Source organism: Candidatus Pelagibacter sp. HIMB1746 (genome assembly GCF_052047555.1).
GTDB lineage: Bacteria > Pseudomonadota > Alphaproteobacteria > Pelagibacterales > Pelagibacteraceae > Pelagibacter.
Genome location: NZ_JBNAJZ010000004.1, coordinates 173,015 through 217,590 on the forward strand (window position 1 = coordinate 173,015; position 44,576 = coordinate 217,590).

At 28.5% G+C, this 44,576-nt stretch carries 39 protein-coding genes, 2 tRNA genes, 2 rRNA genes and 1 riboswitch (1 of these 44 cut by a window edge); of the genes, 27 read left to right on the plus strand and 16 right to left on the minus strand.

The genetic code is table 11. The annotated features are described in order from the left end of the window. The 3 genes in view from ACTTBM_RS06465 to ACTTBM_RS06475 are tightly spaced (each overlapping or abutting the next) and all read right to left on the minus strand, a layout consistent with a single transcriptional unit that may run on beyond the window. Positions 1-265, minus strand: the start of a protein-coding gene (locus tag ACTTBM_RS06465; RefSeq protein ID WP_440635206.1) for an LPS export ABC transporter periplasmic protein LptC. The gene continues 308 nt to the left of window position 1, outside the view; 265 of the gene's 573 nt are visible here — the first part of the coding sequence; it begins with the start codon at positions 263-265; its stop codon lies beyond the left edge, outside the window. Then, entirely contained in the window at positions 266-1,234 is a 969-nt protein-coding gene (locus tag ACTTBM_RS06470; protein ID WP_440635207.1) for a KpsF/GutQ family sugar-phosphate isomerase, read from the minus strand. Then, positions 1,234-1,845, minus strand: a complete 612-nt coding sequence (locus tag ACTTBM_RS06475; RefSeq protein ID WP_440635208.1) for a ribonuclease D — start codon at positions 1,843-1,845, stop codon at positions 1,234-1,236. Before ACTTBM_RS06475 ends, ACTTBM_RS06470 begins: the two co-directional genes overlap by 1 nt. 16 nt (positions 1,846-1,861) lie before the next feature. On the opposite strand from ACTTBM_RS06475, the gene ACTTBM_RS06480 reads away from it, so the two are divergent. After that, positions 1,862-2,845 (plus strand): complex I NDUFA9 subunit family protein, encoded by a 984-nt coding sequence (locus tag ACTTBM_RS06480; RefSeq protein ID WP_440635209.1) that lies wholly within the window; start codon positions 1,862-1,864, stop codon positions 2,843-2,845. Between the two features lie 4 nt (positions 2,846-2,849). Here ACTTBM_RS06480 and ACTTBM_RS06485 read toward each other — a convergent pair whose 3' ends face one another. Continuing rightward, positions 2,850-3,344 carry a GcrA family cell cycle regulator gene (locus ACTTBM_RS06485; RefSeq protein WP_440635210.1) on the minus strand — a complete coding sequence of 165 codons (495 nt, stop codon included), beginning with the start codon at positions 3,342-3,344 and terminating at the stop codon, positions 2,850-2,852. Positions 3,345-3,513: 169 nt separating this feature from the next. Between ACTTBM_RS06485 and ACTTBM_RS06490 the strand changes: the two genes are divergently transcribed. Together ACTTBM_RS06490 and argF are read left to right on the plus strand one after the other, a co-directional pair. Beyond that, the gene (locus ACTTBM_RS06490; RefSeq protein ID WP_440635211.1) at positions 3,514-4,680 is read left to right on the plus strand and encodes an aspartate aminotransferase family protein; all 1,167 of its coding nucleotides are present in this window, start codon (positions 3,514-3,516) and stop codon (positions 4,678-4,680) included. A gap of 2 nt (positions 4,681-4,682) precedes the next feature. Continuing rightward, positions 4,683-5,612 carry an ornithine carbamoyltransferase gene (gene argF / locus ACTTBM_RS06495; protein ID WP_440635212.1) on the plus strand — a complete coding sequence of 310 codons (930 nt, stop codon included), beginning with the start codon at positions 4,683-4,685 and terminating at the stop codon, positions 5,610-5,612. Here argF and ACTTBM_RS06500 read toward each other — a convergent pair. Then, positions 5,604-6,143, minus strand: coding sequence for a c-type cytochrome (locus tag ACTTBM_RS06500; protein WP_075505981.1), 540 nt, complete (start codon positions 6,141-6,143; stop codon positions 5,604-5,606). The two genes, argF and ACTTBM_RS06500, sit on opposite strands and share 9 nt — an antisense overlap. A gap of 93 nt (positions 6,144-6,236) precedes the next feature. Between ACTTBM_RS06500 and kdsB the strand changes: the two genes are divergently transcribed. The 5 genes from kdsB (at position 6,237) to recR (ending at position 10,516) form a co-directional block, all read left to right on the plus strand. Beyond that, positions 6,237-6,968 carry a 3-deoxy-manno-octulosonate cytidylyltransferase gene (gene kdsB, locus ACTTBM_RS06505; protein WP_440635213.1) on the plus strand — a complete coding sequence of 244 codons (732 nt, stop codon included), beginning with the start codon at positions 6,237-6,239 and terminating at the stop codon, positions 6,966-6,968. Next, positions 6,968-7,804 (plus strand): prephenate dehydratase domain-containing protein, encoded by an 837-nt coding sequence (locus tag ACTTBM_RS06510; protein ID WP_440635214.1) that lies wholly within the window; start codon positions 6,968-6,970, stop codon positions 7,802-7,804. Before kdsB ends, ACTTBM_RS06510 begins: the two co-directional genes overlap by 1 nt. Positions 7,805-7,941: 137 nt before the next feature. Beyond that, positions 7,942-9,591, plus strand: coding sequence for a DNA polymerase III subunit gamma/tau (gene dnaX / locus ACTTBM_RS06515; protein WP_440635216.1), 1,650 nt, complete (start codon positions 7,942-7,944; stop codon positions 9,589-9,591). Continuing rightward, positions 9,584-9,901 carry a YbaB/EbfC family nucleoid-associated protein gene (locus ACTTBM_RS06520; RefSeq protein WP_262590178.1) on the plus strand — a complete coding sequence of 106 codons (318 nt, stop codon included), beginning with the start codon at positions 9,584-9,586 and terminating at the stop codon, positions 9,899-9,901. The genes dnaX and ACTTBM_RS06520 overlap by 8 nt, the downstream gene beginning before the upstream one ends. Before the next feature lie 3 nt (positions 9,902-9,904). After that, entirely contained in the window at positions 9,905-10,516 is a 612-nt protein-coding gene (recR, locus tag ACTTBM_RS06525) for a recombination mediator RecR (protein ID WP_440635217.1), read from the plus strand. Here recR and ACTTBM_RS06530 read toward each other — a convergent pair. Then, positions 10,503-12,665 (minus strand): malate synthase G, encoded by a 2,163-nt coding sequence (locus ACTTBM_RS06530; protein WP_440635218.1) that lies wholly within the window; start codon positions 12,663-12,665, stop codon positions 10,503-10,505. The genes recR and ACTTBM_RS06530 overlap by 14 nt on opposite strands. A gap of 79 nt (positions 12,666-12,744) precedes the next feature. Continuing rightward, a riboswitch (glycine riboswitch) is annotated at positions 12,745-12,832 on the minus strand. A gap of 104 nt (positions 12,833-12,936) precedes the next feature. Between ACTTBM_RS06530 and ACTTBM_RS06535 the strand changes: the two genes are divergently transcribed. Further along, entirely contained in the window at positions 12,937-14,031 is a 1,095-nt protein-coding gene (locus ACTTBM_RS06535; RefSeq protein WP_440635219.1) for an acetyl-CoA carboxylase carboxyltransferase subunit alpha, read from the plus strand. Positions 14,032-14,034: 3 nt separating this feature from the next. Here the strand turns inward: ACTTBM_RS06535 and secA are convergent, their stop codons facing one another. Then, the gene (secA, locus tag ACTTBM_RS06540) at positions 14,035-16,569 is read right to left on the minus strand and encodes a preprotein translocase subunit SecA (RefSeq protein WP_440635220.1); all 2,535 of its coding nucleotides are present in this window, start codon (positions 16,567-16,569) and stop codon (positions 14,035-14,037) included. A gap of 65 nt (positions 16,570-16,634) precedes the next feature. Here secA and argJ point away from each other — a divergent pair, with 65 nt between their 5' ends. Beyond that, positions 16,635-17,936, plus strand: coding sequence for a bifunctional glutamate N-acetyltransferase/amino-acid acetyltransferase ArgJ (gene argJ, locus ACTTBM_RS06545; protein ID WP_440635222.1), 1,302 nt, complete (start codon positions 16,635-16,637; stop codon positions 17,934-17,936). A gap of 39 nt (positions 17,937-17,975) precedes the next feature. Beyond that, positions 17,976-18,404, plus strand: a complete 429-nt coding sequence (locus tag ACTTBM_RS06550) for a DUF1178 family protein (RefSeq protein WP_440635223.1) — start codon at positions 17,976-17,978, stop codon at positions 18,402-18,404. On the opposite strand, the gene ubiG is transcribed toward ACTTBM_RS06550, so the two are convergent. Continuing rightward, complete coding sequence (ubiG, locus tag ACTTBM_RS06555; RefSeq protein WP_440613455.1) at positions 18,401-19,123, minus strand: bifunctional 2-polyprenyl-6-hydroxyphenol methylase/3-demethylubiquinol 3-O-methyltransferase UbiG; 723 nt, start codon at positions 19,121-19,123, stop codon at positions 18,401-18,403. The two genes, ACTTBM_RS06550 and ubiG, sit on opposite strands and share 4 nt — an antisense overlap. Before the next feature lie 76 nt (positions 19,124-19,199). Here ubiG and ACTTBM_RS06560 point away from each other — a divergent pair, with 76 nt between their 5' ends. From ACTTBM_RS06560 to ACTTBM_RS06580, 5 genes are read left to right on the plus strand one after another with little or no spacing between them, the layout of a single operon-like run. Continuing rightward, positions 19,200-20,411: an aspartate kinase gene (locus ACTTBM_RS06560; protein ID WP_075505992.1), complete on the plus strand. Its 1,212-nt coding sequence runs from the start codon at positions 19,200-19,202 to the stop codon at positions 20,409-20,411. Positions 20,412-20,415: 4 nt separating this feature from the next. Continuing rightward, positions 20,416-21,516 carry a flavodoxin-dependent (E)-4-hydroxy-3-methylbut-2-enyl-diphosphate synthase gene (gene ispG / locus ACTTBM_RS06565; protein WP_440635225.1) on the plus strand — a complete coding sequence of 367 codons (1,101 nt, stop codon included), beginning with the start codon at positions 20,416-20,418 and terminating at the stop codon, positions 21,514-21,516. Further along, a complete protein-coding gene (gene prfA, locus ACTTBM_RS06570; protein ID WP_440635226.1) occupies positions 21,513-22,586 on the plus strand; it encodes a peptide chain release factor 1 in 1,074 nt (357 codons plus the stop codon). The genes ispG and prfA overlap by 4 nt, the downstream gene beginning before the upstream one ends. Continuing rightward, positions 22,587-23,429, plus strand: a complete 843-nt coding sequence (gene prmC, locus ACTTBM_RS06575) for a peptide chain release factor N(5)-glutamine methyltransferase (RefSeq protein ID WP_440635227.1) — start codon at positions 22,587-22,589, stop codon at positions 23,427-23,429. An 11-nt stretch (positions 23,430-23,440) separates the two neighbouring features. After that, positions 23,441-23,881, plus strand: coding sequence for a DUF4167 domain-containing protein (locus ACTTBM_RS06580; RefSeq protein WP_440635228.1), 441 nt, complete (start codon positions 23,441-23,443; stop codon positions 23,879-23,881). On the opposite strand, the gene ACTTBM_RS06585 is transcribed toward ACTTBM_RS06580, so the two are convergent. Continuing rightward, positions 23,878-25,170, minus strand: a complete 1,293-nt coding sequence (locus ACTTBM_RS06585; protein ID WP_440635229.1) for a peptidoglycan DD-metalloendopeptidase family protein — start codon at positions 25,168-25,170, stop codon at positions 23,878-23,880. The two genes, ACTTBM_RS06580 and ACTTBM_RS06585, sit on opposite strands and share 4 nt — an antisense overlap. A gap of 337 nt (positions 25,171-25,507) precedes the next feature. On the opposite strand from ACTTBM_RS06585, the gene ACTTBM_RS06590 reads away from it, so the two are divergent. The 4 genes from ACTTBM_RS06590 (at position 25,508) to ACTTBM_RS06605 (ending at position 30,129) form a co-directional block, all read left to right on the plus strand. After that, positions 25,508-26,982, plus strand: a 16S ribosomal RNA gene (locus ACTTBM_RS06590). A gap of 98 nt (positions 26,983-27,080) precedes the next feature. Then, positions 27,081-27,157 (plus strand) — tRNA-Ile (locus ACTTBM_RS06595). Positions 27,158-27,169: 12 nt separating this feature from the next. After that, positions 27,170-27,245 (plus strand) — tRNA-Ala (locus ACTTBM_RS06600). Positions 27,246-27,376: 131 nt separating this feature from the next. Continuing rightward, positions 27,377-30,129 (plus strand): 23S ribosomal RNA (locus tag ACTTBM_RS06605). Together the 16S and 23S rRNA genes with 2 tRNA genes alongside form the textbook arrangement of a ribosomal RNA operon. 33 nt (positions 30,130-30,162) lie before the next feature. Here ACTTBM_RS06605 and ACTTBM_RS06610 read toward each other — a convergent pair. The 4 genes from ACTTBM_RS06610 to ACTTBM_RS06625 all read right to left on the minus strand — a co-directional run bounded on the left by ACTTBM_RS06610 (position 30,163) and on the right by ACTTBM_RS06625 (position 33,853). Further along, positions 30,163-30,873 carry a hypothetical protein gene (locus ACTTBM_RS06610; RefSeq protein WP_440635230.1) on the minus strand — a complete coding sequence of 237 codons (711 nt, stop codon included), beginning with the start codon at positions 30,871-30,873 and terminating at the stop codon, positions 30,163-30,165. 87 nt (positions 30,874-30,960) lie between these two features. After that, positions 30,961-31,971, minus strand: a complete 1,011-nt coding sequence (locus ACTTBM_RS06615; protein WP_440635231.1) for a sulfotransferase — start codon at positions 31,969-31,971, stop codon at positions 30,961-30,963. Between the two features lie 46 nt (positions 31,972-32,017). After that, positions 32,018-32,950 carry a GDP-L-fucose synthase family protein gene (locus ACTTBM_RS06620; RefSeq protein WP_440635233.1) on the minus strand — a complete coding sequence of 311 codons (933 nt, stop codon included), beginning with the start codon at positions 32,948-32,950 and terminating at the stop codon, positions 32,018-32,020. An 18-nt stretch (positions 32,951-32,968) separates the two neighbouring features. Further along, entirely contained in the window at positions 32,969-33,853 is an 885-nt protein-coding gene (locus ACTTBM_RS06625; protein ID WP_440635234.1) for an SDR family oxidoreductase, read from the minus strand. Between the two features lie 30 nt (positions 33,854-33,883). Here ACTTBM_RS06625 and ACTTBM_RS06630 point away from each other — a divergent pair, with 30 nt between their 5' ends. The 7 genes from ACTTBM_RS06630 to ACTTBM_RS06660 are packed head-to-tail and all read left to right on the plus strand — an operon-like array spanning position 33,884 to position 41,008. Continuing rightward, a complete protein-coding gene (locus tag ACTTBM_RS06630) occupies positions 33,884-34,777 on the plus strand; it encodes a hypothetical protein (protein WP_440635235.1) in 894 nt (297 codons plus the stop codon). A 10-nt stretch (positions 34,778-34,787) separates the two neighbouring features. Further along, positions 34,788-36,500, plus strand: coding sequence for an ATP-binding cassette domain-containing protein (locus ACTTBM_RS06635; RefSeq protein ID WP_440635236.1), 1,713 nt, complete (start codon positions 34,788-34,790; stop codon positions 36,498-36,500). After that, positions 36,497-37,249 carry a cytidylyltransferase domain-containing protein gene (locus ACTTBM_RS06640; RefSeq protein ID WP_440635237.1) on the plus strand — a complete coding sequence of 251 codons (753 nt, stop codon included), beginning with the start codon at positions 36,497-36,499 and terminating at the stop codon, positions 37,247-37,249. The genes ACTTBM_RS06635 and ACTTBM_RS06640 overlap by 4 nt, the downstream gene beginning before the upstream one ends. Continuing rightward, positions 37,203-38,495 (plus strand): aminotransferase class III-fold pyridoxal phosphate-dependent enzyme, encoded by a 1,293-nt coding sequence (locus ACTTBM_RS06645; protein WP_440635238.1) that lies wholly within the window; start codon positions 37,203-37,205, stop codon positions 38,493-38,495. Before ACTTBM_RS06640 ends, ACTTBM_RS06645 begins: the two co-directional genes overlap by 47 nt. Next, positions 38,495-39,316, plus strand: a complete 822-nt coding sequence (locus ACTTBM_RS06650) for a sugar nucleotide-binding protein (protein WP_440635239.1) — start codon at positions 38,495-38,497, stop codon at positions 39,314-39,316. The genes ACTTBM_RS06645 and ACTTBM_RS06650 overlap by 1 nt, the downstream gene beginning before the upstream one ends. Continuing rightward, complete coding sequence (locus ACTTBM_RS06655; protein ID WP_440635240.1) at positions 39,294-40,355, plus strand: N-acetylneuraminate synthase family protein; 1,062 nt, start codon at positions 39,294-39,296, stop codon at positions 40,353-40,355. Before ACTTBM_RS06650 ends, ACTTBM_RS06655 begins: the two co-directional genes overlap by 23 nt. Further along, positions 40,334-41,008: a glycosyltransferase gene (locus ACTTBM_RS06660; RefSeq protein ID WP_440635241.1), complete on the plus strand. Its 675-nt coding sequence runs from the start codon at positions 40,334-40,336 to the stop codon at positions 41,006-41,008. Before ACTTBM_RS06655 ends, ACTTBM_RS06660 begins: the two co-directional genes overlap by 22 nt. On the opposite strand, the gene ACTTBM_RS06665 is transcribed toward ACTTBM_RS06660, so the two are convergent. From ACTTBM_RS06665 to ACTTBM_RS06675, 3 genes are read right to left on the minus strand one after another with little or no spacing between them, the layout of a single operon-like run. Further along, a complete protein-coding gene (locus ACTTBM_RS06665; protein WP_440635242.1) occupies positions 40,985-41,848 on the minus strand; it encodes an aldo/keto reductase in 864 nt (287 codons plus the stop codon). The two genes, ACTTBM_RS06660 and ACTTBM_RS06665, sit on opposite strands and share 24 nt — an antisense overlap. Continuing rightward, positions 41,845-42,840 (minus strand): polysaccharide biosynthesis protein, encoded by a 996-nt coding sequence (locus tag ACTTBM_RS06670; RefSeq protein ID WP_440635243.1) that lies wholly within the window; start codon positions 42,838-42,840, stop codon positions 41,845-41,847. Before ACTTBM_RS06670 ends, ACTTBM_RS06665 begins: the two co-directional genes overlap by 4 nt. A gap of 2 nt (positions 42,841-42,842) precedes the next feature. Then, entirely contained in the window at positions 42,843-44,492 is a 1,650-nt protein-coding gene (locus ACTTBM_RS06675) for a hypothetical protein (protein WP_440635244.1), read from the minus strand. Positions 44,493-44,576 lie beyond the last annotated feature (84 nt).

Consider the following 44,576-nt stretch of genomic DNA (forward strand, 5'->3'; position numbering starts at 1 on the left):
CGTAAACTTTTTTTAGAAAAATAATATTTGGATTAGAAAAATCTATTTCTCCTTCGTCGGCTCTAATAAAGTACTCATTGTTATTCTTATCCTTAGTTGAATACTCAACATCTTTGATTAAGTTAGAGTTATAAACTTCTTCTTTATTCTCAATATGAACTATTTTGGATTTATTGTTACCAAAGAATTTAAAATAAGAAAATAATATTACTATTATTAAAGATAAAAAAATAAAAAAAATTCCTAAAAATTTTTTTCTATACATTTAAGAAATATTAGATTGTAAAATTGTATGAATATGAATAACTCCAATTGTTTTTTGAGTTTGGCCTTCTTTATTTACAATAAGTGATGTAATTTTTTTATTATTCATCATTGAAAGTGCTTTTGCAGCCAATTCGTCTTTTCCAATAAAAATTGGTTTTTTTGTCATTATTTTCTTAACTGGCAATAAACGAAAATCAAATTTTTTTTCAGTAAACCTTCTTACTTGCCCATCAGTTACTATTCCAACTGTTTTATTTTTATTGTTTAAAACTATCAAAATTCCCAACTTTTTCTCTGTTAAAATTTTCAAAGCTTTATTCATTTTTATATTTTCATTTACAAAAGGTATTTTGTCTCCTGTAATCATTATATCTTCTACAGTTTTTAGTTGAGCACCTAAACTTCCGGCAGGGTGAAGTTTTTTAAAGTCCATTTTGCCAAATTTTTTGTATTTCATAGAAGCTATTGCAAGAGAGTCCCCTAGGGCTAGTTGTGCAGTTGTACTTGCGGTTGGGACTATACCTTCAGCTTCTTTAGCTTTTGGTATAAATAGTTTTATGTCAGAAGATTTATAAAGAACAGACTCTTTTTTTGAAACAATACCTATTAATAAAATTTTATTTCTCTTTGCAAATTGAATTATATTTTTAAGTTCAGTTGTTTCACCTGAGTTACTAATTAATATTAAAATATCTTTTTTTGAAATCATACCAAGATCACCATGTGAAGCTTCACTCGCTAAAAGACTAAACGAAGGAGTTCCAACTGAAGCTAACGTTGCAGCAATTTTAGATGCAATTAATCCACTTTTGCCAACCCCACATAAAACTACTTTTGATTGACAATTTGCAATTTGAAAAACAGCTTCATTAAACGATTTATTTATATTTTTTTTTAAAATTTTTAGAGCTTGTATCTCTAGATTAATTACATTTTTTGCAATTTTTGAAAAATTTTTTTTTTTCATTAATGGGACCAAATATCATCTTTAAATAAAGCTAGATCAAGTTCAACTCTAGTATTTAAAAATTTTAGACAATCTTCATAAAGTTTAATTCTATTTTCTCTTTTTAATATTTTTTTTAATTCATCATGAATTTGATGCAAATATATTACATCGTTAGCACAGTATTTAAGTTGTGCAGGGGTTAATTCACCACCAAAATCTGAACTTTGAAATTGTTTACTAATGTCTATATTTATAAATTCTTTAATTAATGTTTTTAAAGAATGATTATCAGAATAAGATCTTGCAAGTTTAGAAGCAATTTTTGTATCTAAAATATTGTTTGTCTCTGTTTTTAAATAATATTTAATATGTGCTATATCTGCACGACCATAATGAAATATTTTGGTTATATTTTCATCATTCAAAAGCTTTACCAGATTAGGTGCTTGATAATTATCTCTATTGAATTGAACTATATGTGCATCCAAGTTACCCGAAGATAATTGAATTAAACATAATGGGTCACGTCTGACATTTAGACCCATAAACTCACCATCTACGGCAATTATATTGCCTAAATTTAAATCATCTGGTAGATCATTTTTATGAAGTTGAATATTATTATTCATTTTTAAACATATATATATGAAAGCAAAAAATTGTCTAATTTTTGGTGGAAGTGGTCAAATCGGTCGAAATTTAATTAGGAAGCTCACAAAAAATAATTATCAGGTAACTGTTGTAACAAGAAATATTCATCAAAAAAGCTACATCATTAAAACCCAAGCAAATGCAGGCTATATAGATATTGTAGAATCAAATATTTTTGAAGAACAAAAACTTAGAAAGCTTTTTGAAAAAGCGGACATATGTATAAATTTAATTGGTATCTTATTCGAGTCAAAAAAAGGAAATACATTTAAAAATATTCACAGTGTTTTTCCCTCTTTGTTATCTAAACTTTCAAAAGAATATAAACTTAAACATTTAATTCATCTATCAGCTCTTGGAATAAACAAGGCAACAGATTCTGATTATGCTAAAAGTAAATTAGAAGGGGAGGAAAAAATTTTAAAAAATTTTCCTCTAGCTACAATTATAAGACCATCTATCGTTTATTCAGTAGATGATAATTTTACAACAAATTTTATGACACTTTTAAATAGATTACCAATATTTCCACTTTACTATGAAGGTAAAACCAAGTTTGCACCAATTCATTGCTCTGATTTAACAGATGTTATTTTTAATGTAATTTCCAATAATGTTAATTCCAAAATAATTGAATGCGTCGGTCCAGAAACAATTTCATTTAAAGAAATATTAGAAAAATTATTAAATTTAATGGGAAAGAAAAGATTATTGATACCAATGCCTTTACCATTAGCACAAATGTCAGCGAGATTTTTCGAAATAATGCCAAAACCACTTTTGACCAGAGATCAATTGAAACTTCTAAAATATGATAATGTTCTATCTGGAAAATATAAATCAAATTCAGAAATTGGTGTGCCAAGTTTGAGATACTTTGATAAAGAAGTTAAAAAATATTGTTATATGTGGAGAGAAGGTGGACAATTTTCCACAGAAAAATACAATTCAGATAATATAGATATTAAAACTACTTAAAATTTTAAGCGGATTGAATTTTTTTTTCAATAAATTCTGGAACTTCCTCTTTTTCTGTAACTTCTTCCTTTTTACCTTTTGGTTGATAAGCATAAAGTAAATGAAGTTTACAATAAGAGAAATCTTTTAAAGAGGATCTGCCACAAAAATAAAATTCTTTTTCATCTGGATGACCTATTGGCCACTTGCATAAATTCTCATCCAGTTCTTCTAATTGTTTAGGATTTTCTGGTTCAAAATCTTTTTCAATAATTAATGATTTAAATTTACTTTTACGGCCTCTTTTTGATTGAACGTTATTTTGCTCAATTGAATTTTCAAAATTTTTATTAGAAGTAGCAGTTCTAGTTTTGATTTTTGCTGAAAGATTTAATCTATGAGCTTTACCAATTACAGCGTTACGACTTATGCCGCCTATAATTTCAGCTATTTGGCTAGCTGTATTACCTTTGCCCCACAATTCCTTTAATTTTGAAACTTTTTCTTCAGTCCAGCTCATATCTATATGTTGTGCTACTTATTTATAAAACGACAATATACTGTTATTGATTTAATTTAAACAATCAAAAAATTAGAGTTATCAACAATAAAAGCCTAGCTCAAATAAAATTAGTTTTTCAATCATAACTTGTATCTATGAAATAAAATTTATAAAACAAATTTAATTTATGAGCAATTTAGCAAAAAATTATAATAGAAAAAAAATTTCATTTAAGTATGGAAAGGGAAGCTATCTTTACTCTACTGATGGAAAAAAATATCTTGATTTTGTGATGGGTATTGCAGTTAATTCTTTAGGTCATGCTCATCCAAGTTTAATCAAAACTATAAACAACCAATCAAAAAAGCTTTGGCATGTATCAAATGCTTTTCAAATTCCTGAAGGAGAAAATCTAGCAAAAAAACTATGTAAAAAAACATTCGCTGATTATGTGATGTTTCAAAATAGTGGCGCAGAAGCTACTGAAGCAGCTATTAAAGTTGCTAGAAGATATTTTTTTTCAATAGGTAAACCAAATAAAAATAGAATTCTTTGCATTAAAAATTCATTTCATGGAAGAACATTAGCTGCAATTTATGCGAGCGGATCCAAGAAAATGACAGAAGGATTTGGTCCTAAAGTAAAAGGATTTGATCACTTTACTTTTGGAGACCATAAATCATTAGAAAAAAAAATTACAAAAGATACTGCAGGTATAATGGTTGAAACAATAATGGGGGAGGGAGGGATAAAAGTTATTCCAGACTTCTGTTTAAGAGAGCTCAGAAAATTATGTGATAAGAAAAAAATTCTTTTAATTCTAGATGAAGTTCAATGTGGAATAGGCAGATCAGGAGATTTTTTTGCATTTGAAAAATCTAAAGTGAAACCAGACATAGTCCCAATAGCCAAAGGAATCGGAGGTGGATTTCCAATAGGAGCTGTTCTTATGAATAAAAAAGTTTCTGTCGGAATGGTTCCAGGAACCCATGGCTCAACATTTGGTGGAAATCCGCTCGCCATGTCAGTTGGAAATAAAGTAATGGATATAGTTTCAAATAAAAAGTTTTTAAATAATGTAAAAAAATTGTCTAAATATTTCATAACAAACTTAAATAAAATTAAGGAAAAATATCCTAGTATTATTAAACAAATAAGAGGAAGAGGTTTTTTAATTGGAATACAGCTGCATCAAGATCAGACAAATTTTATTAAAAAATTAATGGAAAATAAATTATTAACTATTCGTGCTGCAGAAAATGTAGTCAGAGTTTTACCACCTCTTAATGTCAAAAAAAGTGAGCTTGATGAAGCTTTAAAAATTATAAATAAAGTTTGTAGTGAATTTAAATAGTTATGAAACATTTTGTAAATTTGAAAGATATTCCTAGTAAAGATTTAAGAAAAATAATTACTGATGCAAAAAAAAGAAAAAGTTCTAGAAAAAAACTCAATACTCTAGAGATAGATAGAGGAGCTCCATTAAAAGGTAAAATTTTGATCCAAATGTTTGAAAAACCAAGCCTGAGAACAAGAATGAGCTTTTATTTAGCAATAAAACAGCTTGGAGGAGGCACTGTAACACTTAGATCCAATGAACTTCATTTAGGGCAAGGTGGCGAAAGTATATCAGATACAGCGAAGGTTCTATCAACTTATGGTGATGGATTTATGTTGAGAACAGATAGTGATAAAAAAATTGAGGATTTTAAAAAATATTTATCTATTCCGGTCATTAATGGTTTGAGCCCGTCCTCTCATCCAACTCAAGTTCTTTCAGATGTTTTTACAGTTGAAGAGATTACAAAAAAACCTATTTCTAAATTAAATATTTGCTGGATTGGAGACTCAAATAACGTTTTGGATAGTTTAATAGCTGCTTCAGTTAAATTTTCTTTCAAATTAAGCATTGGTTGTCCTAAAAATTTTGAACCAGGAAAAGAAGTGAGAAATTGGGTTAAAAAAAATAAGAGAAAAATTTATATTTATAATGATCCAAAAAAAGCTGCCAGTGGAGCTGATGTAATTTTTTCTGATAAAGTTATTTCTTTAAATGATAAAGTTAATAAGAAGAAAAAAATTCAAGCATTTAAAAAATTTAAAATTGATAAAAAATTAATGAGTTTTGCAAATAAGAAATGTATTTTTTTACATTGTCTGCCTAGAGGGAATGAAGTTTCTGAGGATATTTTCTTAGGAAATAAATCTCATGTATGGGTACAAGCTCTTAATAGAGTTCACGTTCAAAAAAGTATATTGTTGTATTGTTTTGGAAAATTAAGGTAGTGGAACTGGGCTATCTGAATTTTCATTTAGATACTTAATTACAGACGCTCTATCTGCTTCTTTTCTTAAACCTGCATAAGCCATTTTTGTACCTTTAATATATTTAGCAGGTTTTTTTAGAAATCCATTTAGCTCTTCAAATGTCCATTCTTTTTCATATGCAGCTAATGCTTTTGAATATTTATAATCTTCAACTGCTCCAACTTTTCTTCCAACGACATTATATAAAGCTGGACCTATAGCATTTTTTCCACCTTTAATTATTGAGTGACAGGCTGCACACTTTTTGAATATTTTTTCTCCACTTGCTATATCTCCCATAGCCATTAATGCAGCAATGTCGACTTTTTCTTCTGCAGTAGTTGTTGTAGAAGATGATGCAGTAGACACTTGTTCAACTTCCACCGTGTAACCTGGAGTTTCTGGTTTTTCTACATGAAAAATTACATCAGATAATTTTCCTATACCAATAACAAGAAGTGCTACCATTAGAACTGCAGCTACAATTTTGTTAATTTCAAAAGAATCCATTTTTATAAATTTAATTTTGAACGTATAACATGATAAATTAAAATTTGACTAAAATTTAATGTACAAATTTGCCTCTATTTTAATTAGTGACTGATGAAAACTCTTATAATTATACCCTCTAGATTATCCGCAACTAGGCTTCCAGGAAAACCATTATTAAAAATCAATGATATTTCAATTATTTCACATGTATTTAATAAGGCAAAAGAAGCAAATATTGGGGAGGTAATTGTTGCAGCAGAGGATCAAGAGATTGTCAATGATGTTAAAAATAATGGAGGAAATGCTATTTTAACAAGCAATAAACATAAAACTGGTACAGACCGAATATATGAAGCTTATGAAAAACTCAACTTAGATAATATTGATTTTATAATGAACCTACAGGGTGACGAGCCAGCAATAAATATTCAGGATATTGTAAATTTGAACCAGATGATGATAGCTCACAAAGCAAAAATAGGAACCCTTGCTGCTAAAATTGAGAATAAATCAGATTTAGCAAATGAGAATATAGTTAAAGTTATTACTGAAAATAATTTAGAAGATGACCCATTTTCTAAAGCAAAAACATTCTTAAGGAAATCTCAAGATGCTTTAAATATTTATCACCATATTGGGATATACTGTTATTCATCACAAATTCTTAAAAACTTTGTTGAATTAGAACAATCTAAAAATGAAATTGAAAATAAATTAGAACAACTTCGAGCTCTAGACAATAATATCAAAATAAATGTTGCTCTAGCAAGCAAAGCCCCTATAGGAGTTGATACACAGGAAGATTATCTGGCCTTAAAAAAAATAATGGAATATAAGTCCTGATGGGTAAAATATATTTTCAAGGAACATTTGGAGCTTATTCTCATTTAGCAGCATTATCAATCGACCCTGATGCTGAAATTTTACCTTGTAAAACTTTTGATGACTGTTTTAATAAAGCTTCAGAAGAACCTGATTGCAGAATAATAATTCCAGAGTCTAATAGAATTACAGGAAATATAGGAATTGAATATTTAATATTTAAGCATAGGTTGAATATTTACAGAGAGCACTTTCAAAAAATCGAACATAATTTATTAGGTCAACAGGGAGCTAAACTGTCTGATATAAAAGAAGTTTATTCTCATGCACAGGGTTTGTCGCAATGTTCAAATTTCATAAAAGAAAATAATATTGCTGAACATATAAGAGCAGATACAGCTGGATCAGCCGAAATGATTTCTAAAACAAAAGACAAAAAACAGGCAGCAATAGCATCATCTCTAAGTGCTGAAATTTATAATCTTGATGTCATTAAAAAAAATATAGAAAACGAGAGTGGAAATTTAACACGATTTCTTGTTATGGGAAAAAATATATCTCAACCTGAGTTTGGAAATAAAAAATATATAACTTCATTTTTATTTAAACTTAAAAGTAAACCTGCAGCTCTTTATCAATCGCTTGGAGGATTTGCTATCAATGGAGTAAATCTTACTAAGCTTCAAAGTTACCCTGAAAAAAATTCTTTCGACTCTTATTTTTTCTTATGTGATTTAGATGGACATATTGAAGATCCAAAAGTTCAAAAATCTCTTGAAGAGCTAGGTTTACATTGTGAGGATTTTCACGTCCTAGGTGTTTTTGAAGCCGATAGTTTGAGACAAAAAAAACAATAATCTTTTCTTGTAGAATAGAAATTTTAACTGCTATAATAGATTTGGAGGCTAGAGGTGGATGCTGCTTGAACCCGACCAGATCTTAACGGAAGCAGTCGTAGAGACAGTTATTCAGGTTCTAGTCTCCTTAAAAAATTATGAATAACAATTCTAAAGTTCTAGCTCTTAAATATAGACCTCAAATATTTGATGATCTTATTGGTCAAGAAGTTGTTGCTGAAACAATTATAAATTCAATAAAAGCTGACAAAGTACCTAATGCATATTTGTTTACTGGAATTAGAGGGATTGGAAAAACTACAACCGCAAGAATTGTAGCAAAAGCCTTGAATTGCTCAAATGGTATTGAAAAAATGTGCATTGATAATTTGTGTGAAAATTGTCAGTCGATTGCAAACTCAAGTCACATTGATGTACTTGAAATGGATGCGGCCAGCAAGACAGGAGTTGATGATGTTAGAGATCTAATTGAGTTTTCTAGATACGGACCTACTTCAGCAAAGTACAAAATTTTTATAATCGATGAAGTTCATATGTTAAGTAAACAAGCTTTTAATGCTTTACTAAAAACATTGGAAGAACCACCTTCATATTTAAAATTTATATTTGCCACAACAGAAATAAAAAAGATACCTATAACAGTCGTTTCAAGGTGTCAGCGTTTTGATCTTTCAAGGATTAAATCTTCTGAACTGTTAGATTTTATAAAAAAAATTAAAGATAAAGAAAACGGAAAAGTTACGGATGACGCTCTAAAATTAATTGTAAAGATATCTGAAGGCTCAGTAAGAGATGCACTTTCTCTATTAGATAGAGCGTTATTAAGTTTAGATAATGATAAAGAACTAGATTTAAATTCTGCTCAAAAAATTTTTGGTTATTTTGATAAATCACAATTAATTGATTTATTTGAATTGATATTAAGAGGAGAAGAAGAAAAGGTAATAAAAATTTATAGAAAAATATATGATCAAGGAGTTGAACCAAAAATATTTTTAAATGATTTTTTAGAGCTATTATATTACTTTAAAAATATTAATTCTCTTACTTTAGAAAGCACAAATTTTTCTCTTAATGATGAAGAATTTAACAAAATAAAAAATATTTCTAATCAGATTCAACCAGATGTATTAATTTTATTTTGGCAATTTTCTATCAAGTCATTAGAAGAATTAGACATTGTGTCAAATCAACATTTATCAATTGAGATGTTTTTAATTAGATTAATGCACTTAAGTTCTGTAAAACAAGTTAAACAAATAGATACAAAACCTAAAGAAGAAAATTCAACTATTAAAGTTGAAACAAAAACTGAGACTAAAATTATTGATCAAATAAAAAATATTTCTCAAGAAGAAAAAAAGAAACCTGAAATACAAACTGAAGTTAAAGCAGAAGTCCAAACTCAAATTAATTCTTTTGATGAATTAATTGCTATTTGCACAAGTAAAAGAGAATTAAAACTTAAATTTGAATTAGAGAAAAATGTCAATTTGGTTAAATTTGAAAAAAATAGAATTGAGATTTCATTTAATGACAGCCTTGATAAAGATTTTGTAAAAGATCTTTCCTTAAAGCTCTTTGAATGGACAAAAGAAAGATGGATTATCACACTTAGTAAGTCAAAAGGAGATCTCTCAATTAGAGAAAAGAAGCAAAATGAAAAAAAAATATTAATTGAAAAAGCTAAACAAACTGAACTTTATAAAAACTTTATGGAAAATTTTCCCGATGCCGAACTGGTAGATGTTAAATCGATAACTAATGAGGATAAAGATAATGACTGATTTTAATAAAATATTAGACAAAGCAAAAGAACTTGAAGCAAAAATGAAAGAGAGTCAGCAAAAAATTAAGGAAATTAGAGTAGAAGGTGTTTCTGGCTCAAATTCAGCAAAAATAGTCTTGGATGGAGAAGGTGAAATGCAATCAATTAAACTATCAGATGAAATAATGAAAGAAGACAAATCAATAATAGAAGATTTAATTGTAGCTGCGCATAATAACGCCAAATCACAATTAAAGTCGAAAACATCAGAAGAGATATCAAAAGCTACAGGCGGATTTGGAATACCTGGTTTTAAGTGGCCACTATAGTAGATGCAAAATATTAACGAGATTGAGGAATTAATAAAATTAATTTCAAAGCTTCCAGGTTTGGGGCCAAAATCTGCCAAAAGGATTGTTTTAAAACTTATTAATAACCGTGATGAATTAGTAAAACCAATGGCAAATACATTGGCTCAACTTTATAAAAATGTAACTAGATGTAATTCTTGTGGTTCACTTAAGTCAATTTCAACTGGATGTATAAATTGTGAAAATACAAAAAATAAATATTCAAAGATTTGTGTTGTAGAAGACATTGCTGATCAATGGTCGATTGAAAATTCAAATATCTATCAGGGATATTTTCATATTCTGGGAGGTACCATTTCATCAGTAGGTCAAAGAAAAGAAGATTTACTTGTAAATTCACTGGTTGAGAGAGTTAATCGAGATAAAATTGAAGAAGTAATATTAGCCACAAGTGCAACTGTGGAAGGTCAAACTACTGCTTACTACATTCAAGATAGCTTAAAAAATTCTAATGTAAAAATTACAAAACTTGCACAGGGGTTACCTGTGGGTGGTGAAATTGAAACTTTAGACGACGGGACTTTATTTTCTGCTTTTAAAAATCGGTCTAACTTAGTTTCTAATTCAGATTAGACTTTTTACTAAGTCTATTTAAATGCAGTAAAGGTTCAGTATAACCAGATGGTTGTTCTTTTCCTTTAAATACCAAATCACAAGCAGTTTGAAATGCTATTGAATTTTCAAAGTTATCACTCATTCTTACGTAATTAGAGTCGTTTTTATTTTGATCATCTACAATTTTAGCCATGTCTTTAAGAATTTCTACAACTTGAATTTTTGTTGTAATTCCATGATGTATCCAATTTGCAATATGTTGAGATGAAATTCTAAGTGTGGCTCTATCTTCCATCAAACCTACGTTATTTATATCCGGTACTTTGGAGCACCCAACTCCTTGATCGATCCATCTGACCACATAACCTAATAAAGTTTGAGCTGAGTTAGAAATTTCTTTATTAATTTCATCTACAGACCAATTTGGTCTATCAGCTGTAGGTATTGTTAAAAGATCATCAAGTTTTGCTTGTTCTCTATTTTTAATTTTTTGTTGTTCATCAAAAATATTTATTTCATGATAATGTAGCGAATGTAAAGCTGCAGCAGTTGGAGATGGAACCCATGCACAGTTTGCACCTGCTTTTAAATGTCCAGTTTTTTGCTCCATCATATCTTTCATTTTATCAGGCATTGCCCACATTCCTTTTCCAATTTGAGCTTTTCCAGAAAATCCACATTTTAAACCAATATCAACATTATTGTTTTCATATGCTGTAATCCATTTTGAAGTTTTCATGTCACCTTTTTTAATCATTGGACCAGCTTCCATAGAGGTGTGCATTTCATCACCAGTTCTGTCTAGAAATCCTGTATTTATAAAAAAAACTCTATTTTTTAACGATCTAATGCACTCTTTTAAATTAGCTGAGGTTCTTCTTTCTTCATCCATTATTCCAATCTTGCAGGTATATTTTGGCAAACCTAAAACTTCTTCAACTTTTGAGAAAAGCAAATCAGTAAATGCAGTTTCATCTGGTCCATGCATTTTTGGTTTCACGATATAAATAGAACCGGTTCTTGAATTGGTTTTTTTCTTAATATCATGAAGAGCTGCGGCTGTAGTAATGAACGCATCCATTATTCCTTCTGGGACTTCACTACCATCTTTTAAAATTATTGATGGATTAGTCATTAAGTGACCAACATTTCTAACTAGCAGCAAACTTCTTCCATGAAGCTTTAAACCTTTTCCATCTTTTGAAATATAGCTTCTGTTAGGGTTAAGTTTTCTTTCAAATAATTTTCCTTCTTTTTCAAATTTTGATTTTAGATCACCCTTCATCAGACCTAGCCAATTTCTATAACAAACAATTTTATCTTCTGCATCTACAGCGGCTACACTATCTTCGTTATCGCATATTGTTGATACCGCAGATTCTAAAATTATGTCACTAATTCCAGCATGATCTTGTTGAGCCGCAAAAGCTCTTGAGTCTTTTAAAATTTCTATATGTAAATTGTTATTTTTTAAAATTATAGCAGACGGGTTGTCGGCTTCACCCCTATGACCAATAAACTTATTCTCATCTACTAAATCATAAATATCAGCACCTTTTAAAGCTTTAAATTTTCCATACTTAACCGCAAAACTTGTAATTTTTTGCCAACTCAATCCTGCTAATGGAAAATATTTATCTAAAAAATCTCTTCCATATTTTATTACCATCTCACCTCTTAACGGATCGTATCTTTCAGATACGCTATCTTCTGATTGTTCAATTACATCTGTTCCATACAGACTATCGTATAAGCTCATCCATCTAGCATTAGCTGCATTTAATGCGTATCTCGCATTCATGACTGGTACAACAAGTTGAGGCCCAGCAATACTTGTTATTTCCTCATCAACATTTTGAGTTGATATTTCAAAATCATCACCTTCTTCTCTCAAATAACCAATTTCTGTTAAAAATTTTTTATATTCTGAAAAATTAAATTCATTTCCCTTATTTTTTATGTGCCAATTGTCTATCTGTTTCTGTAAGTCTTCCCTAACTTTAATTAATTCTTTATTTTTAGGTGCTAATTCATTGACTGTTTTCTCGAACCCTGACCAAAAATTATCAACAGATAGATCTGTTTCTTTTAATAGCTCGTCACTAATAAATTGAGAAAGTTTTTCAGATACTTTTAAAGTTTTAATATTTATATATTTTTCTTGCATATCACCTAAATTACCCCATCTGTATTTTTGCCTGAGAGTTTTGCTCCTTCGGCGGAATTAATTCTCTTTCCAGAGCGTTATGCAACTATCGGTCCTTTTTACCTGAGAGTTTCCGGGGTGGTTGCTCCTTCGGTGCTAAATTTAATAGTCTCTCCCGACAATAAAATATGTATCCTCTTCTAAAAAAGAGTCAATTAATAACAATTACACTTTAAATTAAATATCATTTTATTGCCTTTTTTATGAATTAACCATCCGCTATAACCTTATTATGAAAAATTATCTTAATTTTGAAACTGAGATTAAAGATTTAGAGACAGAATTGGAAAAATTAAAAGATCCCTACAATCAAGAGGGATTATCAGAAGTGGATACCCAAAAAATTTCAAAAACACAAGTTGAGTTAGATCAAAAATTAAATGATATATATTCAAACCTAGATCCATGGCAAACCACCATGGTTGCAAGACATGAAGACAGACCAAAGTCTAAATTTTTCATAGATAATTTATTCGAAGATTTTATTTCTCTATCTGGAGATCGTTATTATGGTGAAGATAAATCTGTACTTACTGGTTTTGCAAAATTTAATGGTCAGTCAGTTTTAGTTATCGGTCAAGAAAAGGGTGAAGATTTAGATAGCAGAATTCAAAGAAATTTTGGGATGATGCGACCTGAGGGTTATAGAAAAACTATTCGTTTAATGAATTTAGCAAATAAATTTAAAATTCCAATTATCTCTTTTATAGACACGCCAGGCGCTTATCCTGGTGTTGGTGCAGAGGAAAGAGGTCAAGCTGAGGCAATAGCAAAATCAATTGAATGCTGTATGGAACTTAAGGTTCCAACTATTGCAATAATTATAGGTGAAGGTGGATCAGGTGGTGCGATTGCATTAGCATCGTCTAACAAAGTTATTATGCTAGAAAATGCTATTTATTCAGTTATATCTCCTGAAGGCTGTGCAACTATATTATGGAGAGATCCAAAAAAAATGCTTGATGCGGCAAAAGCAATGAAGCTTTCCGCAAAAGATTTATTAAAATTAAAAGTTATTGATGAAATAATCCCAGAACCTTTAGGTGGTGCTCACAGGGATAGAGACCTGATGCTTGATAACGTTAGAAAATCTATTTCTACAAATTTAGATCAATACAACGAAATGACGTCAGAAGATATAATGAATGAAAGAAAAAATAAATTTTTAAAAATTGGAAGAAATGATGGTTTTATGAGCAATGTAGAAGATTTAAGTAATTTGACCATTAAGAAAAATAATTTTGATAACATTTTCAAATCAAAAAAATTATTATATGGTATTGGTGTAGGTTTATTATTTTTAGCTTCTTTATTTTTTCTTTTTTAAGAATTACAAAGCTCCATGGCAATGTTTAAACTTCTTGCCCGATCCACAGAAGCAAGGTTCATTTCTTCCCATTTTTTTGGCTTGTGGTTTTGGATTTACTCTTTCCTCATTGGAAGATCTTTCTTCTGTTATAACTTTTAAATTCATTAAAATTGTAACGTAGTCTAATTTTAGTTTTTCTAATAAATTTGAAAATAAATCAAAAGCTTCTTTTTTATATTCAACTAAAGGATCTCTTTGACCGTAAGATCTTAATCCAATCACTTGTCTAAGTTGTTCTAAATATTGTATATGTGATTTCCAATTCAAATCTATTGTTTGCAAAAATATTCTTTTTTCAATTTCTTTTGCATGCTGCTCGTTTAGAACTTTAATTCTTTCATTACGTGTCTCGTTAAATTTTGAGGATATTTGCTCTTTCAGTTCATTATCTTTTGCAGAAATCAAACTTTCAAGTTCGGCATCATTAAAACTTTTCCCAACAATTTGCCTAACTTTATTGTTAAATTCATTACTTTTTGGATTAGATAGGTTTTGAATTTTTAATTTTATCAAGTCTTCTGATATTTCTTTTAAAAATTCATCGGAATAATCAAAAATATTTTCACTATTCATTGCATTTTTTCTTTGAGAAAACACAACATGTCTTTGGTCATTTAAAACATTGTCAAATTTGATAAGTGTTTTTCTGATATCAAAATTTCTGGCTTCAACTTTCTGCTGAGCTCTTTCTAATGCTTTGTTGATCCAAGGGTGATCAATACTTTCGCCATCTTTTAAACCAAGTTTTTCAAGCATATTATTCATAGATTCTGAGCCAAAAATTCTCATCAAATCATCTTCTAAACTTACATAAAAGACAGAACTACCCTCATCTCCTTGTCGTCCAGCTCTTCCTCTTGCTTGATTGTCCACTCTTCTAGACTCCATTCTTTCTGTACCAATTACAAATAAACCACCTAGAGATTTAATTTTTTCTTTATCTATTTTTAACTGATCATCAGGAATTGATCCTTTTTTTCCACCAAGCTGGATGTCAACACCTCTACCAGAAATACTGGTTGTAATTATCAAAGATTTTTCTTTTCCTGCATTTGCAATAATTTCAGCTTCATTTTCATGGTTCTTTGCATTTAAAACTACGTGTTTAATATTTTTTTCATTTAATAATTTAGAATAAACTTCAGATTTGTTGATACTAGATGTGAAAACCAAAATTGGTTGACCAATTTCATGTTTTTCAATGATCTTATTAATTATTGCATCATTTTTTTCTTTTTCAGTTCTAAAGATCAAATCATTATAGTCCTTTCGGATCATTTCTTTATTTGTTGGGATTACAACCACTGAAAGATTATATATTTCAAAAAATTCTTCAGATTCTGTGACTGCAGTACCGGTACAACCTGATATTTTTTTATATAGTTTAAAATAATTTTGATAGGTAATTGATGCTAAAGTTTGATTTTCATTTTGTATCTGAATTTTTTCTTTAGCTTCAAGAGCCTGATGAAGTCCATCTCCAAATCTTCTTCCTTCTAGAATTCTACCAGTTAATTCATCTATAATTTTAAGAACTCCGTCTTTAACTATGTAATCCTTTCCTTTTTCAAATAAGTGATTTGCACGGAGTGCTTGATTTACATGGTGAACTAAATGAAGATTTTCTGGATCATAAAAATTATCATTTTTTAATATACCAGCATTAGAAAAAAGTTTTTCAACATTATTAATACCCTCGTTTGTTAAAAGTATACTTTTTTCTTTCTCATCTATTTCAAAATCTTTATTATTTAAAATTTTAACAAGTTTATCTATTGCTAAGTATTGAGCAGTTTTATCTTCTGCAGCTCCAGAAATTACAAGTGGAGTTCTTGCTTCATCAATTAAACATGAATCTATTTCATCTACAATTGAAAATACATGAGATCTTTGAACCATCTCTTTTTGAGAAAACTTCATGTTATCTCTTAGATAATCAAATCCTAATTCACTGTTAGTTGCATAAGTAATGTCACAATTGTAGTTTTTCTTTCTTTCTAGATCATCTTGGTCATTATTTATAAATCCAGAAGTAAGACCTAGAAAATTATATATGAGACCCATTTCCATTGAATCTCTTTTTGCTAAGTAATCATTCACTGTTACTATATGAACTCCATCTTCAGAAAGTGCATTTAAATATGCCGCTAAAGCAATAGTGAGTGTTTTTCCTTCACCTGTTCTCATTTCAGCAATTTTACCTTCGTGAAGAACTACTCCCCCAATAAGTTGAACATCAAAGTGTCTTTCTTTTCTTGTTCTTTTTGCAGCTTCCCTTACTAGTGCAAATGCTTCAGGTAGAATTTCGTCTAAATTTTTTCCATTTTTTAATTGATTTTTAAATTCAACTGTTTTTTTTGGAAAGTCTGTATCACTTAATTTTATGAATTGTTCCTCGTATGAATTTATTTTTTCTACAATTTTTCCAATTCTATCTAGTTCTTTTTGATTACTAGATTTGATAAATTTTGTAATTAGGTTAAGTGGGTTAAACATGACTATTTGATTTATTCTTTAAATATATTGTTTAATATATGTATTAAACAATTATTTTAAATATCATGGGTATTAATTTAACAAATTTTTTAACCTCAAAATCAAAAAATACCAGAATGATGGATTTCCAGGACCTTGATCATATAGATGGCTTATCTATTTCAGCTCTAAGTGCAGATTTATATAAAACTAAAAGAGATGATTTAGTAATGTTTTACTTTAGAGATGGTGCAAATCATGCTTCTGTCTATACACAATCAAAAATTATTTCAGAAAATATTAAATGGAATATAAATCAAAAATCAAAAAAAATTTATTCTCTTATTGTAAATACTAGAAATGCAAATGCTTTCACAGGTAAACAAGGTTACGAAAGTTTAGCAAAGATTGCTGATTTAACTTCTGAGCAATTATCAAAAAAACAAGTTGAAGATGAAGATTATCCAAAAAAAATTACTTCAAAAGAAATTATTTTTGGATGCACAGGTACAATAGGTGAAACCTTTCCATGTGAAAAGATTATAGATCAAATTCCAAACTTGATTAAAAAAATTAACTATACACAAAATAAATTTCTTTGGATGAAAGCAGCCTTAGGAATAATGACCACTGATACAAAACCAAAACTTGCGATGGAACAATGTAAAATTGGAGATAAAGAGGTAAAAATTTATGGTGTAGCCAAAGGTTCGGGTATGATATTTCCAAACATGGGAACCACCTTGGCATACATATTTACAGATGCCAACTTATCGAATGATATTTTAAGTAAGTTATTAAAAAAAAATATTACAAATACATTTAATGCTATCTCATGTGATGGGGACACTAGCACAAATGACATGGTTAGTATTTTTGCAACAAATAAAGCAAACAATTTAAATATTAAAAGTATTAATGATATAAAACTAAAAAAATTCGACAAAGCATTAAACAATGTTTTGTTAAATTTAGCTAAGAGAGTAGTTTCTGATGGAGAAGGAGCATCAAAATTTGTCACTATAAATATTAATAAAAGCAAAAGTGAACAAGATGCAAAAACAATTGCTTTCTCAATAGCAAATTCAGCTTTGGTAAAAACAGCTATTGCGGGAGAAGATCCAAACTGGGGACGAATAGTGATGGCAATAGGAAAAGCAGGACCAAAAATAAATTTAAATAAATTAGGTTTGAAGTTTGGAAATTACCAAATAATTCAGGATGGAAAATTATACAAGAACTACGATGAAAAATTAGTAGCGGAATATATGAAAGGTGAAAATATAGACATCAATGTAGATTTGTTTACTGGTCCTAAAAGCTTTACTGCTTTTACTATGGATTTTACAAAAAATTATATTGAGATTAATGCTGATTATAGAAGTTGAACATATTGAAATATAAATTTTGATAATTAATTCCATGATATGATAAAATACAAACTTTTGTGTAAAGACTGTGAATTAAAGTTTGATAGTTGGTTCTCTTCTTCATCAGAATATGAAAAATTAAAAAAGAAAAAACTTTTAATCTGTCATAACTGTAATTCTGAAAAAGTTGAAAAAACATTAATGGCTCCCCAGCTAATAAGTAGAAAAGCTAAAAATGAAGAAAAATTTGATACTCAGAAGTATAAAAAAATTAAAAAAACAATTAAAAATTATCAAAAGTTTATAAAAGATAATTTTAAGTATGTAGGAGATAATTTTGCATATGAAGCTAGATCTATTCATTACAATAGTAAAAAACCTACAAAAGGGATATATGGTAAAGCCTCTCAGAAAGACGTTAAAGAGCTCAAAGAAGAGGGCATAGATACACAATTAATTCCTTGGGTTGATGAAAAAGAAAATTAGTTTTTCTTAAATTCAGCAATATAATTTACTGATAAATCTTTTGAAACATTCCATTCATCCTTTAGAATGTTAAAATTCATTCCATCAATTTTTTTGAGATTTAGATTGTTCTTGATTAGAATATTTTTTAATTCCTCAGGCTTAACAAACTTTTCCCATTCATGGGTGCCAATAGGAAGCCATCTCAAAACATATTCTGCACCAACAATTGCAAATATATAAGATTTTAAGGTTTTATTTATAGTTGCAACAAACATTAATCCATTTTTTTTTAAAAGGTTAGCACATGATTTTAAAAAAAAATCAACATCCTCAACATGTTCAACAATCTCCATGTTCAAAATTACATCAAATTTTTTTGTAGTTTTTAGTTTTTCAGGCGATGAACATATATAGTTTATTTTAAGATTGTTTTTTTTTGCATGTAGGTTTGCTATAGCAATATTTTTATTTGAAGCATCGATTGCTGTAACATTAGCTCCTAATCTACACATGGGCTCAGATAACAATCCACCTCCACATCCAATATCAAGGACATTTATTCCAGAAAGAGGATATTTTTTATTTTTAAGTTGAAATTCCTTAACTATATTTTCTTTAATATATTTTATTCTTATAGGATTAAATTTATGAAGAGGTTTAAATTTTCCTTCTGGATCCCACCATTCGGCCGCCATATTTGAAAATTTTTCTATTTCTTTTTTATTAATACTGTTCATAATATATAATTAGTTGACATAACAATTAAGATGTACTTTATCAATTTATAATTAAATTATATTAATTCAACTGATCATGAAAACTGTTGTACTAAAATTTGGTGGAACTTCTGTTGGTAGTATCGATAGGATAAAAAAAGTATGCAAAATTATAGCTGCTTATAAAAAGAAAAAAAATAGAGTTTTGGTGATTTCATCTGCAATGAGTGGAGTAACCAATGAGCTCGTAAAAAAATCGAAGCAAATTAGTAATAATTTTAGCAGATCTGAATATGATGCACTTGTATCCACTGGAGAACAAGTTTCATGTGCTTTAATTGCTGGAAGACTTACTCATGATGGTTTTAAATCTAGGTCATGGGTTTCTTGGCAATTACCAATAATTACTGATGGACCTTATTCTGGAGCAAGAATAAATAAGATAATTACAAAAGAATTAAATAATTATGTGAAACAAGGTGGGATCCCAATTGTTACTGGCTTTCAAGGAATTAATAATGAAAATAGAATTACCACAATAGGAAGAAGCGGTTCTGATGCAACTGCAATAATGTTAGCAAAATTTATTAAAGCTGATGAATGTATTATTTATACAGATGTCGATGGTGTTTATACAACTGATCCAAGACAACATAAAAAAGCAAAGAAAATTAAAAAAATATTTTATGACGAAATGTTGGAAATGGCATCATTAGGATCAAAAGTGATGCAACCAACATCGGTTCAAGATGCAAAGCTAAATAATATTGATATTAAAGTTAAGTCTTCATTTGTAAGTAAACCAGGTACATTAATAACAGGCTCTAAAAAAGCGTTTAGCGATCAAATAATTACTGGGATATCTTCAACTAAAAATGATGCTAAGATCACAATTGTAGGAGTTAAAGATAGACCTGGTGTTGCTGCTTCAGTTTTTAGACCACTATCAAGAAATTTAATTAACGTTGATATGGTTGTACAAAATATTTCTCAAAATGGAAAAGATACTGACTTAACTTTTACAATTAAATCTGATGATCTGAAAAAAACTGAGAAATTAATTAAGCAAAATAAATCTATATCTTATAAAAAACTTTCTTTTGATAAAAATCTTTCCAAAGTTTCTATAATTGGAGTTGGGATGATTACTACACCTGGAATTACTTACAGGATGTTTCAAGCTTTAGCTTCAAAACAAATAAATATTTTAGTTATATCAACATCTGAAATTAAAATTTCAGTATTAGTTTCATCAAAAAATGTAAAAAAAGCAATAGCTGCTCTTCATAAAGAATTTAAACTAGATTAAACTTATGAATGTAAGACCATTTAGAAATATAAATCGAAAAAAAACTAAAGTAATTAACGTTGGTAATGTTAAAGTTGGTGGTGACAGTCCAATATCAGTTCAATCAATGACAAATACTTTGACTACAGATATTTCAGCTACTATAGAACAAATAAATAAAATTCATGAAGAGGGTGCTGACCTTGTAAGAGTTTCCTGTCCAGATGAGGACTCTGCAAAAGCCTTAAAAGAAATTACAAAAAATGTTCAAATACCTGTAATTGCAGACATTCATTTTCATTATAAAAGAGCTATAGAAGCTGCAGAAAATGGAGCAAAGTGTTTAAGAATAAATCCTGGAAATATTGGTGATAAAAATAAAATCTATGAAGTTTTAAGTGCAGCAAAAAATAATGATTGTTCAATTCGAATAGGAGTTAATGCAGGTTCTCTAGAAAAAGATATTCTAGAAAAGTATAAAGAGCCATGCCCTGAGGCATTAGTGGAGAGTGCAAAAAGAAATATTAAAATATTAGAGGATCAAGATTTTTTTAATTTCAAGATAAGCGTCAAGTCCTCTGATGTATTTTTGTCGATTGCAGCTTACAGGCATCTTTCAGATGTTACTGATTATCCTCTTCATCTTGGAATAACTGAGGCTGGGAGTTTTGTATCAGGAAGTGTTAAGTCTTCAATAGGACTAGGTTCATTGCTATTAGACGGAATAGGTGACACTATAAGAGTTTCTTTGTCAGATGATCCTGTAAAAGAGGTTAAGATTGGAAATGAAATCCTTAAATCTTTAGGATTACGAAATAGAGGAGTTAAAATAATTTCCTGCCCATCTTGTGCAAGGCAAGCGTTTCAAGTAATTGATACAGTTAAAATTTTAGAGGAAAAATTAACTCATATAAAAACTCCAATTACCCTATCTATAATTGGCTGTGTTGTGAACGGACCTGGTGAGGCTGCTTTAACTGATATTGGAATAACTGGAGGTGGAAAAGGTAACAACATGCTTTATTTATCTGGGGTACAAAGTGAAAAAGTATTAACTAATGATATAGTTAATAAAGTCGTAGCAGAGGTTGAAAAAAAGGCCTCTGAATTAGAAAATTTACAATGATACCAACAAAGACTATTGAAGAATTAATTATAAAACATTCTACACTAGAAAAAGATCTATCATCAGGAAGTTTAGATAATAAAATATTTGCTGAAAAATCAAAAGAATATTCAGATGTTAATGAAATAATTTTAAATGCTAAAAAATATTTATCTTTCGAAAATGAAAAACAAGAATTAGAGAAAATATTAGAGGACAACTCATCAGATAAAGAATTAAAAAATATGGCTGAGTTAGAACTTGTTGATTTGAAATCTCAACATGAGATCAATGAAAAAAAATTAAAATTATTTTTACTGCCAAAAGATGAAGCAGATAAAAAAAATGCAATAATAGAAATAAGGGCTGGAACTGGTGGACTAGAAGCAAGTTTATTTGCTTCAGACCTTTTCAAAATGTATGAAAAAGTAAGTCATAAAAAAAAATGGTCATTAGAACTTATTTCTATTTCAAGAAGTGATGCTGGAGGTTTAAAAGAGGTAATTGCATCTATTAAAGGTACAAATATATATTCAACATTAAAATATGAGAGTGGTGTGCATAGAGTTCAAAGAGTTCCAGATACCGAAACACAAGGTAGAGTGCATACATCCGCAGCCACAGTTGCTGTTTTACCTGAAGCTGAAGAAGTAGATTTAAAAATAAACGACTCTGACTTAAGAATTGACGTTTTTCGAGCAGGTGGTCCAGGTGGACAATCAGTTAACACAACAGATAGCGCTGTTAGAATAACTCATATACCCACTGGTTTATCAGTTTCTCAACAAGATGAAAAATCACAGCACAAAAATAAAGCAAAAGGAATGAAAATCTTAAGAGCAAGATTATATGAACTTGAAAGATCAAGAATTGATCAAGAAAGATCACAAGATAGAAAAACTAAAATTGGTACTGGAGATAGATCAGAAAGAATTAGAACTTATAATTTTCCACAAGGTAGAGTTACTGATCACAGAATAAATTTAACTTTGCACAAATTAGAAGAATTTCTTGAAGGTGAAGCTTTTGATGAAATGATCGAGTCACTTACACTGCAAGCACAAGAAGAAAGTTTAAGTAATTTAAAATAAATGAATATTCAATCAGCAATAGCTCAAGGTGCTCAAATTTTAAAAGATAAATTTTTTTTAAATCCTTATTTGGACTCAGAAATTTTAATGTCAAAAGCAATTAATAAGGATAAAAAATACTTAATACTTAATTCTCAAGAAAAAATAGAAGAAATAAATTTAAATTTGTTTCAAAAACTAATTAATGAAAGGTCCAAAGGTAAGCCGGTATCGCATTTGACAAATAAAAAGTTATTTTGGAATTCAGAATTTTTTGTAACAGAAGATACTCTAATACCTCGTCCTGATACTGAGCTAATTGTAGAAAATATTTTAAATTTAACAAAAAATAAAAGTAAACTTAATATTTTAGATATTGGAATAGGATCTGGATGTATACTTTTGTCTATATTAAAAGAGAGAAAAAATTTTTATGGAACGGGAATAGATATAAGCAAAAATTGTTTAAAAATAGCTTATATGAATGCAATTACTCTAAAAGTACATAATAGACTTAAATTATATAAATCTAATGTTGACAAATTTAGTTTGGGCAAATATGATTTGATTGTTTCTAATCCTCCTTATATTAAAAAACATATTATAAAATATTTGGATAAAGGAGTTGCTAAGTTTGAACCAAAAATAGCACTAGATGGTGGATTAGATGGTTTATCAGAAATCAGAAAAGTTATTAAAAAATCATCTGAACTGATTAAAAAAAATGGTAAATTTATTTTAGAGATTGGTTTTGATCAAAAAAATAAAGTAATTAAATTATTAAATAAAGAGGGTTTTTATATAAATAGTGCTCTAAAAGATCTTGCTTATAATGATCGATGCATAATTTGCACAAAAATATAATTATTTAAATCATGGTAACATTTAGGAATAACAGTAATAACAACAATAGAAGAAATAATTTTAGAAGAAACGATAGAAATTTTAAATCTAATGGTGACAGGCAGAAATTTAGTTCAAATTTTTCTAATGGTGATAATTTCAAAAGAAAGTCTCCAGGTAGAAACAATCACAATGCACCAAAATTAATCGAAAAGTACAATGATTTAGCTAGAGAGGCTTTGTCAAATGGTGATAAAATTCTTTCTGAAAATTACCTTCAGCATGCTGATCATTTTACAAGAATACTAAATGAAAGAGAAAGCTTCAAAAAAGAGAGAAATTTAGAAGTGAAATCTGATGAAAATGAAAAAGAAACAAATAAGCCATCAGAAAATATTGATGTTTCCGAAAAAAATTTAAAAGACAATTCTAACTTAGATATTCAAACTGAAACACCAGCAGAGGCTAATTAATTCAAACCTATAATTTTTTCTGATTTAAGAACATCCAGTTTAATTTTATTAGTTTCAAATAATTTTCTTTCCTTACCCTTCAAAATTTTACCAGAAGGAAGTTTTAGCTTTTGAGAATTAACTTTTTTCCCATTAACAATCACTTCGTAATGTAAATGAGGTCCAGTAGACTTACCGGTAGAACCAACGTAACCTATTGTTTGACCCTGTTTTACTCTTACTCCTGCTTTAATACCACGAGCAAACTTTGACATATGAGCATACACTGTTTGATAAGTTGAGTTATGTCTTATTTTTACACAGTTACCACCTCCACCACACCATCCAGCTTTTTTTACAACACCGTCACCAGATGCCATTATAGGTGTTCCTGTTGGTGCAGCAAAATCGGTACCTCTATGCATTTTATTGTATCCATCTATAGGATGTTTTCTCATACCAAAAGGAGATGAAAGTCTTGCTCCATTAATTGGAGTTTTCATTAAAGCTTTTTTAACACTCTTACCATTTTTATCATAATGCCCTTGACTTCCTTCTTTATCAAAATAATAAAGCCCATTATCTTGACCACTTAATTTTAAATTAGCGAAAAGTATTTCTCCTGTTTCAATGATTTTATTTTTATCATTTAGGAAAACTTCATACATTATTTGAAACTTATCTTGTTTTCTTATATCTCTTTGGAAGTCGACTTGAAAACCATATATCCTAGCAAATTCAATTATTATATTTGCTGGTATTTTTTCATCTGTTGCAGCTTTATATAGACTTTGTAAAATTAAGTTTTCTTTGTAAACTATTTTCTTTTCCAATTTAATTGATATAATTTCATCATTAAAAGTATTTTTAGAATTATCTCTTATTAAAAATATTTTTTTTTTATTTGATATTTGAAAAGTAAATTCATTAATTTGATTATTGGTTTTATCTAAGCTGAACTCAATAATTTGTTTAGTATTCAATTTATTAAGATTAACTTTTTTTTTTAAAGCATTTTTTATTTCTGATATTTCTTTTTTTTGTATTTGATAATTCTCTAAAATTTTATCAAATGTTTCGCCAGATTTTATTTTATGTTTTATTTTTTTGTATTTTGGTTCAAGATTTTCAACTATGTGCGTAAGCGTTTTTTTAAAATAAATGTTATCAATAAAACTATTATAAATTTTTAAATCCTCTTTTTTTGTTGAATTAAAATAACTTGTGAAGATTGCAGTAAGAAGAATTAAACAAACTAAGCCAAAAATCTCAAAGTTTTTTTTAATCTTACTCAATAGAATTTTAAACATTTTATATTTAAGTGAACACAATTATTAGTTTAGAGAGTGGTAAAAATCAAAAAAAAGCCCTTAAAATGCGGTGTTTTTATTTAAAAATTTATTCTTAAATGCTTGATTTCCATTATTTTTAGCCTATAAGCACTGAACTTTCTCAGTAAAATTATTGTTAATACAATAAATTAGTGAGGATTATTGAGCCTTTTTTGCTCAATTAGTTATTTTAAAAGTTAAAATTTAAGAAGAGAAGTGTGGACGGTTAAGGTTACCAAAAATTTGTCGTACACACTTCAATCACATATAAGTTTTATTCTTAGAATTTATATGGAAGCTAGTGTGCGCCGTTTTTAAACTTGAGAGTTTGATCATGGCTCAGAACGTACGCTGGCGGCACGCCTAACACATGCAAGTCGAACGAAGTAGCAATACTTAGTGGCAGACGGGTGAGTAACATGTAGGTATCTACCCTTTGGCCTGGAATAACACGAGGAAACTTGTGCTAATACCGGATAAGTCTTTACGGAGAAAGCTTTATGCACCATTGGATGAGCCTGCACTTGATTAGTTTGTTGGTGGGGTAATGGCCTACCAAGACTGTGATCAATAGCTGATTTGAGAGGATGATCAGCCACATTGGGACTGAGACACGGCCCAAACTCCTACGGGAGGCAGCAGTGGGGAATCTTGCACAATGGAGGAAACTCTGATGCAGCGATGCCGCGTGAGTGAAGAAGGCCTTTGGGTTGTAAAGCTCTTTCGTCGGGGAAGAAAATGACTGTACCCGAATAAGAAGGTCCGGCTAACTTCGTGCCAGCAGCCGCGGTAATACGAAGGGACCTAGCGTAGTTCGGAATTACTGGGCTTAAAGAGTTCGTAGGTGGTTGAAAAAGTTAGTGGTGAAATCCCAGAGCTTAACTCTGGAACTGCCATTAAAACTTTTCAGCTAGAGTATGATAGAGGAAAGCAGAATTTCTAGTGTAGAGGTGAAATTCGTAGATATTAGAAAGAATACCAATTGCGAAGGCAGCTTTCTGGATCATTACTGACACTGAGGAACGAAAGCATGGGTAGCGAAGAGGATTAGATACCCTCGTAGTCCATGCCGTAAACGATGTGTGTTAGACGTTGGAAATATATTTTCAGTGTCGCAGCGAAAGCGATAAACACACCGCCTGGGGAGTACGACCGCAAGGTTAAAACTCAAATGAATTGACGGGGACCCGCACAAGTAGTGGAGCATGTGGTTTAATTCGAAGATACGCGCAGAACCTTACCAACACTTGACATGTTCGTCGCGACTCTAAGAGATTAGAGTTTTCGGTTCGGCCGGACGAAACACAGGTGCTGCATGGCTGTCGTCAGCTCGTGTCGTGAGATGTTGGGTTAAGTCCCGCAACGAGCGCAACCCTCACTTTTAGTTGCCATCATTAAGTTGGGCACTCTGAAAGAACTGCCAGTGATAAGCTGGAGGAAGGTGGGGATGACGTCAAGTCCTCATGGCCCTTACGTGTTGGGCTACACACGTGCTACAATGGTATCTACAACAGGAAGCAAGACTGCGAGGTCAAGCAAATCCTTAAAAGATACCTCAGTTCGGATTGCACTCTGCAACTCGAGTGCATGAAGCTGGAATTACTAGTAATCGTGGATCAGCGTGCCACGGTGAATGCGTTCCCGGGTCTTGTACACACCGCCCGTCACACCATGGGAGTTGGTTCTACCTTAAGGCAAGGTTTAAAACCCTTGACCACGGTATAGTCAGCGACTGGGGTGAAGTCGTAACAAGGTAGCCGTAGGGGAACCTGCGGCTGGATTACCTCCTTTCTAAGGATGAATGAAAGTAAAATTTCATTCTAAATAATATACAGGTAATGTTGACCGTCCTCATTTCTCTTCTTAAAGTAGTGTTTCTCTTTGCATAGGGGCCGGTAGCTCAGTTGGTTAGAGCACACCCTTGATAAGGGTGGGGTCGAAAGTTCGAGTCTTTCTCGGCCCACCAATTTAAGATCATGGGGGATTAGCTCAGCTGGGAGAGCGCCTGATTTGCATTCAGGAGGTCAGCGGTTCGATCCCGCTATCCTCCACCAAAACACTTAGTTATAAAAAATCGTAAAAAATTATTAATTAATATCAATATCTATATCCGAACATTAGTAATGTTATTAGCTAATGTTCAAAATAAAAATTTGATTCAACACAGAATTTTTTTCTGTGCATAAATCAAGCGTTTAAGGGCGTGTAGTGGATGCCTTGGCACTGAAAGCCGATGAAGGACGTGATATACTGCGATAAGTTTCGGGGAGCTGTATGTAAGTTTTGATCCGAAAATTTCCGAATGGGGAAACCCACCACTTTATGTGGTACTTTAAACTGAATACATAGGTTTAAAGAGACAACCTGGAGAACTGAAACATCTAAGTAACCAGAGGAAAAGAAATCAATTGAGATTCCGTTAGTAGTGGCGAGCGAACGCGGACTAGGCCAGTAGTTTTGTTAAAAAAATTTGAATAGTTTGGAAATGCTAACCATAGAGGGTGATAGTCCCGTATGAGTAATGTTTAACAAAATTCTTGAGTAAAGCGGGACACGTGAAATCCTGCTCGAATATAGGGGGACCACCCTCTAAGCCTAAATACTCTTCAGTGACCGATAGTGAACTAGTACCGTGAGGGAAAGGTGAAAAGAACCCCTATTAGGGGAGTGAAATAGAACCTGAAACCGCATGCCTACAATCAGTCGAAGCTCTTTTTAGAGTGACGGCGTACCTTTTGTATAATGGGTCAGTGACTTAATTTATAAAGCAAGCTTAAGCCATCTAGGTGTAGGCGCAGCGAAAGCAAGTCTTAATAGGGCGATTAGTTTTATGAATTAGACCCGAAAACGAATGAGCTTACCATGAGCAGGTTGAAAGTTGGGTAACACCAACCGGAGGACCGAACCAGTTGACGTTGAAAAGTCTTTGGATGACTTGTGGTAAGGGGTGAAAGGCCAACCAAATTCGTAGATAGCTGGTTTTCCGCGAAAACTATTTAGGTAGTGCGTTGAGTAAATAAATGTTTAGAGGTAGAGCACTAAATGGGCTAGGGGGAAGAGATTCTTACCAAACCTAATAAAACTCCGAATGCTAAACATTGTTCCTCAGCAGACAGACTGTGGGTGCTAAGGTCCATGGTCGAGAGGGAAAGAGCCCAGACCACCAGATAAGGTCCCCAAATTATGATTAAGTGTGAAAGGATGTGGAAATTCCTTAACAGCCGGGAGGTTGGCTTAGAAGCAGCCATCCTTTAAAGATAGCGTAACAGCTCACCGGTCTAATAGAGTTTCTGCGCCGAAGATGTAACGGGGCTAAAATCATATACCGAATCTGTGGATTTGTAATTTCTTTGGAAATTATAACTGGTAGCGGAACGTTCTGTAAGCCTGTGAAGGGGTACCCGTGAGGGATCCTGGAGGTATCAGAAGTGCGAATGCTGACATAAGTAACGATAAAAGAAGTGAAAAACTTCTTCGCCGAAAATCCAAGGGTTTCTGCGCAAGGTTAATCCGCGCAGAGTTAGTCGGCACCTAAGGCGAGGGCGAAAGCCGTAGTCGATGGAAATAAGGTTAATATTCCTTAACCAGATGGTAGTGACGAATCTTGTAAGTTGTGAGTTCTTAATGGATTGAGCTTGCCGCGAAAAGGTTCCAAGAAATAGCTCCATCATTAGACCGTACCCTAAACCGACACAGGTGGATTAATAGAGTATATTTAGGCGCTTGAGAGAATGATGTTGAAGGAACTCGGCAAAATGCTTCCGTAACTTCGGGATAAGGAAGACCTGTTTTTAGGCAACTAGAGATGGGTGGCACAAGCCAGGGAGAAGCGACTGTTTATCAAAAACACAGGGCTCTGCTAACACGTAAGTGGATGTATAGGGTCTGACGCCTGCCCGGTGCTGGAAGGTTAATGCGGTTGGTGCAAGCTAACTTCTGAAGCCCCAGTAAACGGCGGCCGTAACTATAACGGTCCTAAGGTAGCGAAATTCCTTGTCGGGTAAGTTCCGACCTGCATGAATGGCGTAACGATTTCTCCGCTGTCTCCAACATCAACTCAGTGAAATTGAATTCTCCGTGAAGATGCGGAGTTCGCGTAGTTAGACGGAAAGACCCCGTGCACCTTTACTGCAACTTTACATTGGTATTAGGAAAAACATATTTAGCATAGGAGGGAGACATTGAAGCATAGGCGTTAGTTTATGTGGAGTCACCAGTGAAATACCTCTTTTGTTTTTCTTGGTATCTAACTGATCGCCGTTATCCGGCATCAAGACATTGTATGGTGGGTAGTTTGACTGGGGCGGTCGCCTCCCAAATAGTAACGGAGGCGTGCGAAGGTAGGCTCAGAACGGTCAGAAATCGTTCGTAGAGTGCAATGGCATAAGCCTGCCTGACTGTGAGACTGACAAGTCGAGCAGAGACGAAAGTCGGTCATAGTGATCCGGTGGTTCTGAGTGGAAGGGCCATCGCTCAACGGATAAAAGGTACGCCGGGGATAACAGGCTGATACTGCCCAAGAGCTCATATCGACGGCAGTGTTTGGCACCTCGATGTCGGCTCATCACATCCTGGGGCTGGAGCAGGTCCCAAGGGTTTGGCTGTTCGCCAATTAAAGTGGTACGTGAGCTGGGTTCAGAACGTCGTGAGACAGTTCGGTCCCTATCTGCTATGCGTGTAGAAGAATTGAGAGGAGTTGACCCTAGTACGAGAGGACCGGGTTGAACATACCACTGGTGGACCGGTTGTAGCGCCAGCTGCAGTGCCGGGTAGCTAAGTATGGAAGAGATAACTGCTGAAAGCATCTAAGCGGGAAACTCACCTCAAAACTAGTTCTTCCTATAGAGCCGTGGTAGACCACCACGTTGATAGGCTGGATGTGGAAGCGCAGTAATGCGTGCAGCTGACCAGTACTAATAGCTCAATTGGCTTGATTTATGCACTGAAAAAAATTTTTTAAAAAATTTCAATTTATATAGATATTTTAATTTCATTTTTAACAACTTCAAAATCTTCATTATTATCAACATCAAATCCCTCTTTTAAATTTGATAAAATCGGTAATGGCTTTTTACTCAATCTATCTTTATTGTTAATATATACTTTTCTTTCAGAAATGATTGCAGCACTATTCATAGAAAATAAAGGTTTAAGGTCTTGAGTTTTCGGCCACTTAATTTTTCTCGTATCATGTGATATCCATCCTCTTTTCTTACAGTATACAAATTTGCCTATTAAATTTGCACTAAAGGCACTTTGAATTTTTTTTTGTTTTTTTTTATTAAAAAAAACTTTTAAAAAATTTATGTAAGAGTCTGAGGAAAAATAAGGACTTGTAACGTGTGTCCAGAGTATATAATTACCTGAACAAATTTCAGGTATTATATCAATTAATTTTTGCAAAGAATTATCACCAGATAAACTTGGTTTTCTCTTATGTATTTTTATCCAATTAAATTTTTTACAAAATTTTATTACTTCTGGTAAATCTGTAGAAATTATATACTCAAATTTATGGTTAAATATTCTTAATTTTTTTAGTTTTGATATTTTATTTCTAAATTTTTCTAATTGCAAAATTTTTATCTCAGTTAGACCTAGTTTGTATTTTTTTATTTTATGGATATTTTTATTTTTAACTCTTTTGCTGTTTTTTCTTATAGGTATAAATATGCTTATCATTTATAAATTTTTCATTTCTTATATTAGAAAAGAACACATCATATTGTAGCACAAAAAGCAAAATTTAGTTTTAAAATTTAAATTGTTTTACAATCTTTTAATTCTATTATTAACATTAGTAAATATTTTGTAAATTAAATATTTACATTTCAAAATTATAAATGAAATGTAAGATACAAGTGTAATTTGTTCTTCTTTGTTTTCTATAATATTCAATAATTTTATTTGAGCACTTGATAAATGTTTCTTTTTTTCAAAAATTTTTTTTCCCAGAATTTGTTTTTTATCGTTTCTTTTTGTTAACTTGCCAAAATGAGTATTCTTTAACAAAATCTTATTAAATTTAATTTTTAAAAACTTACAAATTTTTCTCATTTCATCTTCTGTATTAAATATAAGCTTATCAAAATCACAAATGTACACTCTGCCTGGAAATTTTTTTTTTAATGTTTTGGCAATTATCTTATTATTTTCATTTTTAAAGCCTAAGAATTTTTTATAGATTAAATAATTAAAATTATTAATTTCATCAAATTTATCGGTGTGATAAATATTATTGTTCTTTTTTCTATTTATCATTGATGCAATTACGTCTCCAAAATCTCTAGAAATTAAGATCAGCTTTGAATCTTTGAAATTTTTAAGATAAAAAAAATGACTTTCAAAATTGTTGTCTTCCATAAAAACTTTTAATGATTTATTTGCCTCGTAATAAGTTATGTTATAAAAATTTTTTATTAAAGATGTATGAATTATTTCAATAATTTTAATTGCATTCCAGTTTTTTAATTCACTTATTTTTTTTGTCCAATACGTTTCAAACTGATAAAAATTTAATTTCACATAAAATTTCCAATCTACAGTTGAATGATTATTTAAGTGATATCTTTCAAGATCATAGTAGTAACTATCTGATAATATTTTTCTAATTATACTTAAATCTTTATAGGATAATTTTTTTAGAAGTTTTTTATTTCTTGCAAAAGCTGAAAAAACAGCTTCTTGTCCTGGAGAAACCTTTAGTTTTGGATGACCATCTAAAAGAGATTTTAATATAGATTTTCCAGATGCCCAAAAGCCATCAATTAACAAAAACATACTTTTTTATATCATTAATAAAACTTAATCATCAATAATTATGTTTTTATTGATTGTTTGAAATAAAGGCATCCAGTGTTAATTTCAGGCCTTTGTTTAATTTTATTTTAGGTTTCCAACCTAACGCTCTTATATTTTTTGAGTTTAAAAATTTTCTTGGAGTCCCGTTTGGCTTGTTTTTATTTAAAATAAATTTTCCTTTAAATTTTACTATATTTGCTATTTTATTTGCTAGCTTAATTATAGATATTTCCTCACCTGAACCAATATTTAAAATTTTATGATTTGTTTTCTTTTTTAAAATTAAATAGATCGCCTCAGCTAAATCATCAACATATAAAAACTCTCTTAAAGGTTTCCCATTGCCAAATACTTCTACAACTTTTTTATTATGTTTTTTTGCAAGGTATATCTTTTTAATAAGAGCAGCTAATACGTGGCTTGTGTGATCATTATAGTTATCAAATGGACCATATAGATTAGTTGGCATTACGGAAATAAAATTTTGTTTATTTTTTTCATAATATTCTTGACAAAGTTGAACAACCAAAATTTTTGCAAGCGCATAACATTTGTTTGTTTCCTCTAATTTACCATCTAATAAGTATTTTTCTTTTATGGGTTGTCTGGAAAGTTTAGGGTAAATGCAAGAAGATCCTATATTTATAAACTTTTTGACTTTATATTTATTTGATGCGTTTAATAAGTTAAGTCCAATTTCTATATTGTCATTTAGAAAATCTATCGAATCTACTGAATTAGTAATTATACCCCCAACCTTTCCTGCAGCGTTAATTACAATATCCGGTTTATTTTTTTTGAACCAATCATAAACCAAAGTCTTATTTCTCAAATCTAAAATCTTTCTGTTTTCTGTTAGAATCTTAAATTTTCTTTTTTTATCAAATAGTCTTTTTAAAGACCTGCCAACCATTCCGTTGTGACCTGCTATAAAAAGTTTACTTTTATTACTTGTCATACTTAAAAAAAATTAGTTTTACCTGTTTATTTTTTTATATTTTAAAAACCATAAAATATATTTTTTAATTCCTTTATCCAAATTTATTTTAGGCTTCCATCCTAAATTTTTAAGTTTATTGCATCTAGAAATTTGATTATCTGGAACAAAATTTTGTTTTCTGTTATTAAATTTTATATTATTCTCGATCTTTAGGTTCATAACTATTTTTTCAATAATTTCTTTATTTTTTAAAACATCATATGCATGACCATCTAAAACAAAAATTTTTTTTTTAAATACTTTCAATAAAAACTCAATAATATTTATTGCATCACTTATATGTAACCAACTTCTTTTTTCATGCCCATTTCCAAAAAAAGTAAGTTTTTTTTTTATTAATATTTTGTTGCACGCATCCCATAAAAGTTGTTTTTTTAATCCATCACCATAAATAGAAAAATATCTTATAATTATAAGTTTGATTTTATTACCCAAATGTTTTTTAAGAAGTTTTTCAGACTTGAGTTTATTTTTTCCATATATGGAAGTAGGTTTTAATATATTAGAATTGTTTTTATAAACAGCTGCAGAAGAAATATAAATAAAGGTTATTTTTTTTTTTATCTTAATGCAAAAGTCTACCAAATTTTTTGTTGATTGATAATCGTCTTCAAAAGATTTTTTTTTATCTTTTTGAGCTTCACTGACAGTGCCACTACCAGCGCAGTGAAATATAACATCTGGAATAAAATTTAGTTTATATAGATTTTCTAAAGTTATTCTATTTTTTGAGTTATTTTTTATATTTTTTTTTTTTCCAATGATAACTATTTTATTTTTTTTATAAAATTTTTTAAAAATATACGAACCTATGAATCCATATCCCCCAGTAATTAAAATTTTTTTATTGATCAAATTCATTAAGAGTATATAAAATTATAGTCCTTATATATGTATCTTATAAAATTGTTGAAACAATATATCAAAAAAAATCTTGAAAAAATTGGAATAATAAAAACTTTAGAAAGTCTAAAAATTTTGAATAGTAAAATTTTAATAAATCAAAATACAACAAAAATGAGCAGCGATATAAATGATTATGAATTTTCTGTATTTTCTCAATTTGGTGAGGATGGTATAATTCAATATTTAATTCACTCTATAGAAGATATTCCGAAAAGATTTATTGAATTTGGAGTTGAAGATTATGAGGAGTCAAATACACGTTTTTTACTTTTAAATAATAACTGGAGTGGATTAGTCTTGGATGGAGACAAATTAAATATAAGTAGAATAAGAAATAGCTACTACTACTGGAAATATAATTTAGAAGCAAAGCAGCAATTTATTACTGCTGAAAATATAAATCTGATAATTGGTGATTATTTACAAGATAAATCATTAGGAATTTTATCTATAGATATTGACGGAAATGATTATTGGATACTAAAAAGTTTAGATTTTAAAAAGTTAAAACCTATTTTTCTTATATGCGAATATAATAGTCTTCTGGGTAGCGAGGCTTCAATTACTATACCTTATCAAAAGAACTTCGTTAGAGAAAATAATAATTTTGACAAGCTTTATTATGGTGCTTCAATAAATGCAATTAATAATTTGGCTAATAAAAAAGGATATTTTTTATTAGGGTCAAATTCAAATGGTAACAATTTATTTTTTGTAAATCAAAAATATGCTGATAAATTTAAAATTAAAACTGTCAAAGAAGCTTATTTTAAAAATAGCTTCAAAGAATATTCCAATTTAAGTTTTGAAGAAGCTCAAAATTCTCTTAAAACTAAAATATTTTTTGAAACTGAAACAGAAAAATTAATAAAATTTTAATTATAATCTAATGTTTAGATTAATATTATCAGGCATAAAATTAATACCCGAAAAAACATTTAAAAGTCTGAAATATTTACAAATTTTTTTTTTAATAACTGCAATATTTGAAATTATAACTATTTATTCTATCGGTCCAGCAATAGCAATATTACTTGATAATAATTTTTTAGAAAATGAAAAATTTATTAATTTTTTAACTTTTTTTCAATTAAACAATCTATTGGATGATGAATTAACTGTTAAATTATTTTTTCCAATTTTCTTTTTATTATTTTTTATTATTAGTCAGATATTAATTTTTTTATCAATAAAGTTTAGTTTTAAAATAAGTTATAAAATTGCAAAATTACTATCAACTAAACTATATTTTAATAGTTTAAAAAAAAATATTAATGAACTGTCTGGACTTAATACAAATAGAATAATAGTGATGTTAACCGAAGAAACTGATAGATTTATTTATAGCTGCGTAATGTTTCTTTTAAGAATATTTTCGAGAGTTATCGTTATGGTAATTTTTGTTATATCTTTTATATTTATCAATTTTAAATTATCAATCTTTTTAACTATCTTTATAATTGGCTATTACTTTCTCTTTTACAAAAAAATTGAAAAAAAACTTTATGATAATGGAAAAAATATAACCGAATCTTCTTTTAGAAAAGTCAAATTAATTACAGAAACTTTTACAAGTTTTCGTGAAATAAGTGTGTTTAATTTAAAGCAAGACTTACTTGATGATATGACTGAACTAAATAGCAAACTAAATGATGCAAAGTATATTAATTCCTCAATTACCTTGCTTCCAAAATATGTTTTGGAAACAATTTTGATATCATCAGTTATTATAATTGGAGTTTTGAATAATTATATTTTTAATAATAACAATCTAAGTGAATATTTTATAATGATGATTGTTCTCGTATTTGCTGGATATAAACTTATACCAACTTTTCAGGAAATATTTGTTGGTACTAGTATAATAAAAAGCTTAAATTACACAATTGATCAATTGCAAAAGTATAATATAGACGAAATTGATAAAAATGTTTTTACAAATAAATTAAATAAAAAAATTAATTTTAGGAATATTAAAATCAAAGATGTTGAATTTAATTACGATCCATCAATCAAATTAATAAATAATTTTAATCTAGAGATTAATAGAGGAGAAAAAATATGTTTAGTTGGAGAAAGTGGATCTGGTAAATCTACGATTTTAGATTTAATTTTAGGTTTTAGAATTCCAAAATCAGGAAATATATTTTTAAATGAAGATTTAATTTCACAAGAGTTAGAGAATGAGAGTTTAAAATCAATAATAAGCTACGTACCTCAAAAAGTTCTTTTATTAGATAAAACTATCATAGAAAACATAACACTTACAAAATATAACATAGATAAAAATAAACTTAATTTATCAATCAAGCTTTCGTGCCTTGATAAGTTTTTTAACAATTTAAAAAATGGATTAGATACCAAAGTAGGTGAGCTTGGAAAAAATATAAGTGGAGGTCAAGCACAAAGAGTAGCTATTGCAAGATCAATTTATCGTGATACTCCAATAATAATTTTAGATGAACCAACCAGTTCACTAGATAAAGAGACTTCTTTAGAAATTTTATACAATTTATCAAATATGAAAGATAAGACCATAATTATGTCTTCACACAAAATTGATGAAATTAAAAATTTAAAATACAAAATAATAAAATTGTGATTGATGTTTTCATACAGGCAAGATTAGGTTCAAAAAGATTTCCAAAAAAAGTATTTAAAAAAATTGGGAAATATTCTGTTTTAAGTTTTTTGATAAAAAGATTAGAGAATATACAAAATGTAAATAATATTGTTGTACTTACAACATATAAAAAAGAAGATGATAAAATTGTAAATTTTTGTCTTAAAAATAAAATTAAATATTTTAGAGGCAAAAATTTGGACCTACTAACTAGATATTATAAAGCAGCTATAAAATTTAATTCAAAACATATAATGCGAATAACTTCTGATTGTCCATTTCTTGAAAGTCAATTTTTAAAAAAATTTATAAATTTTTATTTAGAAAACAATTATGATTTAGTGACTAATACAATTAAAGCAACCTATCCAGATGGATTTGATTTTTGGATATTTAATAGAAAATCACTGAAAAAATCATTTAAAAATGCAAAATTAAAATATCAAAGAGAACATATGACTCAATATATGATTGAAAATCCAAAAAAATTCAAAATTTATAATTTTATTTCAAGCATAGATTATTCTAAACTTCGTTTATGTATTGACTATAAAAAGGACTTAATTTTGTTAAACAAAATATTTAAGTATTTTAATAAAATAAATTTTAGTTATAACGATATAATTAAATATTACAAAACTTACAGTAAACATTTCATAATAAATTCAAAATATTTTAGGAATGAAGGATTGGAAAAATCAATTAAAAATGAATATAAAAAATCATAAGACAAAACTTTTAAAAAAAAAGGCTGTTAATTTAATCCCAGCATTTACACAATTATTATCAAAGAACCCTAATCGTTTTGATTATAACGTTTGGCCCACATATTATATTCGAGCTAAAGGAGTATTTATTACTGATAATGATAACAATAAATTTTTAGATATGAGTATTGCTAGTATTGGTTCAGTTTTGACAGAATATGCTGATAAAGATATTGATGGTGCAGTTATAAAATCAATTCAAAATGGTGTTAGTTCTTCATTAATAAATGTAAACGAAGTGAAACTAGCTGAAAAACTTTGTAAAATGCATAAATGGTCTGATCAAATTAGATTTTGTAAATCTGGGGGGGAGGCCATGTCTATTGCAGTCAGAATTGCAAGGGCTAGCTCAGGAAAGGATAAGGTACTGTTTTCAGGATATCATGGATGGCATGATTGGTACATGTCAGCAAACTTGAAAAATAATAATAATTTAAATAATCATTTATTTAATAATATTAATCCTTTAGGGGTACCTAAGGTTTTAAAAAATACAGCAATTCCATTTAGATTTTATGACAACAAACAGTTAATAAATTTAATAAAAAAATATAAAAATAAAATTGCAGCCATAATTGTTGAACCAATTCGTAATGATGAACCGAATAAAATTGCTTTAGAAAATATTTACAAAATTGCAAAAAAAAATAACATTATATTAATATTTGATGAGATTTCGTCTGGGTTTAGAATTTGCAATGGTGGATCTCATTTAAAATTAAAGGTAAATCCCGATATTGCAGTTTTTGGAAAAGGATTGGGTAATGGATATCCCATAGCAGCAATTTTAGGTAGAAAAGAGATAATGAAAATTTGTGATAAAATTTTTATTAGCAGTACAAACTGGATGGAGGCAACTGGTTATACAGCTGCATTAAGTACAATTAAAAAATTTGAAAAAAGAAAATTATATAAAAAATTAATAGCAAATGGAAAAAAAGTTAAAAAAATTTGGTTGGATGTTGCAAAAAAATATAATGTTAAAATTAACACCTATGGAATTGATCCATTAGCAAAATTTGATTTTAAATATTCAAAAACAAAAAATTTAATTGCTAAAAAAATACTTATATCGACAATGATAGAAAACAAAATTTTAGCCTCAAATATATATTATGCAATGTCAGCTCATACAGATAATCATTTCAAAAAATTTTCCAAAGCACTTGAACTGGCTTTTTTAAGAATATCTAAAAAAATAAATTAATGAAAATTTTAATACTTGGTGGGAGTGGGTTTTTAGGATCTTATTTAAAAAAAAACTCAAAAAGAAAAATTTATTTTCATGGAAATAAAAAAAAGAGTTTTTTTAATTTTGATATATCAAAAAAAATAAATATTAGGTTTTTAGAAAAAATCAGGCCTAACATTATTATAAATTTAATCTCACTTACTAATGTGAATTTATGTCAAAAAAACAAAAAATTAGCTTATAAAACAAATGTTAATACACAAAAAAATATAGTTAGTTATTGTAAAACAAATAATACTAAATTAATTTATATATCAACAGATCAACTGTATAATGCAAAGAGGGGCTACTCCTCTGAAAGAAATATTTCATTACTTAATTATTATAGTAAAACAAAATTTAAAGCTGAAAGTTTAGCAAAAAATTGCGATTCTATCATCTTAAGAACAAATTTTTTTGGTATAAATAGAGTTAAAAATACTGGCCTTGTAAATTGGTTAATAGAAAGCTGCAAAAAAAAGAAAAAAATTAACTTATATAATAATGTTTATTTTTCACCTCTGAACATAGATACACTAAGTAAGATTATTTTAAAAATTATGACATCAAATAAAAAGGGCACTTATAATTTAGGCTCTTTAAATAAAATTTCGAAAAAAGATTTTGCAGTTAAAGTATTCAAAAAATTAAAAATAAATACCTCATACGATGAAGTAAAAATGAATAAATCAAACCCAAAAAGACCATTGGATATGTCGATGAATTGTAATAAGTTTATAAGAAATTTTAAAATAAAACTTCCAAATATTGAAAATGAAATTAAAAAACTTTCATAGTTACTTTAAAAGAAAACCTTATTTTATAGCTGATATAGCTGCTAATCATGATGGATCAATTACAAGAGCAAAAAAATTGATTAGATTAGCGGCTAAAAATGGAGCTGATGCTGCAAAATTTCAAAATTTTTTTGCCGAAACTATAGTTTCAGATAAAGGTTTCAGGGATTTAAAAAAAGGTCTCTCCCATCAATCAAAGTGGAAAAAATCTGTATACGATGTTTATAAAGCTGCTGAATTACCTTTAAAATGGACTTTAGAGCTTAAAAAGGAGTGTAGGAAGAATAATATAGAATATTTTACAGCTCCATATGATGAGGGAATAATTAATTATTTAAATAACCATTTAAATTTTTGGAAAATTGGTTCTGGTGATATCACATGGCATGAGAATGTCTTGAAAATTGCTAAAACAAAAAAACCAATCATGATAGCAACTGGGGCGTCTGATTTAAAAGAAGTAATAGATTTGGTCAATAAAGTAGAGAGAATAAATAAAAAGATAGTTATAATGCAATGCAATACCAATTATACAGCAGATGAAAAAAATTTTAATTATATAAACCTAAAAGTTATCAATGAGTTTAGAAAAGTATTTCCAAAACATATTATTGGCTTATCAGATCACACTCATGGTTCTGAAACAGTTTTAGGTGCAATTGCACTAGGTGCCACAGTTATCGAAAAGCATTTTACAGATGATAACTCTAGAGAAGGGCCAGATCATAAGTTTTCAATGAATCCAGTAGAATGGAAAAAAATGGTTGTCTCTTCAAATAAGTTATTTTTATCTTTAGGTGATGGAAAGAAAAAAATCGAAAAGAATGAAAAGGAAACTTCAATTATACAAAGAAGGTCAATAAGAATAAAAAGAGATTTAAAAAAAGGATCAACAATAATGAAAGAGGATTTAACTTGTTTAAGACCCTGTCCTATAGATGCAGTCGAACCATACGAAATAAAAAAACTTATTGGAAAAAAAATTAATAAAAATCTTACAAAACACGATTATTTAAAATGGTCAATGATAAAAAGATAATTTTTTTAATACCAGCTTTAAATGAACAAAAAAATATAAAAAAAACTATCATAAATTTTAAAAAATATGGCAAAGTGGTTGTGGTGGATGATGGCTCAATTGATAATACTAAAATCATTGCTTCAAAGTATTCTAATTATTTAATAATAAATAATAAAAATATGGGATACGATTTTTCTATTTATAGAGGAATTGAGTACATAAGAAAAAAATTAAACTTTGATCTAATTGTAGTAATTGATGGTGATGGTCAACATTCAATTAGAAATATTAAAAAAATTTCAAAATTGCCCTCAACTGTACAAATTGCAGTTGGAAACCGGAACATTAAGAATAGATTAGCAGAACATATAGTAGGTTATTTATCCAAATTTATATTTTGTTTAAATGATCCATTTTGTGGATTAAAGGTTTATTCTAAATTATTTATTGAAAAAGCTATAAATTACAAAAACATAAACTGTATTGGAGCTTATTATATTGCAATAGCAAAAATTGAAAAAATTAAAGTTTTTCAATTTGATGTAAGTATAAAAAAATCAGGTAAAACATCTAGTTTTGATAATAATATTATTTCGGGAAATATAAGAATAATCCAAGCTTTTTTTAAGCTCATTTTACTATCTTTTTTACCAAAAAGATGGATTAATTAATTTTTTTTCCTTAATGTTTAAATATTTTAAATCAAATTTACTTAAATCTATATGTTTAAAAGAAAAAATTTCATTCATTTGCTTTAATGAAATTGGTGCAATTAATTTATTTTTTATAAATTTATAATTTTGGACATAATTAATAATTAGATCAATTTTTCTAACCTCGTTTTTTGCACATAAATTATCTAATTCATTTAATTTTAAAATAAATTTTTTATTTTTTATTTTTTTTTTAGCTTTTGGGATAGACATAAACAATGCTCCTTGTAGAAAAATTGATCTTGCATGAATTTCAATTTTCTTTTTTTTTATGAAATTATGCACTTCTAAATTTAAAAGTCTTTGGTCAAAAATATTAAATGGAACTTGAAAAAGTCTAATATTAAATCTTTCATTTAATTTTTTAATATCCTCAAAATTATAAATTGAGACTCCTATTTTATTAACAAGTTTTTGATTTTTTAATGACTTTAAAAGTTTAAAAAAGATATTTTTATCTTTGTTTAATAAATTTTTAGGATTATGAACCAGAATATTGTTAAATTTGTTTACATCAAAAATTTTTAAACTATTAAAAAATGTTTTTTCACACAAATCTAAATTTTTTTTATTAATTGTATTTAAATTTAATGTTTTGGTGTCTAAAATTTTATTTTTATGTTTATTTAAAATTTTTGATAGGTTTATCTCATTATTATATCCAGGAGCAGTATCAATTTGTCTATAACCTTTTTTAAAAAAATTATTTATTATATTTTTTGTAACATTGGTTGATATTTTTTTTTTATTATTATTTATGCCATATATTCTAAAAAAATGGGCTGTTCCCAAAATCATATCTGAAGAATATTTTTAATTTTTTTTTTATTAATTATTATATTTTTATCACTTGAGTATGAAAATTTTTTTTTATTAAATACTAAATTGTAATTTTTATTTTTTTGATCCCAAAAAATAAATTCTTTATCAGGGTAAATTACAAATTTATTTTTTGAAATAACACATCTTAGTGACTCGTATTCAGTAATAAGTTTTTCATAATCTTTTTCACCAACTGTACTTCCTATAAATTTTATTTTTTTCTTCGGGTCAATAGATTTCGCAATATCTGTTATCTTAAAATTTTCCATCTTTGGCACGTATATTTCTCCTCCTTTGCATTCATTTAAAGAATTGAATACAAAGTTTACAGCTTTATCAAAGTTGATCCAAAATCTTGTCATATTCTCAGAGGTAACATTGAAAAATTTTTCTTTATTTTTTTTTATTTCTAAGAAACGTTGTATGACACTACCTTCAGATGCTATTACATTTCCATATCTGACAACCGCAAATCGAGTAATTTGTTTTGAGCTGTAGGCATTACTTGCAATAACAATTTTTTCAGCGCAAAGTTTACTAGCTCCATAAAGATTAATAGGCTCAACAGCTTTATCTGTTGAAAGTAAAATCATTTTTTTACATCTATTTTCTATAGCTGCTTTAATTATATTTTGAGTACCTAAAATATTTGAACTTATAGCTTCGTTTGGATTATATTCTGAGAGATATACATGTTTCATTGCAGCTGCATGTATGATGTAATCAACTTCATTGCATGCCATTTTTACTCTTTCGTAATCTCTAATATCACCTATAAAAAATCTAACCTTTAATCTGTTTTTAGGAGGCAGTGTTAAATTAAATTTATGATGTTTTTGTTCATCTCTGGATAAAATTATTATCTTTTTTATTTTTGTCTTATTTAATAAAAAATTTACAGCTTTTTTTCCAAATGAACCTGTTCCGCCAGTGATTAAAACAACCTTTTTATTTAAAAATTTAAACATATTTATAGCTCGTCAAAATTTAGGATATTATAATTTTTATTTTTTAACATTGTATTTAACATTTTAAAAAATTTGCAATTCTCAAAATTAAAATCTTTTAAATTGAGTGATAAATTATTCCAATATTCATTGTTAATGTTGTTACCAGTAGTATTAATATAGGAATTTAGTTTTGTTTCAACTCTGCTTAATTCTATATCATAAAATGCAAATAATTTAGCTTTTTTAATTTGATCTTCGTTTAATTTAGGTAATTCGTGAATTTTATAAATAAGTTGTTTATATTCATCAATATTTTTTGGTTCGAACGCAAATCCAGTTCTATAATAAATAGCATCACCAGTCACAATAGCTGGTATTCCAAAACAGGAGTATTCCAATCCTGCCGTTCCATGTTCTGTGAAGACGCATTTAGCAAATTGTAATATTGAGCTTGGGTGTATTTCATTAGGGAATATATTTAAATTATTATTTTTAAACTTATAATTATCAACAATTATCTCAGTTTTATCTTTCAGTTTTGTAATCTCATATTCTGTAGGATGCTTTTTAACTAAAATATTTATTTTTTTATTTTCACATAAATATTTTAATGTTTTTTGAAGCCAAATATAGTTATCTTGAAAAATTGATATTCTTTTTTCAAATACACCATCAAAAATATTATTTGCGAATACTACTATTATTGGAATCTTGTTATCCCAACCAAATATCTTGCAAATGTAGTCTTTGTCGACTATTTTTTTTTCTGGATTAAAAGCGAATGTGAGATCAAATATATCATTTAAATTTCTTTTATTTTTAAATCTACTTAATATTTGTTCTTCACCTTTTTTTATAAACGTATCTCTTTTAGAACTTTGTAAAAGTTTCAAATAAGTGTTTTTACTTAAACTAGCTCTATTATATCTTCTTTGAGAAAAATTTTTAAATAATCTTAGACCTATCTTAGTTTGTCCTATACCCTTACAAAAGATTTTAATTTTATTTTTTAAAAAAAGTTGAAAAATAATTGCTTCCGGATTGAATTGAATTTCATGTGTGACATAGTATTTTATTTTATAAATTTTTAATATTTTTTGTATTTCGTTATATGAGCAAATACTTTTAAATAAATAAAAAAAAAGTTTATAATTTATATTATTAGCAGTTCCTTCAAAAGAATTTCTCAGATAATCATCATAGCTAACTTTTCCAATCTCAATGTCATCTAATTTTAAATCTATAAACTGATCAATATCTTTAATTTTTTTTGTCAAAGAGAAGAAAAGTTTTAAATGTTTATAATAATGATTAATTGGATTTAAATTTGTTATATAAGTGATGTTAGTAATATTAAAACTCTTATAGAGACTACTTCTGTATTTATTTTTAACTTTATCTATTACTAATATTTCTTTCTTATAAAATTTCTGTAAATATTTTGCTAAAATAAGATTTTGTATTAAATTCATAGGATGGAAATTAGTACAGTCTATTGCTATTAATTCACTTCCAAAAATTTTTTCATCTAATTCATTCCATTTTGCATAATTATTTTTTATATATTTTTCAAATTCAATTGTTTTGAAGTGTTTATTTGATTCATAACTATGTCTAATATCAGAAATTAGTGATTTGATTGTTTGAAAAAATAAAAATATTATCTTCATTTTAAAAAAAAATTAATATCAACCTTTTATGAGAATTACTATATTATCTGAAAACAATAGGTTTAAATTGCATAATTATTATCC

Bases quoted from the DNA above. Each gene is read 5' to 3' on its own strand.
- ACTTBM_RS06615 (WP_440635231.1), bottom strand. From the start codon at position 31,971: ATGTTTTTGTTAATTGATGGCTTTTGGGCATCTGGAAAATCTATATTA.
- ACTTBM_RS06550 (WP_440635223.1), top strand. From the start codon at position 17,976: ATGATAAAATACAAACTTTTGTGTAAAGACTGTGAATTAAAGTTTGAT.
- ACTTBM_RS06660 (WP_440635241.1), top strand. From the start codon at position 40,334: ATGGTCAATGATAAAAAGATAATTTTTTTAATACCAGCTTTAAATGAA.
- ACTTBM_RS06560 (WP_075505992.1), top strand. From the start codon at position 19,200: ATGAAAACTGTTGTACTAAAATTTGGTGGAACTTCTGTTGGTAGTATC.
- kdsB (WP_440635213.1), top strand. From the start codon at position 6,237: ATGAAAACTCTTATAATTATACCCTCTAGATTATCCGCAACTAGGCTT.
- argJ (WP_440635222.1), top strand. From the start codon at position 16,635: ATGGGTATTAATTTAACAAATTTTTTAACCTCAAAATCAAAAAATACC.
- ACTTBM_RS06485 (WP_440635210.1), bottom strand. From the start codon at position 3,344: ATGAGCTGGACTGAAGAAAAAGTTTCAAAATTAAAGGAATTGTGGGGC.
- ACTTBM_RS06535 (WP_440635219.1), top strand. From the start codon at position 12,937: ATGAAAAATTATCTTAATTTTGAAACTGAGATTAAAGATTTAGAGACA.
- ACTTBM_RS06585 (WP_440635229.1), bottom strand. From the start codon at position 25,170: ATGTTTAAAATTCTATTGAGTAAGATTAAAAAAAACTTTGAGATTTTT.
- ACTTBM_RS06510 (WP_440635214.1), top strand. From the start codon at position 6,968: ATGGGTAAAATATATTTTCAAGGAACATTTGGAGCTTATTCTCATTTA.
- dnaX (WP_440635216.1), top strand. From the start codon at position 7,942: ATGAATAACAATTCTAAAGTTCTAGCTCTTAAATATAGACCTCAAATA.
- prfA (WP_440635226.1), top strand. From the start codon at position 21,513: ATGATACCAACAAAGACTATTGAAGAATTAATTATAAAACATTCTACA.
- ACTTBM_RS06630 (WP_440635235.1), top strand. From the start codon at position 33,884: ATGTATCTTATAAAATTGTTGAAACAATATATCAAAAAAAATCTTGAA.
- ACTTBM_RS06625 (WP_440635234.1), bottom strand. From the start codon at position 33,853: ATGAATTTGATCAATAAAAAAATTTTAATTACTGGGGGATATGGATTC.
- ACTTBM_RS06500 (WP_075505981.1), bottom strand. From the start codon at position 6,143: ATGGATTCTTTTGAAATTAACAAAATTGTAGCTGCAGTTCTAATGGTA.
- ispG (WP_440635225.1), top strand. From the start codon at position 20,416: ATGAATGTAAGACCATTTAGAAATATAAATCGAAAAAAAACTAAAGTA.
- argF (WP_440635212.1), top strand. From the start codon at position 4,683: ATGAAACATTTTGTAAATTTGAAAGATATTCCTAGTAAAGATTTAAGA.
- ACTTBM_RS06645 (WP_440635238.1), top strand. From the start codon at position 37,203: ATGAAGGATTGGAAAAATCAATTAAAAATGAATATAAAAAATCATAAG.
- ACTTBM_RS06580 (WP_440635228.1), top strand. From the start codon at position 23,441: ATGGTAACATTTAGGAATAACAGTAATAACAACAATAGAAGAAATAAT.
- ACTTBM_RS06470 (WP_440635207.1), bottom strand. From the start codon at position 1,234: ATGAAAAAAAAAAATTTTTCAAAAATTGCAAAAAATGTAATTAATCTA.
- ACTTBM_RS06655 (WP_440635240.1), top strand. From the start codon at position 39,294: ATGAAATTAAAAAACTTTCATAGTTACTTTAAAAGAAAACCTTATTTT.
- recR (WP_440635217.1), top strand. From the start codon at position 9,905: ATGCAAAATATTAACGAGATTGAGGAATTAATAAAATTAATTTCAAAG.
- ubiG (WP_440613455.1), bottom strand. From the start codon at position 19,123: ATGAACAGTATTAATAAAAAAGAAATAGAAAAATTTTCAAATATGGCG.
- ACTTBM_RS06530 (WP_440635218.1), bottom strand. From the start codon at position 12,665: ATGCAAGAAAAATATATAAATATTAAAACTTTAAAAGTATCTGAAAAA.
- ACTTBM_RS06650 (WP_440635239.1), top strand. From the start codon at position 38,495: ATGAAAATTTTAATACTTGGTGGGAGTGGGTTTTTAGGATCTTATTTA.
- ACTTBM_RS06670 (WP_440635243.1), bottom strand. From the start codon at position 42,840: ATGTTTAAATTTTTAAATAAAAAGGTTGTTTTAATCACTGGCGGAACA.
- ACTTBM_RS06635 (WP_440635236.1), top strand. From the start codon at position 34,788: ATGTTTAGATTAATATTATCAGGCATAAAATTAATACCCGAAAAAACA.
- ACTTBM_RS06675 (WP_440635244.1), bottom strand. From the start codon at position 44,492: ATGAAGATAATATTTTTATTTTTTCAAACAATCAAATCACTAATTTCT.
- ACTTBM_RS06520 (WP_262590178.1), top strand. From the start codon at position 9,584: ATGACTGATTTTAATAAAATATTAGACAAAGCAAAAGAACTTGAAGCA.
- secA (WP_440635220.1), bottom strand. From the start codon at position 16,569: ATGTTTAACCCACTTAACCTAATTACAAAATTTATCAAATCTAGTAAT.
- ACTTBM_RS06665 (WP_440635242.1), bottom strand. From the start codon at position 41,848: ATGATTTTGGGAACAGCCCATTTTTTTAGAATATATGGCATAAATAAT.
- prmC (WP_440635227.1), top strand. From the start codon at position 22,587: ATGAATATTCAATCAGCAATAGCTCAAGGTGCTCAAATTTTAAAAGAT.
- ACTTBM_RS06610 (WP_440635230.1), bottom strand. From the start codon at position 30,873: ATGATAAGCATATTTATACCTATAAGAAAAAACAGCAAAAGAGTTAAA.
- ACTTBM_RS06480 (WP_440635209.1), top strand. From the start codon at position 1,862: ATGAAAGCAAAAAATTGTCTAATTTTTGGTGGAAGTGGTCAAATCGGT.
- ACTTBM_RS06490 (WP_440635211.1), top strand. From the start codon at position 3,514: ATGAGCAATTTAGCAAAAAATTATAATAGAAAAAAAATTTCATTTAAG.
- ACTTBM_RS06475 (WP_440635208.1), bottom strand. From the start codon at position 1,845: ATGAATAATAATATTCAACTTCATAAAAATGATCTACCAGATGATTTA.
- ACTTBM_RS06620 (WP_440635233.1), bottom strand. From the start codon at position 32,950: ATGACAAGTAATAAAAGTAAACTTTTTATAGCAGGTCACAACGGAATG.